This is a genomic window from Geodermatophilus sp. SYSU D00766 (genome assembly GCF_054049915.1).
On record NZ_JBJGYI010000014.1, the window covers coordinates 1 to 56741 of the forward strand.

A 56741-nucleotide genomic window follows, 5' to 3' on the forward strand; every position below is an offset into this window, starting at 1 on the left:
GGCCGACCGTGGACCCACGGTCGGCCACCACGTGACCCGCGTTCACTGGAGGGGCAGTGGGAAGGCACCCGAGCAGATCCCTGGGGACGACTGGCGGATGACGGGGGCGGGGACGGGAGCGCCGGGACCGTCCACGTCCGGGCGGCCGTACCGCCCGCCGTCACCGGCGGGAGAGCCCGACGAACGTGGCAGCGGTGCCGAGCCCGTACACGAGATGCCCACCGAGGTCCTTGGCCAGCGTGGCCCGGTCGTACTCCCAGATCGGCTTGTACAGCATGGCGGCGGGCAGGACGACATAGCCGACGCTCCACACCGCCGCTCCGAACGGGAGTCCGAAGGCGACCCGCGGCTGACGCAACGAGCCGGCGACGATGCCGTAGAGCGCGCCGTTGAGCATCCCGTACCCCCAGTGCGTCACGTTGTTGACCAACCGCGCGCGGTGATCCGCCAGCTGCGTCTGGAAGAGGCCCTCGGCCAGCCGCTTACCCACCTGGGCCGGAGCCGGTGCCTCCTCCCAGCCGTCGAGATCCGCTGAGAACTCCCACCGCGGGAAAGTGCTCGTGCCGCCGCCGAGCCGATGGCGCGCGAAACCCACGAGGTCCAGCGCGAGAGTGCCGACGGCACCTCCCACGAGACCCCGGACGACGGCGCCGGCGGGCGTCGAGCGTCGTGATTCGCTCATGGGTCCGGTCTCCTCACCTCGATGGTCGATCATCCGTTCACGACGCGTCGGCACGGGATCCGGCGTGAGCGCCGTGGAGAACCTCGGTGCGCTGTGGCACAGCAGGAGATGCCGACCGAGTCGCACGGCGAGGACCGGGTCGCGGTCGACGGTGCCAGCGATCACGCGTGGCCCGCTCCAGGCAGACCCCGTGTCTGGGCACAGCAGACACCCTGCCGCCGGCCGGCCGGAGTGGCACCCGTGACTGTCCCGTGTCGTGCCCTCGTCAGCCCCGGCCATCCCGCGGGACACGCGTGGTCGTGGGCAGAGCAGTCGGATACCGCCACGGGACGTCTGCGGCGGTCGGACTCGACTGGAGCAACCGAGCACAGCAAGACCCTCGACCAGGCTCCGGACGCCCACCCGGGCCCTGTTCGTGTCGGGTCCGAGCAGTGCCGCCGAGGCCTGTCTGCTCCGGTTCCCCTTCGAGACCGGCTACTGGGCGTGCGCTCCGTGGTCGAAGCCGCCGACCGGGACGCCCCCTCCACGGGCACCATCCCGCACCGGGCCACGCCGGGCGCGCCGCGGTCCGCCGCTCGGACCTCCACTGACGTTCGCATCAGCCCAGCACGTTGCGCTGGCCTCGTTCCCAGCCGCTGAAGAGGGACCGGTCACCCGACTCCCACGCCGCGCGCAGTCCGCGCCCGCCCGGGTCCCAGTCGGGACGGATCTCCCTCGTCACCTCGCGGAGATCCCGCCACAGCTCGTCGACCGTCGGGTGACCCCAGAACCAGTAGGCGATGTAGACGCTGTGGATGACCAGCCCGGGCTTGAGCACCAGGGTGTGCGGGATCATCGGGTCGTGCTCCGGGTCGGTGTACTCCTGGATGTCGAGGTCCCGCTGGATGGTCCGGCCAGGGTCCGACAGGAAGGGCCAGCCTGCGCCGACCGACGCCCGGAAGGCCAACAGCGGGTGGTGCTCGTCGGTCGTGATCGTCACCATCTGCGTGTAGCCGACGAGGAGTTTGGACTGGAACGCCGCCAGTTCCAGGTGCTGTTGGACGTCCTTGGGTGAGTAGCTGCCGCGGGACAGGACCAGCACCATCGGGTCGGCCCCTTGGATCTCGCTGAGTCGCCGAGTCGTGCCCGTGTGATCGGGGAGCGCGTAATCGGGGAAGACCCCGCCCCGGGCGATGTCGGAGCGCACGGTGATCACCGCCTTCTTCTCGTGTGCAGGACGGAGGACGCGACCGGCCATCACCCGGCGCGGGAGGCCGAGGGTGTCGTGTCGACCGCCGGCAGGCTGCAGCCGTGGTACGGAGCGGGAGGAGCCATGCGGCTGGGCGCCACCCTGCCGTCCCGGACGAACGCGATCGTCACCACGGCGGCGACCACCGACAGCGCGGCGAGGACGACCATCGCCTGCCGGTAGCCGTCCATGAGGGCTGCCGCCAGGCCGTCCCCGGCGGTAGCGCCGATGAGGGTGGGGGCGAGCGCGATCATCACCGCTCCACCCAGCCGCGCCGCGACGTCGTTGACGGCGGAGGCCTCGCCGAGGTCGGCGTCCCTGACCGCAGCGAGCACGGCGGCCGTCAGCGGGGTGACCAGCAGGCCGAGCGCGAGGCCCCACAGGACCACGCCGGGGAGCAGCTCGCGGACATAAGGGCCCGGGCCGGACTGGGCCAGCCACAGCGCGGCGCAGGCGAAGACCAGCATCCCGGCGGACATGAGCCGACGCGGACCGAGCTTCTTCAACACGGCGCCGCTGAGAGGGGACAGCGCGATGAAGATCACCGAGGACGGGATGAGGACGGCGCCCGCCTTCGCCGCGTCGTACCCCAGGACGAGCTGGCACCGCAGGACGAGCAGGTAGGTCGCCGCGTACTGGGCCCCGTACTGCAGGACCGTCGCGACGTTGATCGCGGAGAACTGGCGGGAGGTGAACAGCGACACGTCGAGCATCGGCGTGCGGACCCGGCGCTCGACCGGCACCAGGGCGACGAGGCAGAGCACACCGACGACGAGCTCGGCGATCACCCGCGGACTCGTCCAACCGTGCTTGGCGGCCACGGTCAGCCCATCGATCACCGCGGCCAGCCCGATGACCGCCAGCGCGGCACCAATGCCGTCGAGGGACGTCCGACCGCGAGTGGCCCGGCTCTCCGGCACCGGCAGCAGCGCGAGGAGTGCGAGCAGCAGGAGCGGGACGTTGAGCAGGAAGACGGCTCGCCACGACGTGTGGTCGACCAGCCAGCCGCCGACGAACGGCCCGAACAGCGTGCCGAGTGACGCCAGTCCCGCCCAGATGCCGATGCCGGCGGCCCGGTCCTCCGTGCGCAGGGCCCCGTTGAGCAGCGCGAGACTGCTCGGGACGACCAGGGCCGCACCGACGCCCTGGACGATGCGTGCTGCGATGAGCAGCTGGAAGTCCGGGGCCACGGTGCACCCCACCGAGGCCGCGAGCATGACGCAGAGCCCGGTGACGAGCACCCGCCGGCGTCCGAAGCGGTCGGCCAGTGCCCCGCCCACCAGGAGCAGCGCCGCTGCGGTCAGGAGGTACCCGGTGACGCTCCACTGGATGGAGACGAGATCGGCGCCGAAGTCCTTGCTGATCGCCGGCACGGCGACGTTGACGACGCTGGCGTCGAGGAACCCCGCCATCGAGGCGAGGGCCGCTGCCGCGATCACGGCGCCGCCCGCTCTGCTCCGCAGTGGGACCTGAGCCGGCGGCGCAGTGCCGCGGTCCGTCGCATCCTGGGCCGGGAGCCCGCCCCCGGAGGCCGTCAGTGCCTCGCTTCTGTTCATGGGTCCGCTTCTTCCTCCGCTGTGGGCTGTCGGCGTCGTGCGCCGGTGAGGACTCCCGGGTCGCGAGGGGATCACCGTGCGAACGGTCGCCCTCGGGTTCCGGCGCGCACGACGGTCGCGCAGTACGTGCCTCTTCACACCAGGGAGGACCCTGGGACGCCGACCGCTTCCACCGTGCGGCTGCTCCCACAGGTGAAGGGGTCCCCGAAGCCGCCCCGGGGCGCCGTCCGCGCTGACGCGGGCCTGCTGGCGTGGCAGGTCCTCTCGGTCCTGGGGGCAACGACTCGACCACCTACGTCGATGACCTGGCCGGGCTCCTCACGCACCTGGACCTGCACGACGTCGTGCGGATCGGGCACTCCACGGAGCGGGGGAGAGGTCACTCCCCAGGTGGGCCGGCACGGGACGGCTCGGGTCGCCGAGGCGGTGCTGGTCGGCGGGATCACTCCGCTGGTGCCGCAGGCCGACGCCGACGCGGAGGGCTGGTCGAAGTCGGTGTTCGATGCGCTGTGGGCCGGCCGTCGGCAGTCGAGGCGCGAGTCCGGTCCCCGGTGTCCGGTGCATCCCGGCACTGCAGCGGGGCCGGATCCTCATCGGGGCGCACAGCGAGGGCCGGGTCCGGTCGCGGTTCGAGCGGTCGTGTACGACCCAGGACGAGATCACGCGCCGCCGGGCCGCGCGTCCCCGTCGCCCGGGGGTGGCTCGGCCAGGAAGGCCACGACGTCCGCGGCGAACCGCGCGGCGTGCTGGAACAGGAACCCGTGGGCCGCGTCGGGGTAGATGACGACCCTGGCGTCGGGGAGCAGGCCGGCGAGCAGGTGGGAGTACCGGGGGAGGATCATCGGGTCGCTGTCGCCGTTGGCGACGAACACCGGGCAGGCGATGCCGGTGACCCGCTGCAGCCGGGCGTGGTCGGGCACTCCCCAGGCGCAGACGGCGTCGTACTGGGCGAGCCGGGTCTGCCAGGTCGTCACCCGGTCCCGGTCCTCGGTCCGGGCGAGCATCCGCCGGAGGGACTCCGAGCCGGCTTGCCGGCTCTGCGGTGAGCCGGTGTAGAAGACCTCCAGATAGCCCTCCGGGCGGGTCTGCGGGCTCCCGACGGCGGCGACGACCGCGGGCGCCCAGCCGTGCATCCCGGCCGCCCCCTGCGGCGCCGAGGAGGCCAGCACCAGCCGGCGGACGGCGTCGGGCCGGACCAGGGCGACCTCCTGGGCGACGAAGCTGCCGAGGGAGAAGCCGAGCAGGTCGACCCGCTCCAGGCCCAGGGCGTCGAGGAACGCGAGGGCGTCGCGGGCCATCTGCGCAACGGTGCCCGGCGTCGTCCCGGAGGAGCCGCCCACGCCGGTGTTGTCGAAGGTGATCACGCGGTGCGAGGCGCCCAGCGCGTCGACCAGCGCGGGGTCCCAGTTGTCCAGGTTGCCGCGGAAGTGCTGGAGGAGCACCAGCGGCCGGGGGCCGGCGCCGGTCTCCCGGTAGGCGTACTCCACGCCGTTGCCGGCCCGGATCCGCCGGGTGACCGAGCCGCTGTACCCGGGGTCCCCGGCTGGCGGCGGGCGGCGGTCTGTGGTGACGGTGCTGGCGGTGTCGGACATGCTGCCTCTCCTGGCTCGGGGCGCGCCGGGACGTGGCGTGTGTCCGTCGAGCGCACCGGTGGTGGCCAGAGCATCGAGCCGCCGGCCCGGCGTCGCGCCCGTGGGCACCCTGGTCTCTGCTCGGATCCCGACGGCCAACGGCGTCACCGGCGGGGGACCCACGTGTGCACCAGGGAGCTCCCCGAAGTGACGCGTCTGGGGAGGGCGTCACCGGCAGCGGGACACGCCGCCCACCAGGCAGAGGCCCTGATGGGCACGAAGGAACCCGCACCGGCGACGTCGCGGTCCTGGCCGTCGGCCTCGTGGTCGTCGGTCTCACCGTGCGTCGTCTGCAGGAGCACCGCGTCGACGTCCGCCGGCCTCCGTGACGGAGCGCCGGGACATCGCCAGGGGCCGACCAGGGACGGCACGGGTGCGAAGGGCGGAGCTCCGGCCACACGCTGGGCGCCGGAGTCCAACGCGACAGGTAGGGAGGTGAAGTCGTGTCCGACACCACGCGCACCCGGTCGGGGACGCAGATCCGTCCCGATTTCACCACTCTGGACGGCCTATCCATCCGATTCGCCCGCAGCGAGGTCCGCGACGAGCAGGCCCTTCTGTTCTGCCCGTGGCCGGAGAGCTTGTTCGCGTTCGCGCCGACGTGGGAGTCCCTGTCGGAGCAGGTGCAGCTGTTCGCCGTCGACCTGCCGGGCTTCGGGCACTCACAGGGGCGCCGGGACCTCCTCTCCCCCCGGGCGATGGGGCGGTTCGTCGTCCGCGTCGCCGACGCGCTGGACCTGAGGTGCCCCCATGTCGTCGGACCCGACGTCGGCACGAGCGCCGTGCTGTTCGCGGCGGCGTCGGAGCCCGACCGGTTCCGCAGTCTCGTCGTCGGCAGCGGCGCGGCCTCGTTCCCGCTGGAGCTCGGGGAGCCGCTGTCGAGCTGGGTGGGGGCGCCGGACCTCGACGAGTACAGGACACGCGACGCCCGGGCGATCGTCGCGGCGACGCTCGAGAACGTCTCGGCCACCCATGCCCTCCCGGCCGACGTCCGGGAGGACTACCTCTCCGCGTACGAGGGGGACCGGTTCGTGGAGTCCATGCGCTACGTGCGCGCCTACCCCACCGATCTCGCCGACCTGCGGGACGTGCTGCCGGGTGTCCTCACACCGGTGCAGATCATCGCCGGGGCGCGCGACACGGCCATCCCGCCGTCGAACGCCCGGTACCTGCACGACCGGCTGCCGCACAGCCGGCTCGATGTGATCGACGCCAGCCACTTCACCTGGGAGGACGACGCCGCGGCCTACGCCGCAGTCGTCACCCACTGGTGGAGCGAGGGACACACAGCGGCCGGTGCGGACAGCTGAGCTGCGCCGCATCGCGCACCCAGGTGCGCCATCGCCTCGAGGAGCAGCGCCCGGACCGTCATCCCGCGCACGGGGGACGACGACCGTCCGGAGGCCCACCACCGATCGCCGCGTCACCAGTGCGCCGGGGACGCGCGTGCACCACCCCGTGACCAGCCCAGGAAGGAAGCCTGATGACCGCCACGGTGCCGAGCGCCCCCGACCGGACGGTGCTGGAGGACAAGGTCCTCACCGAAGCCGTCTACACCGCGACCATCGATGCGCCGATCGAGAAGATCGACATAGCCCGCTGGCTGTTCACCCTGCCCGACGCGGAGTACCAGCGCTGCGCCCCACCGGACCACAAGGCCGCCGGCTACACGACCACGGACGACGGCCGGCCGATGTCGATCAACGTCGAGATGATCGGGACGGGACTGACGATCCAGCACTACGTCGCCCAGGTGGCCGAGAAGCACCACTGCCACATGGTCTCGCTGTCCGACGTGCTGACTCCGGCCGGGTGGACCACCACGCAGGTGACCTGGTGCCTGCAGGCGGAGGCGGTCGACAGCAGCACGTCGACCTACACCAACACGGTGACCAGTCACCCGACCGCCGAGTTCATGCAGTTCATCGAGGCCCAGGGACAGAGCTGGGAGGACGCTGCGCGGGCGCGTCAGGCCGCGACAGACGACCACTGCAGGCGCGAGACGCCGTTGTACGCCGCCAGCATCGGTCGGTACGCGAACGCTCAGCGGTGACCGTTCCCGGCGGAGGCGTCACGGCGTCCCTCGCCTGGAGAACGCCTCCGCCGGGCCGGTCGGTGCAGACGCGCCGATCCCGCGCCTCGCCCCGGGAGGCTGCACTCCCGGGCGGGTGCCGTGCGCAGCGACTGCGGCGCCCACATCGACGTCGCCGTCCGTCGCGCCGGACGGTACGCGGGAGGCGCACTGCACCGCGGGCAAGCGAGGGCGCGTGGCGCACCGTGCAGGAAGACGCCAGGAGTGGACGACATGGCTGCACCACGAGGTCGAGGGGTGATGGTCACACGCCCGGCGCCCGGCGCTGCCACGACGAGGCTCGGCAGGGCCGCCGTCGAGATCGACGACCGCTTCACGGCCGCGGGCTGGCTGCGCCGCACCATGAACAAGGTCTATCCCGAGCACTGGTCGTTCCTGCTCGGTGAGATCGCGCTCTACGCGTTCGTCGTGCTGCTGCTCTCCGGCACGTTCCTGACCCTCTTCTTCGACGCGTCCATGCGTGAGGTCGTCTACGACGGCTCCTACGCGCCGTTGCGGGGGGTGGAGATGTCGGCGGCCTACGACTCGGCGCTGGGCCTGTCCTTCGACGTGCGCGGCGGCCTGTTCCTGCGCCAGCTGCACCACTGGTCCGCGCTGCTGTTCCTCGCGTCGATCATGCTGCACCTGCTGCGCACCTTCTTCACCGGCGCGTTCCGCAGGCCGCGCGAGGCCAACTGGCTCCTCGGGGTCGGCCTGCTCGTGCTGGCCCTCCTCGAGGGCTTCACCGGCTACTCGCTGCCCGATGACCTGCTGTCGGGTACGGGGCTGCGCATCGCGTCGGCGATCCTGCTGTCCCTTCCCGTGATCGGCACGTGGGCGCACTTCGCGGTGTTCGACGGGGACTTCGTCGGCGAGCAGATCATCGGCCGCTTCTACGTCGTCCACGTCCTGCTGTTCCCGGCGATCCTCCTGGCGCTGATCGCGCTGCACCTGCTGCTGCTGGTCAAGCACAAGCACGCGCAGTTCCCGGGCCCGGGGCGGACCGAGGACAACGTGGTCGGCGAGCGCTTCTTCCCCAGGTTCGTGACGCAGACGGTCGGGCTGCTGCTCGTCGTGTTCGGGACGGTGGCCACGCTGGGCGGCCTGGTGCAGATCAACCCCATCTGGCTGTGGGGGCCCTACACCCCGGCGCAGGTGTCGGCGGGCTCGCAGCCCGACTGGTACGTCTTCTTCCTCGACGGATCGACTCGGCTGTTCCCGGCGTGGGACGTCCACCTGCCCGGCGGCTACACCATCCCGGCGCTGTTCTGGCCGACGCTCGTGCTCCCCGGCGTCCTCTTCACCCTGCTGGCGACCTACCCGATCATCGAGCGCCGGCTGACCGGGGACACGGTCTCCCACCAGTTGCTGCAGCGGCCGAGCGACGTGCCGGTGCGCACGTCCCTGGGCGCCATGGCCATCGCCTTCTACCTGGTGCTGACGATCTCCGGCGCGAACGACGTGATCGCCGACACGTTCCACATCAGCCTGAACGCGATGACGTGGGCCGGTCGCATCGGGCTGATCCTGCTGCCACCGATCGCCTACGTGCTCACCTACCGCATCTGCCTGGGTCTGCAGCAGCACGACCGGCAGGTGCTGCGGGAGGGCATCGAGACGGGGGTCATCCGCCGGCGGCCCGACGGTGCCTACCTCGAGGTGCACCAACCGCTCGGGCCGGTCGACGAGCACGGCCACGGCGCGCTGGCCTACGGCGGCGCGGCGGTGCCCAAGCGGATGAACCAGATCGGCGCTGCCCGCCGCGCCGTCCGCGGGTTCTTCCGACCCATCGAGGAGCCCGGCGCGGTCGAGCCGGAGCGACCGGCCGAGGGCCACGGCCCGACCCCGGACCACCGCCAGACGGGCGATGGCAGCGACCGGCCGGGCCGCACGCCGGCACCGAGCCGACGGCGCGGGATGGAAAGCACCGACCGTGGCATCCCCGGCCAGCGGACCGCCACGGCATCGACGTCCCCGGACGGGCGCGTTCCGTCGTGGTTCAGGCCCAGGCGCCGGACCGGCGGCGCGTCGGTCCCCTCGCCGCGTTCCCCGCTCGGCAACGACGAGGCAACGGCGAACGACCAGGCGGCCCGGAGACGACACCGCGGATGAGCGGAGCCGACACCGCGGATGCACCGGCACGGCCCGACCGCCGTCCGGTCACCGGGGTAGGGCGGGGACGGCACCCCCCCGACCGGGAGGTCGAGCCGGGTGATCGAGTCGGGGCGCTCCTCTGACGGGCTGTCGACCGAGCCGCGACTGGCCGTCGACGGCTCCGGCCGTCCGCCGGGTCATCCTCATCGGACCTGGTCAGGGGTGCTGACTCGCCGAGGCTCGCCGCCGTGCGCGTGCCTCGCTGCGGGACGGGACGGCCGCCGACCCGGCTAGGCGGCAGCGCCAGGCGTCTGAACGTCGAGGACGTGCAGCGGGTCGATGCCGCGCTGCGGTTGGTGCTCAGCCTGTAGCGGTTGATCGCTCTGCTGGACGCGACCAACTCACGACCAAGGAACCACCTCCGGTGTCCAAAGATGACCAGCACTGGCCGTCGACGTGAACCGCCATCGACCTGCACTTCCGTCGCTGGCCAACCACCGCCGACGGCTCCGAGACCGACTCGCCGGGTCATTGGTTCGAGTCCGATCGGGGGGAGCACCACCGCAGGTCAGCCCGATCCACCGCGGCCGCATGCACGGGGACGTCGTCGCACCGGCACCCTGACCGGCGCGGACGGTGGTCAGCAGTCGATCGACCGCTGGGACGGCTCCACCCGGCTCACGTCGGCAGCGGGCCGAAGAAGCCGACGATCCGGCGCAACCTGCCCTCGCCGTCGACGTCGCCGAAGTCGGTTCCCTCGACTGCGACCGAGCCGTCGGCCGCCAGCATCCGCCAGGCGAACCGCAGGTGACCGTCGTGCTCGTCGACGCCGCTGACGATCTCGATGCGGGCGCCCGGGTTCCCCTCCTGGAACAACCCGATGAGCGACGACAATCCGTCGCGGCCCTCGACACGGCTCAGCGGGTCGCAGTAGACGCCGTCCTCGGCCCAGCAGGTGTCCAGCAGTGCCCGGCGCGCGGCGGCGTCGGTCTCGAGCCATGCCGCGGCGTACTGCTCGACGGCAGTGCTCCCGAGGGTCAGCGTCATGCCGGGGACGCTATGCGGGACCAGCGGTCGCAGGCAGGGGCGAACGACCCGGCACGGAGCCGGCTCGGCCGAGGCGGCGCGTGCTCAGTCGCCCGGAGCGATCCCGCGCACCAGGTTGCGCACGAGCTCCACGGCGAACTCCTCGGTGAGCGGCTGGTCGGGGAGCAGGAGCCGGTGGTAGCAGGCACCCCACAGCTGGTCGACGACCACCTCGGGGTCGACGTCGGGGCGGATCTGGCCGCGGGCCCGTGCTCGCTCCAGTGCGTCGACCGCGAGGGCCCGCCGTGGGCCGGAGTATGACCGGCGGTAGGCGGTGGCGAGGTCGGGATCGGTCTGCGCCTGGGCGATGAGCTCAGCGACGACCCGGCCGGCGGGCGTGTCCTCCTGCTGGGCGGCGCCGGGCACGAGGGACCGGAGTTCGGGCGTCCCGACGTGCTCGCGCTCACTGCGGCCTGGCTGCGGGCGAGGTTGGCCGGTTCCCGGGCGACGTGAGGGCCGCGCGTCGGCGAGCGGGCACGCGGCCGCTCGACCTCGTCACGCCTCGGCGGTGTGGTCGACCAGCGTGTCGACGAGCCGATCCCAGGTGTGCGGTGGCGGCAGCTGGTGGCCGACACCGTGGAGCTCGAGGAGGCGGGCGCCGGGGATGGCGGCGGCCAGCGCCCGGCCGTGGGCGAGGGGGAACAGCGGATCGGCGGTGCCGTGCACCACGAGGGTGGGCAGGCCCGCCAGCCGGCCGAGCCGTGTGTCGCCGGAGCCGTCGGAGTCGAGGAGGAAGTGGTTGGCCAGGCTCGCGGCGATGTCGTTGCTGCGGTCGAACACCCGACCGGCGACCGCGCGCAGGCGCGCCTCGTCGAAGGTGCCCGGGCCGGCGTAGGGGCGCTCGCTCTCGACGACGTGGTCGACGACGGCGTCGCGGTCGAGCCAGTCGGGCTCGGTGCCCATCTCGGCGACGGCGGCCTGCAGCACCGGACTCGGGCCGGGCAGGCCGTCGACGTCGGGAGCGAGCGGGGTCGTGGACACCAGCGTCAGCGTCGCCGGCCGGTGACGGTGCTCGAGCGCCAGGCGCTGTGCGACCCCGCCGCCCATCGACAGGCCGACCACGTGGGCGCGGGCGATGCCGAGGCCGTCGAGCACGGCGACCGCGTCGCTGACCAGATCCGCTCCGGTGTAACCGGGGGCACCGGGCGGCCAGTTGGTCGAACGGCCGGTGTCGCGCTGGTCGTAGCGCACGACCCGGCGCCCACGGTCGGCCAGACGGCGGCAGAACCCGTCCTCCCACCAGTCCATCGACCACGTCGCTGCGCCGATCAGCAGGATCGCGGGATGCGCCGGCTCGCCGAACCCCTCGACACAGAGGCGGACGTCTGCGCCGACACGGACCGTCGTCCGCTCGCTGCTCGTGGCGCTCATCGCCTGGTCGTGGTGCACGTCTCGTCCACGTCCAGGAGTGACTCGACGGCGACGCCGGAGTCATCGGATGAGCAGTCGCGCCACCGGGCCGTCGTCGGGCAACCGCAGTTCGTCGAGCCGCCGGTGCGCCTCTGGATCGCCCGGGCCCTCGCCGCCGGAGAGCCGTTGCCCATCGGCTGACCTCTCGGGCCGGTGGTCAGGGATCTCCGGGCGCCGTCGCGGCGGGGGCTGCGGTCATGGAGGAACTCAGGTCGACGAGCGGTGTGGGAGGGACACGGATCAGGCCGCGGGTGGGGCGGTCCAGGTCGAAGGTGACGACCAGGAGGACCGTGACCAGCACGGATGCGATGAGCACGGTGGGCACCCCGCGGCCGAAGGTGGCCAGGTGCAGCGCCAGCGCTGCGATGGCGATGGCAGCGCCGGCCACCTCCAGGACCAGGACGGCGGTCGGCACGCGGTTGCTCAGTCGGTACACCCGGTCGGTCTGTGCGTCGAACATCTCGTTGAGCGTCTCCACGTACAGCCGGGGAGCGCTGTCCACCGGCGCCTCGTCGAGCGCTCGCCCGGCGAGGGCCCACAGCCGGTCCTGGTGCGACCCGCTGTCGGCGATGGCGCGATCGTGCTCGGGGGTACCGGGAACGGTGTCGGAGATGGCGATGCTGACCTCGGTGTAGCTGCGGAGGAGGGCCAGCGACTCCGTCCGCATCGGCTCGGCCAGTGTCTGTGCGCGGAGGTACGTCGTCCCGATGGCGTTCGCCTCGGCGACCACGTCGGCCCTGCGTGACTCGTAGCGGCCGACCGCGAGGCTCAGGCCGAAGGCGAGCACCAGGCCCATGAAGCCGATGAGTGCGCCCTGCAGGACCCCGTAGGACTCGCGGACGTGGTCCGACCGGGCGGCCATCGCCCGGCCGACCAGCAGGCCGGTGACCGTGGCCACGGCCATGATCGCGCCCAGGACGGCGGCCAGGACCCACGTGTTCAACCCGAAGAAGACCATGGACCGGGTCCTCCTCGTCCCGAGGCCGGGTCCGGGCGCCTGCTCCCGGTCGCCTCCCGGCAGGACGACCGAGGGGAGTCCGGCGCACGGCTGGGGCGGGTCGTCGTGGCCGCGTCGCGGCGGACGCGGCCCGACGGGGCCTCCCGGGCCGGGGGCGACCTCCTGGACGGGTTCCGCGACGTCGTCGTCGACACGGCCGGACGCAGGTCCGCACGCGACCTGCTGACACCACCGTGTGCGGGTGTCCGGTGGTCGCGAGACCGGGGGAGGGCGACTGTGACGGTCATGACGCTCCTCCCGGTGGGCTGCTGAGAGGATCCGAGCCCGGCGGGCCGGGCGCCTCGCCCGGCCGAGGTGACCACCGGCGACGTCCGGGAGCGGCAGAGCCCCGGGAGACGACGCCGCAGGCCCGCGGCGGTGTCGCGGAGCCGGCGGTCACCGGCAGCCGCCACGGCGGGCGGCGACGCCAGGTCGCTCATCCTCCTCGGGTGAGGAACGCCGTGCCGGGCCCCCCGAAGCTTGGGGCCGCGTCGAGGGTGTCGCCGTCGTCGCCCCCCGGGACGCACGCCGGGCGGTCCCCGAGACCGACCGGGCGAGGCCGTCCCGAGGCGAGCCGCACTCCCGGAGCGCCTCGGGAGCGGCCTGTCGGTGAGGGACGAGGTGGTGCCATGGACCGCGCAGGCGGCCCGAGCCGGCACGGCCAGCCGGAGAGCTACACCTGGCCGCTGCTGACGATCGTCGCGGTCATCCTGCCGCAGGCGCTGATTCCCCCGGGACAGCGAGTCGGGCCACCGCTGGTGGTCCCGGTCGTCGAGGGGATCGCGCTGCTCGTGCTGCTGGGCATCGCGGCCCGGCCCGGGCCGGTGCCGCGCGGGGCCCGCTCCGTCGTGCTCACCCTCTTCGGGGTCCTCGTGCTGGCGAACACCGTCGCGGCGGTACGGCTCACGGTCCTCGTCCTCGGGGACGGCGAGGTCGACGGCGTCGCACTCACCGTCGGCCGGCTGCTCGTCGCCGCCGTCCTGGTCCTGGTGGTCAACGTGGTCACGTTCGCGCTGCTCTACTGGCAGCTGGACGGAGGTGGGCCGGCCGGTCGCGCGGCGGAGCCGACGCCCTTCCCCGACTTCCAGTTCCCGCAGACGGGGACACCGGGCCTGGCACCGCCGGGGTGGCGCCCGCACTTCGGGGACCACCTCTACCTGGCGTTCACCAACCTGGTCGCCTTCAGCCCGACCGACACCCTCCCGCTGACCCTCCGGGTCAAGGGACTCATGGCGCTGCAGTCGCTGATCTCCCTGGGCGTCCTCGTGGTGGTCCTCGCCCGGGTGGTCAACATCCTCCCCACCTGAGCCCGCCGTCCGCGTCCTGTCGGTGGCCCGGTGCGGCTGACGCCCGGGGCGCGCGTGACCGACTCGGCGGTCACTGACGCTGGGCGGCGAGCCGGCACTCGAGCAGACCGTTGAGCCGGGACTCAGCGTCACGCTCGGCGCGGACGGCGTCGGCGTCCCCGTACCGGATCGTCGACGCACGGGCGTGCCGGAGCGCGGCGAGGGCAGCGGTGATGGACCGGTCGAGGGTGGAGAGGTCCGGGAGAGTCGGTGCGGTCATGTCAGGCCTCCGCTCTGACGCGCGGCTCCGGCGCTGACGGCGCCGGACACCGGCGGGGGCCGTGGTCTGGAGGACCCCTCGCTGCTGCGGCCCGTCGTCGAGCATCGCGGGCCGGCTGACCCCGCGACTCACCCGAGCGGTGTGAGCTGCACGTGCCGGCCACGTGGCGGGGACGACGACAGGCGTGTCGCGTCGGGACTGCCTGCCCGTCCAGAGGGGCTCGACGGCCGCCCACTCGGCCGCCCACCGGCGGGACCGGGTCCGATCGAGCCGGACGAGGTCTGCGGCGGACGGTCGGTAGGGGGCACCGCTCCTCGTCCGGTCCACGCCCGGCCACTGCTGCGCTGCGCACCTCGCAGCACCGGCCGTCGTCGGACCGATCCGTCGGTGCAGGGGCGGCACACCGGCGACCGGGCCGGGTGCCACGCGGACCACGGACCCGGGACCACGGACCCGGAGACCACGGACCCGGGGATCGCGACGCGGGGATCACAGAGCCGAGTCGCGCAGCTCCCGGCCGTGGACGATCAGCGCGTAGATCACCAGGACGTCGATGGTGATGACCAGGATGCTCCAGACGGGATAGGCCGCGATGAACGCCAGGTTCACCAGCGCACTGAGCCCGGCGAGGACCACGCCCACGGCGCGGGCGGCCACGTTGCCGCTGAGCACGCCGACACCGCAGATGACGAGGAGCACGCCCAGGAGCAGGTGGGTCCAGCCCCAGACGGTGTAGTCGACGTCCACCACGAGGCGGGACTCGGTGACGGCGTAGAACCCGTCGTCGAAGATGGCCACGAGGCCTTCGATCGCCTGGAAGGCGCCCAGCATCAGCATCGTCACGCTGGCGAACACGACCCAGCCCGTCCAGGCGGTCGGGGCCGGGTCCCTGCCGTAGGCGGGACGGGTGGTGTCCACGTCGGGACGGGACGAGCCTAGGTCGGTCATCGGGGCTCCTCGGGTGCGGTGCGCCGGGTCCCACGCCCGGATCCGGGGCACCGTCGCGCGCGTGCCGCACCGGGGCGTCACTCGTTCTGGGTGAAGCCGTGCGGGAGTGCGGCCGACGCGGCCGGGACGCTCGGAGGAGGTGCCGGGGTCCGGCTGCGTCGGTGCTCGCCGGACGGCTCCGGCGCCCGCGCGCGGCGGGCCAGGCCGAGCTGCACCGCACCGACGACCAGTCTCGCGATCAGGCCGACCACGACCAGCCCGACCACCATCTGGATCGTCACGAGGACCCGGGCCAGCTCGCTGACGGGAGCGATGTCCCCGAAACCGACCGTGGAGAAGACGGTGACGGTGAAGTAGATGCCGTCGGTGCGGTCGAGCGGCTCGGTGAAGGCCCCGGGCTGCTGGGCGGCGATGACGCCGTAGGTCGAGGCGAAGGCCAGGAGCAGCAGCGGCAGTCCCACGGCCAGCGCGCGGATCGCCCGCAGCCTCGGCTCGTCCGACCGGACGATGCTGCGGAGCTGGAACGCCACGAACACCGAGAAGAGCACCAGGGACGCGACGAACACCGCTCCGGTGACCCAGTCCAGCGGCCGGTCCAGCGGTGCGTGGTAGTAGGCCACGAGCAGGAGGATCGACGCGGCTGCTGAGGACAGCAGGGTCGTGACGACCGCCCGGCCGCCCGGTCTCAGGCTTCCGGGCTCACCGGCCACCGCGCACCTCCCCTCACCTCACCGCACCCTCCGGTGCCCGGTCCCGCCGCGCATCCCCCGGGACGGGTGGGCGGGGGGCCCGCCCGCCGCTCATCCCCGACGGGCGATGGCCCGGGCGGGCCGGTCGGCCAGGGTCGGGAGGCTGCACCCGGCACATGGCGGCGGACGAGCTCGCGAGGCCCGGCCGCACCTCGCCATCCGGGACCCGGACCGATCGATCTCCGACGAGGGACATCCGATGGCGACCACGACCCCGGCACGGCGGAAGCACACCACCCGAGCGGCGCCCGAGACGACCCGTGAACAGCGTGTGGCCCGGGGGAAGGCGGCGCGGGCCGAGGTGCCGCGCGCCAGCCACGCCGACTTCACCGCCGGCGCGGACCGCACCGATCCGCTGTCCCTGCTCGAGGGCCAGGGGCTCACCCGGGTCCCGGAGCTGCTGCCCATCCGGTACGGGCGGATGGCCTCCTCGGCGTTCGCCTTCTTCCGCGGTGCAGCACTGCCGATGGCGAGCGACCTGGCGCGGACGCCCCGGACCGGGCTCACCGTCCAGGCGTGCGGGGACGCGCACCTGGCGAACTTCGGGCTGTTCGCCTCACCCGAGCGGACCCTCGTGTTCGACGTCAACGACTTCGACGAGACACTGCCCGGCCCCTGGGAGTGGGACGTCAAGCGGTTGGCCACCAGTCTGGAGATCGCCGGGCGGGCCAACAGCTACCCGGACAAGACCCGGTCCGGCATCGTGCTCGCCTCGGTCGCCGCCTACCGGCGGGCGATGCGGGCCTTCGCCGGCATGGACGCCCTCGACGTCTGGTACGCCCGTGCCGACGCCGACCGGCTCGAGGCGCTCACCTCGGTGTCGCTGCGCGGCCGCCAGCGCAAGGTGCTGGCCCGGGCCAGCGCCAAGGCCCAGACCAAGGACAACCTGGGCTCGCTCGGTCGCTTCGCCACGGTCGACAGCGGAGTGGCCCGGTTGAACGCCGAGCCGCCACTGGTCGTCCCGCTGCGGGACCTCGTCGACGATCCCGTCGAGGCCGAGAGGGCCGAGCGCGGACTCCACGGACTCATCCGTGCCTACGGGGAGAGCCTGGAACCCGAGCGCCGGGTGCTGCTCGACCGGTTCCGGCAGGTCGACATCGCCCGCAAGGTCGTCGGCGTCGGCAGCGTGGGGACGCGGTCGTGGATGGTGCTCCTGCTCGAGGACGGCCGGCACCCGCTGTTCCTGCAGGCCAAGGAGGCCGGCCCGTCGGTGCTGGAGGCCTTCGTCGGCGCCAGCGAGTACGACAACTGCGGGCAGCGCGTGGTCGTCGGGCAGCGGCTGATGCAGGCGGTCAGCGACATCTTCCTCGGCTGGGTGCGGGTCGAGGGCATCGACGGCCAGAGGCGGGACTTCTACGTACGGCAGTTGCGCGACTGGAAGGGCTCGGCGGACATCGAGACCATGATCCCGGAGGGGATGCGGGCCTACGGCGAGGTCTGCGGCTGGACGCTCGCCCGCGCGCACGCCCGGTCCGGGGACCGCGTCGCGATCGCGGCCTACCTCGGTGGGAGCGCCGCCTTCGACGTGGCCGTCGGGGAGTTCGCCCGGTCCTACGCGGACCAGACCGAGCGGGACCACCAGGCGCTCCTGACCGCCATCTCGGCGGGCCGGATCCCCGCCGAGACCGGGGTCTGACCCGGACGGGCACGCAGGCGGGCCCGGGGACCCGCGTCGAGGAGGTCCCGGCCGGCGTGAGGCTCCCGGTGAGGTCGTCGACGGGCGCACGTCCCGGGCGTCCGCGACGGCCCCGGCAACGCGCCGGGACGGCGGGCTGCACGCGCTCCGTCCCGCCGGCGGCCCTCGGGGACCGGCCGGCGGGACGTGTGCTGTGACGCGATCAGTTCCGGCGGTCGCGACGCCGGCTGACCCGCCGGGCGGTCCGCCGGGCGGTGCGCCGGGCGACCCTGCGTGATGCGAACACGTCGTCCTCCTCTCCGTCGTCGGTGTCCCGCGGTCAGGTGGAGACCGGCGAGCGCTCCAGGCGGTGCAGCTCGGCCGCCTCCTCCGCGCTCACCAGGCCGATCCCGACGAGGTCCAGCGGGCTGATGAACCCGTCGGCCACCCGGAAGCCGCCCGCGCGGACGACCGCGTCGCGCAGACCCACCGCCCAGTGGTGCTCGAGCAGCACCAGCGCGGCGGCCGAGCCGTTCGGGATGTCCCCGAGCACGTCCCAGGCGTCCTCGTCGGAGAAGGCGCCGAGCCCGTGGGCCGCCGCCGCGGCGCCGGCCTCCGCGCCGGCCTCCGCACCCTCCTCGCCGTCGAAGCCCAGGCCGACGAGGGCGCCGACCGTGCTGCCGACCTCGATGGCCTCCTCGTCGGAGAGGTTGCTCAGGTGCATGGCCTCGAGCTCGCCGTCGGGGTCCTTGTAGACCGCCAGGGCGTCGATCACCCGCACGGTGTCGCTCTGCCTCAGCCGCTCGAGCTCGTCGATGATCTCGCCGTGGAAGTCGGGCTGCGGGAACCCGAGCACGACGAGCTGTACAGGTCCGATGGCCATCCTGTCCTCCGTCCTGGTGTCCGGTGACCGGTCCACCCGTCGTCGACGGATGCCGGCGTCCGGAGCGTCGCGTCCCCCGGGCGGCACCACCTCGCCCGCGAGTGGTGACCGCGGCCCGGGGACGAGGCAGGGTCCGGACGGAGGGCCGGCGTCTCCCGCTGCCGTCGCCGGTGCCGGTCAGGTGCGCGGTTCCCGCACGGCGGCCACGGCGGCCCCGAGCAGGGCCCCGGTGCCGATGCAGCCGGCGAGGAAGCGCGCCGCGTCCCGGTGCCAACCCGTGATCTCGAGGCCAGCCGCCGGCTGGGGCCCCCGACCGCCGCGGGCGCCCGCCCGCGTGGTCCGCGTCGTCCGGTGCACGGTGTCGTCCATGGACGACACCGTGCACGCCCCCCGCCGCCGGGGGGCCCCCCCGGGGGGGGGGGGGGGGGGGGGGGGCGGGGTGGGGCCCGGGCCCCACCCCGACCCCCCGCGGAGCCGCCGGGTGCTCACCCCGGACGGGCGGTCCGGCGCTCACCGGCGGGGTGGTCGACCGGGGACGCGGACGTCGCGTCAGTCGACGTCGCCGTGGTCGTGTGCCGACAGGAACCCCGCGGCGGCGCGGAGGTCGGGCAGCCGCTCGCCCGCGGGGGCGGTGAGCCCGGCCCGGGCGCAGATCGCGCAGGAGCCGACCAGCCGGGCTCCCGCGTACTCGAACGGGGCGGTGGCGCGCCGGATCCGCACCTGGCCGTCGTCGGACTCGTGGCACCCGGAGAAGGCGAGGCTGCGGTCGAGCAGGTCCTCGCCGGAGAGCACCGTCGCCTCCGGCCCGGTCCCCGCCCACGGCGGCCACGACCCGCCCGACCGCTCCTCCAGGACGTCCGTCGCACGCTCGTCCATGGTCCCTCCGCCGTGTCCCGGTGCCCCCGCGGGGTGGTCGCCCTCCGGACCACACCCGAGCACCGCCGGGGTCAGCGTGGCGGACTCCCGGGACGGGCACATCGGACGATCCGTCCCATCCACCAGGGGCGGGTCATCCCTCGAGCAGACCGAGCTCCTGCGCCCGGGCGACGGCGTCGCCGCGCGTGTGGACGCCGAGCTTGCGGTACGTCGACCAGGCCTGGGCCTTCACGGTGTGCCGGGACAGCGACAACCGGCCGGCGATGCCCTCCAGCGTGAGGTGCGTCAGCAGCAGGGGGAGGAGACGCAGCTCCGCCGACGTCAGGGTCGCCGTGTCCGCCCGGGCTGCCCGCAGCGACGCGAGTCGCCCGCGCAGCTCGTCGGCCCGCTTGCCGAGCAGCCCCAGGTCGGGCCGGCGCCGCAGCACGGACTCCGCGTCCTGGAGGAACACGCGTGCCCCACCCGGGTCGTCGAGGCCGAGGGCGACCTCGGCCATCCCCAGCAGCGCCTCGACGGTCAGCCAGGGCAGCGCGTGGGACAGCAGCGGCCGCGCCCGCTGCGCCTCGGCGAGGTGCGTGCGCGCCCGCTGCGGGTCCTGCTGGTGCACCGCCACCCGGGCGGCGAGCGTGGAGGGCAGGACGCTGGTGACGTACCACCCGGCGTGCGTGCGCCGGACGGTCTCGAGCGCCTCCCCGACGAGTTCCCCGGCGCCGCGCCAGTCCCCCTGCCTCGACCGGACCAGGGCACGGTAGGAGAGGACCGTCGCGGAGAGGGGCGGCCGTCGTGTCGCGTCGACGAGCTCGCAGGCGTCGTCGAACCACGCGCCCGCGCCCTCGTCGTCCCCGAGGAGGAGCTGCGCCACCCCGCGGAGGAAGACCCGCAACGGGTGGTCGGGATCCGCGGCCGTCCCGGCGTCCGGGAGCCGGCCGGCCTCCTCGAGGTCGTGCCGCATCCGCTCGACGCCGTCCCGGCACATCGTCGCGCGCACCAACGCCAGCCAGATGCCGAAGCGCTCCGCGTCGTCGCCCGCCGGTCGCCGTGCCGCCCAGCGGTCGGCCAGGTCGGCCCACCGGTCGGCGGCGGCCGGCCGCCCGGTGAGCGCGCACAGGTACGCGGCCTGCGCCGCCATCGCGGGGTGCCGGTCGACCGCACCCCGCCCGTCGACCCACTCGAACCAGCCCATGAGGGTCCCGGACCGGCCGGCCGCGTACATCGGCTGGGCGAGGGCGATCGCGAGCCGCGCGACACGGTCGACGTCCCCGGCCCGCTGCGCGGCGTGGAGGGCCGCCTCGGGACGGCCGTCGGCCTCGAACCAGTCGGCGGCGCGGCGCAGCAACTCGGGAGGGGCGTCCGGTGCGGAGCGGTGCAGCCGCTCCCGGAGGAGGTCGCGGAAGATCGGGTGGTAGCGGTACCAGGAGCCCCGGTCGTCGAGCGGCACGAGGAAGAGGTTCTCCCGGCACAGCCGCTCCAGGTCCGCCGCCGACCCCGAGGTCTCGAGCACCGCGTCGCACAGGTCCCCGGAGAGGCGGTCGAGCACCGACGTCCGGGTCAGGAAGGCGAGGTCCCGCGGAGGGAGCCCGGACAGCAGCTCCTCCTGCAGGTACTCGGCAGCCAGGCGGTCCCCGTCCCCAGCGCCGGGGGTCCCGGACCGTCCGGGCGCCGTGCGGGCGAGGGCGGCGAGGTAGAGCCCGGCCGCCCATCCCTCGGTCCGCCGGGCCAGCGCGGCGACCTCGTCGTCGGGGAGGTCGGCGCCCGCGGCCCGCAGCAGCGAGCCCGCCGCCGGGCCGGAGAAGGCGAGGTCGTCGGTCCCGACGTCGACCGCCCGGCCCTCGGCGCGCAGGCGGGCCAGCGGCACCGGCATCGCGCGGCCGGCCAGGGCGGCCTGCGCTCCGCCGCGGGCGTGGCCGACGAGGGTCACCAGCGCGTCGAGGGACGGACCGTCCCGGAGGTGGTGCACGTCGTCGACCACCAGGACGAACGGCCGCGTGGGCCGGGCCAGTGCGGCGCCCAGGCGGGGGACCACGGTCGCCTGCAGGGAGGTGCCCGGCATCCGCAGCGCGTCGAGGACCCCGGCCGGCAGCGGGTGGACCCGGTCGACGGCCACGGCGAGGTGGGTCAGCAGGACGAGGGGGTCGTCGTCGTGCGGGTCGAGCGACAGCCAGGCGAAGGAACGGTCGTCGGCTCCGGACCACTGGGCGAGCAGCGTGGTCTTCCCGTAGCCCGCCGGGGCGACGACGGCGACGGTCGGTGCGCCGCGGGCGTCCCGCAGGCGGGCCAGCAGCGCAGGCCGCGGCACGACGCCGGGACGGACGGTGGGCGGGAAGAGCTTGGACTCCAGGACCTCGACGGGCAGGTCCTGGGACGTGCCGCGGGGGTGCACCGGCGTCACCGCCGGCGCGCCGGCCGGGCAGCCGGCCGCCGGGCTCCAGGACGGGCCGTCAGGGAGCCACCTGTTGCACGGACACCACGTGCAGGCCGAGTGACTGGATCCGCGCGAGGAGCTCGTGCAGCTGCTCGTCCCGGTGCACCAGACCGGAGATGACGGTCTCGGCGGTCACCTCGTCCACGTCCATGTCGGCGAAGGCGCCGCGCGCCCGCGGTGACAGCCGCCCGGTCACCCGGACCTCGTACCGCCGCTCCGGCATGTCGGGCCTCCGTCGCGTCCCGGGTGGGTGGACCCCACGCCGGTCCACCGTCGCCGCAGGGAGCGGCACGCGCCTCACCCCGCCCAGGTGAACCCGTCACGGCAGCAGACCCGCGTCCTGCGCCCGCTGCACGGCCGCTCTCCGGGACGAGACGCCGAGCTTCGCGTAGATGGACCGGATGTGGGTCTTCACCGTGTTGACCGACACCGTGAACTCCTCGGCGATCTCCCGGGCGTTGAGCAGTGACGGCAGCAGGGCCAGGACCGCGAGCTCCCGCTCGCTGAGCAGGACGGGCGGGGCGGACACCAGGGCAGCCCGGGCGGTCGCGAGCTGGGCGGCGAAGCGCCCCGACCCCGGCAGGCCGGCGTCCAGGAGCGCCTGCGTGCACGGCCCGGCCAGGGCGAGCGGCCGGATCGTGCCGAGGACCTCGGCACGCGCGACCGCCGCCGCCAGCGAGGCCCGGCCGGCCGGGCCGTCGCCGGCCTGCAACGCCGACTCGGCGTCCACCAGGTGCGCCTCCACCACGGTCTGGGGGAGGAGGACCGGCGTCGCCGGCTCGTGCAGCGGGGCGACGAGGGCCCGGGCGGCTCCGTACCGCCCTCCGGCCATCTCCTCCCAGGCCTCCAGGAGCCGGATCTCTCCCGCTCCGGGGACCCGCGCGGACAACCAGGTGGCGATCCGTGCGGCGGCGGTGAGGTTGCCGCTCAGGAGCGCCGCCCGGTGCTCGAGGACGCCCAGGCCGGCCAGCATCGACGGGGGCCCCTGCGTGTCCCCGAAGGCCTCGCGCGCGGCCCGCATCTCGGACAGGCCGGCCGCCCGGTGTCCCTGGTCGGCGAGCGCGGCGCCGTGCACGGCGCGCAGCGTGTACGCGGCCTCCGGCGGCAGCGGGTCCCAGACGCCGAGCACCTCCTCCGTGCGCGCGGCCGCGGACGCCGGGTCACCTCGCAGCAGGTCGGCGTAGGCGAGCATCCCCACCGGCGCCGCCGACCAGTCCGAGGGGTGCCGGCCGCGGCGGGCCGCCACCGCCACGGCCCGGTGCGCCGTCGTCGTCATCTCGCGGAGGTCGCCGCGCATGGCCGCCAGCGTCGCCAGCATCGACAGCGCCTGGACCTCCAGATAGCCCAGGTCGAGCCTGCTCGCCAGCTCGAGAGCCCGCTGCAGCTCGGTCCGGGCACGGTCGACGTCGGCCCCACCCGGGATGCCGAACTCGGCGACCCCGCGGCTGACGTGCAGGAGGGCCGCCATCTCGGGCCCCTCCCGAGCCGCCTCCTCCGCGGTCACGGTCGGCGTCCCGACGGCGAGACCCTGACCGGCGGCGAGGAGCTCGACGCTGGCTCGCAGGGCGTCCAGGCCGGCGTCCGGGGTCTCCGGCCAGGCGCGGCGTGCGCTCTCCAGCTCGGCGGCCGCGGCGGGCAGCGCACGCGCGTCGAGGTGGGTGATCGCCGCGGTCAGGGCCAACCAGGGATCCGTCGTGCGCGGGCTCTGCCCCACGGCCGCCAGCGCACGGCGCAGCGGCCCGAGGTCCCCGGCGAGCAGCAGGGGCACGCCCGCCCCGCGCACGAGCGAGGCGATCAGGTCCCGGTCGCCGGACCGTTCGGCGTGGCGCAGGGCGTGCACGGGCTGGCCTCGGTCGGACCACCAGCGCGCGGTGGCGACCTGCGCTGCGCGGTGGCGCCGGGGCCGTTGCCGGGCCAGGTCGGCGACCAGGTAGGAGCGCAGCAGCGGCTGGATGCGGTAGTGGCCGCGGGAGGTGCGCTCCACCAGCGCCGTCTCCCGGCGGAGCTCGTCGAGGACCAGCTCGGCGTCGGGACGCTGCGACAGCACCGAGGCCAGCGCGGCCGGGAGGGGGGAGCACACGCTGACCTCCCCGAGGAACTCCTGCGTGGCGGGTTCCAGCCGGGAGAGGATCTCGTCGGTCAGGTACTCCGCGACCGAGCGCTCGTCGCCCGAGAAGTCCGTCAGGAACCCCGACGCGTCCTCGGTGCGGCGCAGGGCGAGGGCGGCGAGCCGGAGTCCGGCGGCCCAGCCCTCCGTCCGTGCGTGCAGCGCCGCCACCTGCGCCGGGGTGAGCGCCTGCCCCATCGTCGCCAGGAGGTCGGCGGTCTCGGTGAGCGTGAAGGCGAGGACGTCGGCCCGCAGCTCGTGCACGCGGCCCTCCAGCCGCAGCCGCGGGATCGAGACGGGCGGGTCGGCCCGGCTGGCCAGCACGAACCGCACGCCCGCCGGCCGGAGGCGGATCAACCGGGTGAGGTCGCGCAGCACCTCCCACCCGGTCAGCTCGTGGACGTCGTCGAGCACCAGCGTCACCGGCGTGGGGAGGGCGTCCAGGGTGTCGGCCAGCTCCTCGGTGACGTCCGCCCCGTCAGCGGACCCCGCGAGGCCGGCCAGCCGCAGCAGCCGGGCGTTCCCGGCCGCGGCGGGGAGCACGCGCAGGGAGGCCACCACTGCCGACCACAGCCGCCGGGGGTCGTTGTCGTCGTCGTCCACCCGCACCCACGCCGTCCCGGGGCGGTCGTGGGCCCAGTCGGCCAGCAGCAGCGTCTTCCCCGACCCGGCCGGGGCACTGACCACGGTCACCTGGTCCGGGCCGGCCTCGTCGAGTCGTCGCCGGACCCGTGGACGCGGCAGGAAGTCGGCGGGCAGTTCGGGGACGACTCCCTTGCTCGCGGGGAACCGCAGCGGGGCGTCGAGGGGGAGGAGGGCCATCACCGGGCTCCTCGTCGTCGGTGGAGGTCACCACGAGCCGCGCACCCGGTCCTGACCGGTCGCGCGGCCGGGGATGCCGCCCCCGTGCACCCCGGGATCCCCTCGCTGCCACCGCCACGTGGCGCGCCCGAGCGGCGTCGTGCTCGCCCCGGATCGGCTCCGGGTTCACGTCAGCAACCCCTGTTCGACCGCCGTCAGGACCGCGGTCCGTCGGGTGGACACGCCCAGCTTCCCGTAGATCGCGCGGACGTGGCTCTTGACCGTGTTGATCGACAGGTCGAGTTCCTCGGCGATCTCCCCGAGGTTGCTCAGCGAGAGGAGCTGGACCAGGACGTCCTGCTCACGCGCGCTCAGCCGCGGTCCCGATCGCCGGCGGACGCGCTGCTGGGCGGACAGGCAGCGGAACGCGAAGGCGGACGGATCCCGCACGCCGCCGAGTTGGTCGACCAGCAGGACCCGCAGGCCCTGACCGGCGAGCGCGAAGGGTCGTACGGCGTCCAGCGGCTCGGCCAGGTCGAGAGCGGCCTGCAGTCCCTGCCGCGCGCGCGGACGCTCGTCGAGCCTCAGCGCGGCCCAGACCTCCACGAGCCACGCCTCCACGGGGGTGCAGGGCAGCAGAGGCTCCAGTCCGCCGTCGAGCAGCGGTGCCACCGTCGCACGGGCCTCTCGCACGGCACCTGCGGCGGCCTGCGACCAGGCTCGCACCAGGGCGCGTTCGGCGTCCGCCCGCCCGCCCGCGGCCAGCCGGCCGGCGGACGTCGCGACGGCGGCGGAGGAGCCCACGAGCAGGGCCGCGCGGTGCTCGAGGAGCACCGCGGAGGCGGCCAGCGGCGCGGGGACGGGGAGCCCGCCGAGCTGGGCATGGGCCTCCTGGAGCTCGAGCAGTCCACCGGTCCGGTCGCCGACGTCGACGAGTGCGCCGCCCCGCGCGCTGCGCAGGGCGAACCGGACGACGGGGTCGTGGCCCGCGGGGTCGATCCGCAGCCCGTGGGCGGTGACGTCGAGCACCCGCGCCGGGCAGGCGCGCACCAGGGAGGCGTGGGCCAGCACCGCGTGTGCGCCCGCTGCCCACCAGGAGTCCTGCCACCCGTGGGCGCTCGCCGTCGAGATCGCCGCGGTCGCGGCGGCCGCGGCCCGTGCGTGCGCGCCGGAGGTCGCCGCGGCCGCGCCGATCAGGCAGAGGCACTGCAGCTCGAGGAGCTCGAGGTGCCGTGCCTGCGCGATGGCGAGCGCGGCCTCGAGGTCGTCGAGGAGGGCGGCCGCGTGCGCGGGTCCGTCGTCCGCTCCCGAGCGGATCCCGGCAGCTCCCCGGCCGGCGAGGACCAGTCCCGCCAGCGCCGGGTCTGCGGGGTCGGGCGCAGCCGCGGGGGAGGGGTCCGCGAGCCCCACCATGCAGGAGGTCGCGGTCCTGAAGTGTGCGAGGTCCTCGTCGCCGATCCGCGCGTCGTGCACCGCGGTCCGGCGGACGTCGGCCCGTGCAGCCGGCAGGTCGCCCTTGCCGAGGTCGATCTGTGCTGCCACGAGGGAGAGCCAGGCGTCGGTGGTGGCGTCCGGCTCCACCGCGGTCAGGGCGCGGCGGAGCTCGGCGAGGTCCCCACGCGCCACGAGTTCGGGTGCCCAGTCGTGGACCAGTCCGGTCACGAGGGGGCCGTCGGCCGCCTCGGAGGCATGGCGCAGGGCCTCGACGGGACGGTCGTGTTCCGCCCACCACAGGGCCGCCTGCCGGTGCAGCCGTGCGGTCAGGGCGCCCCCGTGGCGGGAGAGGTCGGCCGCGAGGTACGAGCGCAGGAGCCCGTGCACGCGGAACTCCGTGCGGTGCGGACCGGAGGCGGCGACCAACCCGGTGCTGCGCGCCAGGGCGCCGAGCACGTCGGCGGCGTCGGCCCGACCGGACAGCTCCGCGGCAAGGGCCGCCGGGACGGGATCGGCGATGCTGGTCCGCCGGAGCAGGTCACGGTGCTCGTCCGGGATGTGCGCGAGCACCTCGCCGGTCAGGTAGTCGGCCACCGGCCGGTCGTCCCCGGAGAAGGCGCTCAGGAAGGCGTCGGGTTCGGGTTGGTCCCGCAACCGGAGGAGGGCGAGACGGATCCCCGCGACCCATCCGTCGGTCCGGGACCGGAGCGCGTCCCGCTGTCCGTGGCTGAGCCGCAGCCCGCACCGGCCGGCGAGCGTCGCCGTCTCCTCCGGGGAGAAGGCGAGCTGCTCGCTCCTGAGCTCGCACAGCTGGTCCTCCAGGCGCAACCGCGCCAGGGGCAACGCCGGGTCGGACCGGCCGGCCAGCACCACGTGGACGTTCTCGGGGCGGTGGCGGAGGAACAGGTGCAGACCGTGCAGCACCTGCGCATCGCTGAGGTGGTGGGCGTCGTCGAGGACGAGCCGGATCCGGGTCGGCAGGTCGGCGAGCGCACCGAGCAGGTCGGCCAGGAAGTCCGCGCCCACCGTCGTCCGGGGGACCACGAGCCGGTGCAGCCGGCTGGTCGCGGGTACCGCGGGGCAGGCCCTGAGCGCGGCCAGCACCGCCGCCCAGAGCCGTGGAGCGGCGTTGTCGTCCTCGTCCAGCGCCACCCACGCGGAGGACGCCTCACGCCGCCTGGTCCAGTCGGCCAGCAGGAGCGTCTTGCCGTAGCCGGGGGGCGCGCAGACGAGGGTGAGCGCCCGGCCCTCGCCGGAGTCCAGGGCTGTCACGAGGTCGGGCCGGGACACGAACTCCGGTGGGAGGTCGGGAACGGTCGTCTTGGACCGCGACAGGTGGAGCATCCCCCCTCCTCTACTCGGAGAGTCACGGCGCCGGCGGCCGGGCGACCACAGGCCCACCGAGCGGTGACGTGCCTGCAGGACAGGTCGGGTCGGAGAGCGTGCGGGCCGTCTCCCTCCTCCCGGGCCCCGTGGCTGCCTGACAGCCCTCCGGGCTCGAACTCGGCGGTGGCGCGGGTCGTCCTCGCGTCCTGGTGGTCCGGTTGGTCCGCCCGTCTCGGGGACCAGCCCCGGACGTCGCGGACAGCCCGTCGACCCCACCATGCCGCGACGGACCCCGGCGGCAAGGGCCCAAGGTCACGACCGCAGCAGGGCGGACGACCGCACGGCGCAGGTGCACCGTTCCCGGTCCACCAGGACGAGGGTCGTCCGTCACACCGGCACCCTGGGGCGACCGCGCGGGATGCGACTCACCCCGTTCGGGTGAACGGCGCGTCGCCGCGCTGCCGGCACGTCCACCGGCGTGCAGATCCTGTTCGCGTTCGCGACCTGCAGTTCGTGCAGCAGTTCGGCGAGGTCGCGGTCGAGCAGCCGGCCGACGGTCTGGCCCCGCGACTCCGCCGCGCGGACCGCGGGGGCGGCGTCCAGGAGCCCGCCCGCCACCGCCCCACCGGGCTCAGGGGGCGGGGCCTCCTGGACGCGCCCGGGTCCCTCAGCCTCGGCCGGCGACCTTCCCGGGGCGCCGCCCCTCCTGCCGCGGGCCGGGAGCGCTCCGCGCCTGTTCGCCAGGGGTGGGCGGGCAGGTCGCGGCAGGGTCCAGGGCGGCCGCGACCGCTGCGGTCAGGGTGCCCCGGAGAGCGGCGTCGCGCCGTGGTCCCGGCAGTGCCGTCAGCGCGGTGATCGAGGCGTTCAGGCGGCGCTGGACCGGTCCTCGGCGGACCAGCGGGTCCAGCTCCCGGGCGAGAGCGGCGAGCGGGCCGGTGCCCGTGAGGCGGACGTACCTCCGCTCAGCGCGGCGCAGGTGCCGGGCCAGGACCGCCGGGTCGTCTGCTGCGGCGTCGGCCGTGCGTACGGTCGCGCGGACGACGGCCGCGGTGCGGCGGGCATCAGCGAGGCGCCCGATCGAGGCCAGCGTCGGAGCGAAGGCGGTGAGCAGCGGCCGGCCGTCGTCGGTGGAGGCGTCGTTCACGAGCCGGGCCAGCGCGGCCAGGGTGGGGTCCGTGCAGGGCGGGTGGTCGCCGAAGGTCGTCCCGGCGATGACGGAGACGTACTCCATGAGGCAGGCACCCTGCTCCGGGTCCAGGTGGGATCCCGCCTGGAGCTGAGGGAGCCCGTCGGGGACGACGGGGCGGTTCGTCCTGTCCATGAGCGCACCACCGGTTCCGGTCAGTGGGTGACGACGGCGGGCGCCCGCGGTGCGGGCACGCCGGCGGCTGGAGCCTCGCGGGACGCGCCGGGCCCGACGTCCCCCGGAGTGGGTGAGCCGCCGCTGCGGGCTGCGCCGGGACCGGGAGGCTCCGGGCGACGGGCCGCCCGGTGCGGGACGCCACGGGGCACTGCCGCGTGGGGACACAGTCGGCCGGGCGACCCGTTCGCGCACGCCCGCGCCGTCCCGGTCCCGGGACGGGACACCGGCGGCGCGCGCGGCTCGGGGCCCTCGTCCTCGCAGGGTGATGTGACCCCGATCCGAGGGCCCGCACGCTGCACTCTCGCCGCTGCGGCACCTCACGGTGCGGCGCGGGGGTGCCGGGAGAGGGGCACGGGACGTCGGTCGTCGTCGTCCTCCGCGTCCCGGACGGGCCGCTCCCGTCCTCCCGGGGCGACGAGGCCGACATCGACGGGAAGGTCCTGGTCGGCGGATCGGAGGGCGCGGTCCATGGACGTGTCGCTGATCGTGGTCCTGGTCGTGGTGACCGCGCTGGCCTTCGACTTCACGAACGGGTTCCACGACACCGCCAACGCCATGGCGACGTCGATCGCGACGGGGGCGTTCACGCCGAGGACCGCCGTGACGATCGCCGCCTGCCTGAACGTGGCCGGGGCCTTCCTGTCGGTCCAGGTGGCGAAGACGATCTCGGGCGGGCTGGTCGACGAGACGCTCATCGACCCGGTCGTGATCTTCGCCGGGTTGATCGGGGCGATCCTGTGGAACCTGCTGACGTGGCTGCTCGGGCTGCCGTCCAGTTCGTCGCACGCGCTCTTCGGTGGCCTGATCGGCGCCACCTGGGTGGCAGGCGGGGTCGGCGCGATCGACTTCGACGCGGTCGTGAACAAGATCGTCCTCCCCGCGCTGCTGGCCCCCGTGGTGGCCGCGGTGATCGCGGTGATCGCGACGTACCTGGCCCACCGGGCCACCGCCAGGGCCCGGCCCGGGGTCGTCCGCCGGGGCTTCACGGTCGGCCAGCGGGTGTCGGCCTCGATGGTGGCCCTCGCCCACGGCACCAACGACGCGCAGAAGACCATGGGCGTGATCACGCTGACCCTGATCACCGCGGGACTGGTCGCGCCGGGCTCGCCGCCGCCGTTCTGGGTCGTCCTCGCGGCCGGGCTGGCCATCGGGCTGGGCACCTACATGGGTGGCTGGCGCATCATCCGGACGCTCGGCAAGCGGGTCAGCGACATCCACGTCGTCCAGGGCTTCACCGCCGAGACCACCAGCACCGCGGTCATCCTGTCCTCGACCCACCTCGGGCTGCCGCTGTCCACCACCCAGGTCTGCACCGGCTCCATCTTCGGAGCGGGTGCGGGTCGTCGGCTGGCGTCCGTGCACTGGGGAGTGGCCGGGCGGATCGTGCTCGCCTGGGGCTTCACCCTGCCGTCGGCGGCGCTGGTGGGTGCGGCGGCCTCGTGGCTGGCGGCGACCGGCACCGTGGGCGTGGTCGTCGTCGCGGTGAGCGGGGCCGCGCTCGCCGCGGGGATGTACGCCGCGTCGCGGCGCGACCCGGTCACCGCGGCCAACGTCAACGACGTCCCGCGACCGGAGGCCGCCGACGTCCCCGTCGGCCTGGCAGCCTGAGCGACGAGGGAGGGCCGTCCCGTGCACATCGACTGGGGCACGCTCGCCGCGATCGCGGCCGTGGCGACCGCCGCCACCGTGACCGTCGTCATGCTGGTCGCGTTCGCGGTGGTCGGGTTGTCCGGCCCCTCGCGGAGGCGGGTCGACGGTCCCGGCGACGACGGCGGTGCGTCCGACACGCACTCCGCCGCCGGCACGGCCGTCGCCGTGCTCTGCCTCCTCGCCGCCGGGTCGATCGTCGGCTACGGCCTGTACCTGATCGTCGCCTGAGCCGGTGCACCCGTCGTCCTCGGGGACGGGACCGCGTGGTGGGCCCACCCGCTCGAACCGGCCGCGGGCGCGGTCGTCGCCGTGGGCTTCGCCGTCGTGCTGCGGGGTCCCGGTGGAGGTCACAGAGGGGGAGGGACGCGGCCCGGGGGACGCGGGGCGAGGACTGGCACCCGGGCCCCGGCGGCGACGGCTCGACCGCGGCCCCCGCCTGAGGTGACCGCTCGCCGGACCCGGCCGTCAGGACGGTGGGTGCCGAGTCGCCCGTACCGCGCCGCATGCCCGGCGGACCCCACCGCCGGGGAGCGCAGCCCGACACCGTCGACGACGCCCGGTACAGGGAGCCGCCCGCCCGGTCGCACCACCTGATCACAGGCAGTACGGGCACCCCGTGCCCCTGCGGGCGACCGTCCGGAGGCAGCGGAGCAACGCGTCCCGACCGGCCTCCTTCGGCACGAGGGCGTCGGCGCCGGCGAGTGCGGTCTGGCGTCGTGCGCGGGAGTCGCCGGTCAGCAGGACGATCTGGACCTCCCTCTCGGCCGCCTTCAGGGCCCGTGTGACGGCGAGGCCATCCGTGGTCGGCAGCGACCAGTCCATGCACACCACGTGCGGACGCAGCCGTGCCGCGGCCTCCACGACCTGCGAGCCGTTCTGGCACTCGCCCACGACGCTGAGGTCGGCTTCGCCGGCGAACATCTCGTTCAGCCTCAGCCGGGCCAGCGGATGGTCGTCGACGACGAGCACGCGGATGTCGTCCGAGGCGTCGTGGACCTGTTGCGGGCCGGCCGAGAGCTGCCGGCGGTGCAGTTGGTCGCCGACTTCTCGGACAGCCGCGGTGGCGAGCTCGACGAGCCGGGGCGACCGCCCCTCCTCGCCCAGGATGTCCGCCCACGCACCAGCCACGAGCGCCGCGGCCACCCGAGGGTCGGCGAGCCCGTAGGCCGCCGCCGTGTCGAGGACCGCGTCCTCGAGGAGGAGAGCCATCTGCTCGACGTCATCCGGCGTGTCGGGGGCGGAGATCTGGACCTGGTCCACCCGCAGCAGGCAGCCACCGGCGCAGTCGACCGCGACCGGCTCCCCGTCCAGCCAGCCGACGGCCACGAGTCCTCCGCAGTTCGGGCAGTCCGCCCAGCTGACCTGCTCAGTCGCGTCCATCGTCGCGCGCTCCACTGCCGTGTCGGTGGCGGGGCGGAGGGCGCCTGGCATCTCGTCGAGATCGCCGCCGATCGTGAGGTGGACCAACGATAGCCCGACGCCAGGCCCGGAGACGGCGGGCTCCGCGGCGGTCGGCAGCGAGGGCGGGCACGCGAGCACGCCCGACTCGCGGTCGCCGAGCCGGACGGCGGGGGCGCCCGCGACCACCCCGGCGCGGGCGGCCGCCACGCCGGCGGCGATCGGGCCGCCTCCTGGAAGGGCCGGGCGGCTGCTGCCGTGTCGCGTCGGGTCAGCGACGGGACGACCCTCCGCCGCCGTCCCGCTCCGCCAGCGTCTGCCGGGGGAGCGGGACCGGCGCCGCGCTCGGGGGAGCGTCCGCGCCGGTCGACGTCGCGACCGCTCGGGGCGCCAGGCGCGCCGAGGCGACGTAGGACACCGTGACGGCGACGATGACCAGGGGCATGACGGTGACCCCGTCGGCGCCGAGCATGAGGGTCGCCAGCAGCACCGAGGTGAGCGGCAGCTGCAGCATCGCGGCGCAGGTGGCGGCGAGCCCCATCGCGATGGCCGGGGTCACCGGCAGGCCCGGCAGGTGCGAGAGCGCGATCCCGCCGACAGCTCCGAGGAAGACGGCCGGGAACGTGGGACCGCCGCGGAAGGCGACCAGCGAGCCCGCGTAGGCCAGCGACTTGCACAGCAGCAGCAGGAGCAGGGCGCCCACGGTGTAGTCCGCCCGGGCGTCGACCAGCCCGGGCAGCTGGTCCTCACCCGAGAACAGCACGTCGGTCACGTCGTGACCGGTGAGCTGCGCGTAGCCGATGGCCAGCCCGGCGACCGCCAGGCCGACCAGGGGGGCGGCGAGGAGCACGCGTCGCTCGACCGGTGCCCGCAGCGGCGTGGCGAGGTGGCGGATCGCCGCCACGAGGACGGCGGCGGCCACCCCGATGCCGAGGGCCCAGGCGAACTGCGCGAGGTCGGGTCGCGGGAACGAGGGCAGGCCGGGCAGCGCGAAGGAGAAGACGCCCTCCCCGGTCCAGTCGTCCAGGCCGATGAACACCAGCGAGCCGATGCCGGAGGCGAGCAGCCCGGGCAGCAGGAGGGGCCGCAGCATCGGGCCGCCGATGCCGGCGGCCTCCATGAGGAGGAACGCGCCGGCGAGGGGGGACCCGAACAGGGCGCTGATGGCCGCGAAGCTCCCGGTCGCGGCGATCAGGGCGAGCGCCTGTGCGGGGACCGGCCGGCGGGTCAGCCGGACGGCCGCCGCGGCGAGGCCGCCACCGATCGCGATCAGCGGCGCCTCCGGACCGACGACGGCACCGAGGCCCAGGCTGGCGACCGCGGCGACCGCGATGCCGAGCAGCGGCAGGGGAGCGGGTGCGCCACCTCCGGGGCGGAAGCCGTCGAGGGGGGACTCCCCACCGCGGCCCGGGACGTGGCGGACGACGAGCCCGACCAGCAGACCGGCTGCCCCGAGCAGCGGTACCGGCCACCACACCGGGACGGGGTCCAGGTCCAGGGCCTCCGGCAGACCGGTGTAGAGCCAGTCGCCGAGCCCGCTCGTGAGCACGAGGAACCAGTACGCCACGGCGGAGATCGGCACCCCCAGCACGGCGGCGATCACGAGCAGCCGCAGGTACTGGGGACTGCGCAGCATGGTGGCCGGGTCGGCGGGTTCTGCCGGTGGTCCGGGGCCGTCGGTCCCTGGCGTGGTCATGGTGCGCACCTGCCGCTCTCGTCCGTTGCCGACAGCACCACTCCCGCGTGCCCGGCGCGGTGGACCCGTGCCCGGGGCTCCGCGGCCGGCATCCGGAGGTGCGGCAGTCCGGGGAACGCCTCCGGCCGGTGACTGGTGACGATCGCCGTGCGACCCGCCGTGCTCCGGACGACGTCGGCGCAGACGCGCTCGGCGGTCGCCGTGTCCAGGTGCGCGGTGGGTTCGTCGAGCACCAGCAGCGGTCGCGCTGCGAGCAGCGCCCGGGCCAGGCCGATCCGCTGCCGTTCCCCGCCGGAGACGGCGCCGCCGTGCCGTCCGACCGCGGTGTCCAGGCCCTCGGGCAACCCCGCGAGCCAGTCGCCCAGGCCGGCGCGGCGCAGCGCCGCCACGATCCGGTCGTCCGCGGCGTCCGGCCGGGCGAGGCGCAGGTTGTCCCGGAGTGTGCTGTCGAACAGGTGCGGTGCGGGACCGCACCAGGCGATCCGGCTGCGCACGTCGTCAGCCAGGACCCCGCGGGTGTCCACGTCGTCCATGAGCACCCGGCCGGCCCGCGGGTCCAGCGTGCGCAGCAGCGCGGCGAGCACCGTGCTCTTCCCGGAGCCGGTGGGGCCGGTGAGGACCAGGGCGCCGCCGGCCGGCACGCGGAGGTCCACCTCGTCGACGGCGTCCTGCGAGGCCCCCGGCCACCGGACGGCGAGCCCCTGGGTGGCCATCGTGCGGCCGGGGGACGCCGGCCGCGGGTCGGCGGCGTCGACGACCGGTGGCCGGGCCGCCTCCAGCGCGGCGAGCCGGTCGGCGGCCGGCAGCGCGGTCGACCACCGGCGGGCGGCCTCCGGGAGACCGGCGACCAGCTCCGCGGCCGCGAGGGGGGTGAGTGCCAGGACGGCGAGCGCGGGCCCCTCCAGCGAGCCGGCGCGCAGGGCGGCGACCCCGAGCGCGGTGCAGGCCACGGCCGCCCCGCCGATGCCCAGGACGGATGCGGCCGCCCCGAGCCCGGCGGCGCCCGCCGCCCGACGGCGCAGCGCGCCCAGCCTCGCGTCGACGGCGGCCAGCGCGGTCCGCCGGCGGGTCGCGGTCCCGAAGGCGAGGAGGTCCGGCGCCGCGTCCAGCAGCTCGACGACGTCGGCCACCACGACCCCGGTGAGCTCCGCGGTCCGCCGGCCCGGCGAGCGGGCGACCCGGAGCGTGAGGAGCGGCGCGAGCACCCCGGCGCAGAGCAGGCCCGCGGCCAGGGCCGGACCGGCCCCGGGCACCAGCAGGCCCAGACCGATCACCGCGCCGACCCCGGCGATCGCGGCGGACGCCGCGGGCACGAACGCGCGCACGACCAGGTCCTGCTGGGCGTCGACGTCACCGACCAGCCGGGCCAGCAGGTCCCCGGAGCGCAGCCGCCCGGTGGCGGCGGGACCCAGCCGGACGAGCGCGCGCCACAGCCGCACCCGCAGGGTGGCGAGGATCCGCAGCGCGGCGTCGTGCGAGGCCAGCCGCTCCCCGTAGCGCAGCCCGGCCTTGGCCAGGGCGAACGTGCGCACCCCGACGATCGCCACCACGAGGGACAGCACGGGCGGTTGCAGCGCCGCGGACGAGATCAGCCACGCCGACGTGGCGGCCAGGGCCAGCGTGGAGCCGAGCGCGCCGGTTCCGGCGAGCACGGCGACGGCGAGCCGGCCCCGGTGCGGGCGGAGGGCAGGCAGCAGGGCCCGCAGGCCGGAGGACGCCGTCCCGGCTCCGCCGGCTGCTGCAGGGAGGGTGGCTCCACGTGCCGGTTCGGGGACCGCTGCCTCCGGCTCGTCCGGTTCCGCGGAGTCGGGTGCCCGGGTCACCGGTGACGGCAGCGCGACCACCCGGTCGCACACCCCGAGGACGGCGGAGCGATGGCTCACCAGCACGACCGTGCGTCCGGCCAGCGCCGCGGGCAGCGTGCGCAGCACCGTGGCCTCGGTCTCGCCGTCGAGGCCCTCGGTGGGCTCGTCCAGCAGCAGCAGCGGCCGGTCGGCGAGCAGCGCCCGGGCGAGCGCCACCCGGCGCTGCTGCCCCGTGGAGAGCCCCAGGCCCCGCTCCTGCACCCGGGTCCCGAGCGGTAGTTCGAGCGCCGCGGCCGCGGCGGCGGCGGCGAGCCGCTCCGGAGCGGCGTCGGGTGCGGCCAGCCGCAGGTTGTCGGCGATGGTCCCCCGGACCAGCGCCGGTCGTTGCGGCACCCAGGCGACCTGCTGCAGCCAGGCCGCGCGGTCCACCGTCGCCAGGTCGACCCCGTCGACGGTCACCCGGCCTCCGTCCGGCCGGCGCCAGCCCAGCAGCAGGTCCAGCAGGGTCGACTTGCCGGCGCCGCTGGCTCCGGTCAGCCCGAGGACCTGCCCCGGCGCGATGGTCAGGGACACGTGGTCGAGCACCGGGCCGCCCCGGCCGTCGACGGTGACCGCCTCCAGCTGCAACGGACCCGCGGCCGGGTGGGGTGCGCGGCCGCCGGCCCGGGCGGGAACGGGGAGGTCCAGGATGCCGAAGACCTGCTCGGCGGCGGCCGCGCCCTCGGCGTTGTCGTGGTACCCCGCCGACACCGCCCGCAGGGGCAGGAACACCTCCGGCGCGAGCACGATGACCAGCAGACCGGTGGCCAGGTCCAGGTCGCCGGCGACCAGTCGCAGACCCACGGACACGGCCACGAGGGCGACCGACAGGCTCGCCAGCAGCTCCAGGGTGAGCGCGGACAGGAACGCCACCCGCAGGGTGCGCATCGTCTGGACCCGGTGCCGCTCCGACACGGCGGCGATCCGGCGTTCCTGGCCGCGGGCCCGGCCGAAGGCGGTGAGGACGTCGAGACCGGCGACGACGTCGAGGAAGTGCGCGGCGAGGACGGTGAGCGTCCGCCACTGGCGGCCGACGCGCTGCTTCGTGTGCAGGCCGATCAGGACCATGAAGACGGGCACCAGCGGAACGGTCACCGCCAGCAGGAGGGCGGAGAGCCAGTCCGCGGTGAGGATCCAGCAGCCGACGACGAGGGGGACGACGACGGCGACGATCCGCTGCGGCAGGTACCGGCCGGCGTAGCCGTCCAGGGCGTCCACCCCACGGCCGGTGAGTGCGGCCAGCCGTCCCGTCGGCGGCAGTCCCGGGTGTCGCGGGCCGAGCAGCAGGACGTGGTCGAGCAGCCGGGCCCGCACCTGCGCCACGACCAGCGCCCCTGCGCGGGAGGCGGCCGCCTCCTGGGCCCAGCCGAGCACGGCGCGGGCCACGACCACGGCGGCGAGGGCGGTCAGGGCGGGCGTCAGCGCCGAGAGCCCGGCGTCGCCCAGGAACGCCCGGGAGACCAGGTCCGCGAGCAGCCAGGCCTGGGCCACGACCAGCAGTGCCGCGATGATCGAGAGCCCGGCGGTCACCCGGACCGCCTGCCTGGCGGCGGGGACGAGCCGCACGAGCCGCCGCGCCGCCCCGTTCATCGTCTGCGGGCGCTCAGGACGCGATGGTCCGGTAAGCCGGCCCGACCGGCTGCGCGTACAGGTCGTGCAGCGACCCGATCTGCCGGGTGGTGAAGGCCCGCTCGCGCCGTGACTCGCGGGCGAACGTGACGGCCCACGCGAGCACGGCTCCTGCCCGGTTGCGGTAGCCGGTCAGGAAGGCGATGTGGATGAACAGCCACACCAGCCAGGCGGGCAGGCCGGCCAGGTGCACCCGTCCCACCGAGACGACGGCGCGACCGCGGGCCAGGTAGGCGGCCGAGCCCAGGTCCCGGTACCGGAACGGACGGGCGGGTCCGGCACCGGCGAGGCGTCGCCGGATCCGCCGCCCGGCGTAGAGGCCCGACTGCATCGCGACCTCCGCCACGCCCGGGAGGCCGGGCCTGGCCACCAGGTCACCGACGACGGAGATCTCCGGGTGCCCGGGGACGGTCAGGTCCGGGCCGACCAGGATCCGGCCGCCCCGGTCGGTGGCCGCCCCGGTGGCCTCGGCGAGGGCGGCCGCGAGCGGCGGGGCCGCGACGCCGGCGGCCCAGAGGACGGTCCCGGCCTCGACGCGGACGGTGGCACCGGTGCGGTCGCGGACGTCCAGCCCGGCACCGTCGACACCGGTGACGATGCTGTGCACCCGCAGTTCGACCCCCAGGGTCTCGAGCGTCGCTGCCGCCTTCGCCGACAGGGCCGGACCGAAGGACGCCAGCGGGGCGTCCCCGCCGTCGAAGAGGAGGACGCGGGCGTCCTCGGGGCGGATGTTCCGGAACTCCCTCCGCAGGGTGTGCGTGGCCACCTCGCGGATCTGCCCGGCGAGCTCGACGCCGGTGGGGCCGGCGCCCACGACGGCGAAGGTGAGCCGGCGCCGCCTCTCCTCCGGGTCGGAGGCCGTCTCGGCGAGCTCGAAGGCCCCGAACACCCGCTGCCGGATCGTCAGCGCGTCGGCGATCGTCTTCATCCCCGGCGCCCAGCGCGCGAACTCGTCGTGCCCGAAGTAGGACTGGCGGACGCCGGCGGCGACCACGAGGTCGTCGTAGGGCAGCTGGATGCGCTCGCCGTCCGGCCGCTCCGCGACGACGGTCCGGCCGGCGGCGTCGACGTCGACGACCTCGGCCAGCAGGCACTCGACGTTCCGGTGCCGCTCGAGCACGTCGCGCAGTGGCACCGCGACCTGCCCCTCGGAGAGCATCCCGGTGGCCACCTGGTACAGCAGCGGCTGGAAGAGGTGGTGCTGGGTCCGGTCGACGAGCGTGACGCGGGCGGAGCCGCGCAGCGCCCGCGCGGCGAAGAGCCCGCCGAAGCCACCGCCGACGATCACGACCCGGTGCTGTGGGGACGGGGCCATCGCTCCTCCTCCGATCAGGCGGCCGGGTCGTGCCAGGTGATCCCGTCCGGCAGCAGCTGCTCGGCCTCCTTGGGCCCCCAGGTGCCGCGCGGGTAGGTGTGCAGCGGCACGCCGCCCCCCAGGATCGGGTCGACGACCCGCCAGGCCGCCTCGACGGTGTCCTGCCGGGCGAACAGCAGGCGCCGCCCGTCGAGTGCGGCACCGATCAGCCGGTCGTAGGGGCGCATGTCCGCCGCTCCGTGCTGGGCGTAGGCCAGCTCCTGGACCTCGGTCCGGAGCGCCGCGCCCGGGACCTTGCCGGCGAGGCTCAGGCCGAACCCGGTCTCGGGCCAGATCCGGAAGCGCAGCTGGTTGACGATCCCGCTCGGCCCCTGCCCGAACACGTCGAACGGGGTGGGCCGGAAGCGGACGGTGATCTCGGTGGCCGTGACCGGCATGGTCTTGCCTGCGCGGATGAGCAGCGGGACCCCGGCCCAGCGCCAGGAGTCCAGGGCCAGCCGGACCGCCACGAAGCTCTCCGTCGTGGAGGCCGGGTCGACACCGTCGACGTCGTGGTAGCCCTCGTACTGGCCGAAGACCGTGTCCTCGGGGGTCAGCGGCCGCAGTGCCCCGATGACCCGTGCCTTGGCGTCCAGCCACGAGTCCAGGCCGGAGCCGTCGGGCGGGTCGGCGAGCACGCTGGCCAGCACCTGCAGCATGTGGTTCTGGACCACGTCGCGGGTGGCGCCGGTCCGGTCGTAGAAGCGGCCGCGGTCGGCGACGTCGAAGGCCTCGGCCATCGTGATCTGCACGCCGGCCACGTGGTCGCGGTTGAGCAGCGGCTCGAACATCGAGTTGGCGAAGCGGGCGACGAGCACGTCCTCGAGCGGGTCCAGCCCCAGCCAGTGGTCGACGCGGTAGATCGCGTCCTCGGGGAAGTACCGCTGCAGGGTCTCATTGAGCGCCCGGGCACTGTCGAGGTCGTTCCCGAACGGCTTCTCCACCATCACCCGGGCGCCCTCGGCGCGGCCGGCGGTCGAGATCCCCTGGGCGATCCGGCCGAACAGGAACGGCGGCACCTCGAGGTAGAACAGCGCCCGTCTCCCGTCCCCCATCTCGCGTGCCATGGCGGCGTAGGTGGCGTCGTCGTCCAGGTCGCCGTCGACGTAGCGCAGGAGACCGAGCATCCGCCGGCCCGGGCCCGTGTCCGGATCGAGGCCGTTGGCGCGCAGGGACGCCGCCGCGTACTCGCGGAACCGGTCGAGTCCCCACCCGCTCTTGGCGACCCCGACCACCGGGACGTCGAGGACCCCGCGGTCGACGAGCCCCACGAGGGCCGGGAAGGTCTCCAGCTTGGCCAGGTCGCCGGTCGCCCCGAAGATCACCAGCGCGTCCACTCGCTCGGTCGTCATGTCGGTCCGCTCTCTCGTTCTCGTGGGGGGTCGTCAGCCGAGCCGGTCGATCAGGTGGTCCCCGACCCGCAGCGCGTTGGCGATGGCCGTGAGCGACGGGTTCACCGCGCCGATGCTCGGGAAGAAGCTGGTGTCGACGACGTAGAGGTTGTCCAGCTCGTGCGCCCTGCAGTTCACGTCGAGGGCGGAGGTGGCGGGGTCGGTGCCGAAGCGGACCGTCCCGGCCTGGTGTGCGGTCGCCCCGATCGGCATGCCCTTGTGCACGTAGATGCTGTGGTGCAGCAGGTGCTGCTCCTTCATGCCGAGGTCCCCGAGCCGGTGCTCGAGCTCGTGCCGCAGCCGCTTGACCCCCTCGACGTTGTTCTTCTCGTCGATCGCCAGGTGGATCGCGCCGTCCCGGTCGAGGGTCACGCGGTTGTCCGGCTGGGGGAGGTCCTCGCCGCAGAGCCAGAAGTCGACGGCGTGCCGGGCCAGCTCGGTGAACGGCGTCTCCGGGGACACCCGCCCGGCCCAGTGCGGCGCGTTGGCGCGGATCTGCTCGGCGTCGGACTTGCCGAGCATCTGGATGCCGCCCAGGGGGTAGTCCCAGTCCGGCGACCCGGAGTACCAGTCGTGGAGGGCGAGCGTCTTCTGGAAGCGGGTGTCGTTCGGCTCCTCGGAGACGCCCATCAGCGCCAGGTTGTTGTGCCGCATGTAGTGCCGGCCCACGACGTCGGAGCCGTTGGCCAGGCCGTTGGGGTGCCGGTCGTTCGCCGACGCGAGCAGCAGCACCGCGGAGTTCACCGCCCCGCAGGCGACGACGACGATGTCGGCGGAGAACCGCGCCGTCGTCCCGTCCCCGAGCTCGGTCACGACCGAGGTGACCGTGGTCCCGCTGGGGTCGGTCTCGAGTGAGGTCACGTGGGCGTTGGTCACCATGCGGACGTTCGGGTGGCGCAGGGCCGGGTCGACGCACATCACCTGGGCGTCGGCCTTCGCGTCGAGCACGCAGGGGAAGCCGTCCACCCGGTCGCAGCGGATGCACGCGCTGTCGCGCGTGGCCCGGCCGTGCTCGTCCTGGGTGAGCCGGACCCCGATCGGCAGGTGGAAGGGGTGCAGCCCCTGCTTCTCCAGGTCCTGGCTCAGCCGCTCGATGCGCGGCTCGTGCTCGACCGGCGGGTAGGGGTACTGCGTGCTGGACGGTCCCTCGGTCGGGTCCTCGCCGTGCCGGCCGTGGACGGCGTAGAGCTGCTCGGCCTCGCCGTACCAGGGCTCGAGGTCGCCGTAGTCGATCGGCCAGGCCGGGGAGATCCCGCCGTGGTGCCGGATCTCGCCGAAGTCCTGCGGGCGCAGCCGGAACAGGGCCGCCCCGTAGAACTTCGTGTTCCCGCCGACGTAGTAGTTGACCTCCGGGGGGAACTGGTCGCCGTCGCCGTCGTACCAGTACTCGGGCGCCCGGTACCTGCCCTGCACGAAGACCGCGGTGGAGCTCCAGTTGTCGCGTTCGCGCGGCAGGTAGTCGCCCCGTTCCAGGAGGAGCACCTGCTTCCCCGAGGGAGCCAGCCGGTGGGCGAGGGTCCCGCCGCCGGCTCCGGTGCCGATGATGATGACGTCGTGGTGCCGGTCGTCGGCCACGGGTTCCTCCTCCAGGGCGGCGTCGCTGCGCCAGGGAGGCGCCTGCCGGCCCCGGCCGCGGGCCACGCTCCTGCTCCCGGCCGCGGCCGCACATCACCAGGGAGTGATGAGCCGGGCGGTTCCCGTCCCGGCGCGGAGACGTCCGCGACCCGGTGGCCACGCACGTCCCGGCGGATCCGACCGACCGCGGGGGCGTCCGCGCGTGCAGGGGCGGGGCGGGGTGACCCCCACCCCGCCGTCCGGTCCTCCTCATCGGGTGATGTGCCGGCAGGGGAGGACGGCGAGCGTCGCCCGGGACCCAGCGACGACGAGGACGGGGGGACGACGTGTCCACCGTGGACCTGGCCCGGATGCAGTTCGCGAGCACGTCGATCTACCACTTCCTCTTCGTGCCGCTCACCATCGGACTGGCCCTGGTCACCGCGCTGCTGCAGACGCGCTGGCACCGCACCGACGAGCGCGAGTACCTGCGGCTGACCCGGTTCTTCGGGACCCTGCTGGTCATCAACGTCGCCGTCGGCGTGGTGACCGGGCTGGTGCAGGAGTTCCAGTTCGGCATGAACTGGTCGGGCTACTCCCGCTTCGTGGGAGACGTGTTCGGCGCCCCCCTGGCGATGGAGGGGCTGGCCGCCTTCTTCCTCGAGTCCACGTTCCTCGCCCTGTGGGTGTTCGGCTGGAACCGGCTCTCCCGCCGCGTCCACCTGGCCACGATCTGGGCGGCCGCGGCGGGCGGTGTGCTGTCCGCCGCGTTCATCATGGCCGCGAACTCCTGGATGCAGAACCCGGTCGGCTACGAGATCAACAGCGAAGGCAACGCGCAGCTGACCAGCATCGGCGCCGTCCTCACCAACCCGGTCTTCCTCCGCAGCCTGGTGCACGTCCTGCTCGCCTCGGTGGTCACCGCGTGCGTGGTCGTGCTGGGCATCTCCGCCTGGCACCTGCGGCGGAGGTCGCACGCGCCGGCCTTCGCCCGTTCGGCGCGGATCGCGCTCGCGATCCTCGTCCCGGCCACGATGCTCAACCTGCTGGTGGGCAGCGAGCTCGGGGTCACCGAGGGCGAGTTCCAGCCGATGAAGATCGCGGCGGCCGAGGCGCAGTGGGAGACCTGCCAGCCCTGCTCCTTCTCGCTGTTCCAGATCGGCGGCGGGAAGGACGACCACGACCCCGACAAGATCATCCAGATCCCGCACCTGCTCTCGCTGCTCGCCACGAACCACTGGAACGGCGAGGTCGTGGGCATGGACGAGCTGCAGGCGCAGTACGAGCAGCAGTACGGGCCGGGGGACTACGTGCCCAACGTCTTCGTCCAGTACTGGTCGATGCGGGTGATGGCCTACCTCGGCAGCCTGGTCCTGCTCATCGGGCTCTGGGGCCTGTGGCGGTACAAGCGGCTCGACACGTCCCGGTGGTTCCTGCGCGTCGCCGTCCTCGCGATCCCGCTCCCGTTCGTCATCAACACGGCAGGCTGGGTCCTCACCGAGAACGGTCGTCAGCCGTGGATCGTCCAGGGACTGCTGAAGACCAGTGACGCCGTGTCGCCGTCGGTGGGCACGACCTCCGTCGTGGTGAGCCTGGTCGTCTTCTCCACGCTGTACGGCGTGCTGGCCGTCGTGGCCTGGGGCCTCATGGCCCGGTTCGCCCGCCGCGAGCTGGCCGACGAGCCCGCGCCGGGGACCCGCGACGAGGAGCGGGAGCCGGAGCTCACCCACTGAGACCGGGTCGCCGGCGCGGCCCGTCCCGACCGAGGAAGGTCTCCATGACCCTCGTCGCCTTCTGGTTCCTCGCCCTCACCGTGCTCTGGGTGGGGTTCTTCCTGCTCGAGGGCTTCGACTTCGGCGTCGGGATGCTCCACGGGCCGGTCGGCCGCGACGAGCCCGGCCGCCGGGCGGTCATCTCCACCATCGCCCCGCTGTGGGACGGCAACGAGGTCTGGCTGATCGTCGCCACGGCGGGCACCTTCGCCGCCTTCCCGGGCTGGTACGCGACGATGTTCTCCGGCTTCTACCCCGTGGTCCTGGTCGTGCTGGCGTCCCTGGTCCTGCGGGGGGTGGCCTTCGAGTTCCGCAGCCACGCCGAGACCGACCGCGGCCGCCGGACGTGGGGGACCGCGCTGACCGTCGGCAGCGCGGTGGTCCCCCTCGGGCTCGGCATCCTGCTCGGGGGACTGCTCGGCGGCGTCCCCATCGACTCCCGGCAGGAGTTCGTCGGGGACCTCGGGGACCTCCTGGCGCCCTACGCGCTGGCGACGGGGGTCACGATGGTGCTCCTCAGCCTGCTGCACGGTGCGGTCTACCTGTCGCTGCGCACGTCGGGTGCGGTGCTGCACGCCCGGGCGAGGCGCACGGCACGTCGGCTCGCCCCGCTCACCGCGCTCGCGGTGCTCGGCTTCTGCGCCTGGACCCGGGTGGTGTCGGGGAACGGGTTCCTGCTGTCGTTCGTCGAGGTCGGCGCGGTACTCGCGGCGATCGCCGCCGCCGTCCTGGTCCGGGGGAGCAGAGGTGGCGCGGCCTTCGCCGCCACCTCGGTCACCACCGCCGCGGTCGTGGTGTCGATCTTCGCGGAGCTCTACCCGCGCGTGATGGTCTCCAGCCTGGGCGCCGGGAACGACCTCACCGCGCAGAACACGGCCTCGGCCTCGTACTCGCTGACGGTCATGACCGTCGTGCTCGCGGTGCTCCTGCCCGTGATCCTGGTCTACCAGGGGTGGACCTACCACGTGTTCCGCGCCCGGGTGGGCGGCCCGCCGGTCGACGGCGACGAGTCCGGGCCCGCCGTGCCCACCCCGCGTCCCGAGCAGGTCACCGTGGGGTCGTCGGTGATCGACGGCCGCCCGGGGACCGCCGGCGCCTCCACGCCGGCCGGGAGGGAGACCGGGGACGGCGCCGTGACGTACGGGCGCGTCCCCGGCGCGGCTCCCGTGGACCGGCTGGCTGCCGCCGGGGTCGGCGTCCTGGCGACGTGGATGTTCGTGCGGCAACTGTTCGTCGGCCGCGCCCGCCCGCGCTGATCCCGTCCCCCACCCGCCCCACGACGTGGTGCTCGGGGCCGGGTGCGGGGTGCCCGGGTTCGGGGCGTGGTCCTCCTCCGTCCGGTCCAGCACCCACCGCACCCCGGCCGGGTCGGCCCGGGGGCCGATCCCTCGCTCCACCCACCGACGCGCCTCGTCACACCCGGGTGATGCCCCGGCTCCCGGCGCGGGCGAGCGTGGGGCGTCCGGGGCGCGCCACACGGTCGCGCCGCAGCACGACGCCCACGGAGCTGGCCATGACCGAGACCGCGATCGCCGACCACGGACTGATCGGAGACCTGCAGACCTCCGCACTGATCACCACCGACGGGTCGGTCGACTGGTTCTGCTGCCCCCGGTTCGACTCGCCGAGCGTCTTCGGGGCGCTCCTCGACGACGAGCGCGGAGGGCGCTTCCGCGTCCGCCCCGCGGGCCTCGACTACACGACGAAGCAGATGTACCTCCCCGACTCCGCCGTCCTGGTGACCCGCTTCTCCACCGAGGCAGGGGTGGGCCAGCTCCTCGACTTCATGCCGCCGACGGGGACCACGGCCACGGACACCCACCGGCTCGTGCGGATGGTGCAGTGCGTCCGCGGGGAGATGACCTTCGACATCGAGGTCGCGCCGCGGTTCGACTACGGCCGGGTGCCGCACCGCACCCAGCCGTCGGAGAACGGCGTCGTCTTCGCCGCCAACGGGACCACGCTGACCCTGCACGTGGTCCGGGAGCCCGGCGACGAGCACAAGGCCCGGGTGGACGTGGACGACCAGGACGTGCGTGCGTCCCTCGCGCTGGCCGCCGGTGAGGTCCGTGGCATCGTCCTGGAGTCCGCGGCGGACGGTGGTCCCCGGGAGATCCGAGCGGCCGAGATCGAGGGTCTGCTGGACGAGACGGTGGGGTTCTGGCGCGACTGGCTGTCCGGGTCGACCTACCGAGGCCGCTGGCGGGAGGCGGTGCAGCGCTCGGCGATCACGCTGAAGCTGATGACGTACGCGCCGACGGGGGGCCTCGTGGCCGCGCCGACCATGGCCCTGCCCGAGCAGGTCGGGGGCGAACGCAACTGGGACTACCGCTACACGTGGGTGCGCGACGCCTCCTTCTCCGTCCGCGCCCTGCTCCGGCTCGGGCTGGTGGGGGAGGCCGCGCGCTTCGGCACCTGGCTGGGCGACCGTGTCCGGGAGCGGGTGCACAGCGACAGCGGTCCGCTGAACCTCATGTACCGCATCGACGGTTCCTCCGACCTGAAGGAGGACGTCCTGGAGGGCTGGTCGGGCTATCGCGGGTCGGTGCCCATCCGCCTCGGCAACGGCGCCGCCGAGCAGCTGCAGCTCGACATCTACGGCGAGGCGATGGACAGCATCTTCGCCGGTGCCCAGGCGGGGCTGCCCCTCCCCGTCCGCGGGTGGACCGCGATCAGCGGCATCCTGGACTGGCTCGTCGACAACTGGGACCAGCCCGACGAGGGGATCTGGGAGACCCGTGGGGGCCGGCAGCCGTTCACCTACGGCCGCGTCATGTGCTGGGTCGCGTTCGACCGGGCCATCCGCCTGGCCGCCATCCACGGCCTACCCGCCCCGCTCGAGCGGTGGACGGCCGCGCGGGACGCGATCCGGGCGCAGGTCCTCGACCGGGGTTTCCACGAGTCACGGCAGGCGTTCGTCCAGCACTACGACACCGACGTCCTGGACTCCGCCCTGCTGAGGATGCCGAGCGTCGGGTTCATCGACGGACGCGATCCCCTGTGGCTCTCCACGCTGCGGGCGATGGACGAGGAACTGGTCACCGACAGCCTCGTCTACCGCTACGACCCTGCGGCGTCGCCGGACGGCCTGCAGGGGTCCGAGGGCACCTTCTCGCTGTGCAGCTTCGCCTACGTCGACGCCCTCACCCGTGCCGGCCGGGTCGAGGACGCCCGCCTGGCGTTCGAGAAGATGCTCACCTACGCCAACCACGTCGGTCTGTACTCCGAGGAGATCGCCCTGACCGGCGAGCAGATCGGCAACTTCCCCCAGGCGTTCACCCACCTGGCGCTCATCGACGCGGCCGTCACCCTCGAGACGGCGTTGGAGTCGGTGGGGGTCTGACCGGCCGGCGCGCCCGTCCTCGCCGCTGCGCGGACCTTTCCGACGGCCCGCGCAGCGACGAGCCGTCCTCCGTGTCCGGCGACCCGGTGCCGTCCTCGGACGCACTCAGTCGAGATCGTCGTGGTCGTGCGTGGCCGCGAACACGATCGCGGCGCGGACGTCGGGCAGGATCTCTCCCCCGGAGGGCATGAGCCGTGCCCGCGCACACCGGCGGCAGTAGGCCGCGAACTGCCTACCCGAGTACTCGACCGAGTTCCGGACGGACCGCCTGATCGTCACGGAGCCGTCATCGGAGACGTAGCTCCCGGAGAAGGCCAGGGTGCACTCGACCAGGTCGCCGACGGCAGGCACCGGTCCTCCTGGGACGACCGGTCCCCGCGTGTACGACGACGAGTCCGCCCGTGTCCCGGAGCCGGTCCGGGGCCGAGGGATCCCGGCTCTGCCGAGCCCGTCCTCGGGGACCGCTCGGGTCGGCACGCCTCCCGGCCACGGTCCGCTCATGGCCGGCACCTCCTGTCGCGGTGGAGGGGGCAGGGGATGACACGGTACTGCCCTCGGAGTGCGCGGGAGGCAGAGCGGGCCCGCCGCTCCCAGCGACCTCGCGGCGTCGTCCGAGGTGGACCGCAGGAGGTGCCGGTCACGCCGTCAGCGCGGCGAGGACCGAGGTCCACGATGGTGGGGATCGTCGCGTCCTCCTCGGCCGGCGACACCCGTGCGGGAGTGTCGTGGAGCCAGCAGGAGGGCCTCTCCGCAGCCGACTCACCCGGGCGGGGTGAACGAGGTCGTGTGGCGCTGCCCGTGCCGGCGCCGCTCGCGTGGACCACGAGTTCCACGCGGGCCCGTCGTCTCCCGGTCGTCACGGTCACCGCGTGGCACCACGAGCTCCCGGTCGCGCGGACGTCGTGTGTGCCCTGCGGCGGTGGACGGTGTCGGCCGTGAGCCGTCTCCGGCGCCGTCGTCTCCCGGAGGCAGGAGGGTCACGCCAACCGGGCGATGACCGCCGGCGCCCCGTGCCGAACGGTGAGGCAGCAGGAGAGGAGCGTGCGGATGACTGCGACGGTGTACGAGTTCCGGGTCGACGGCCAGCTCTCGGAGCAGGCGCGCGAGGCGTTCTGCGACATGCGGATCGAGGAGGACAGGGCCGGCGCGACGTTGTACGGCGACGTGATCGACGAGTCCCACCTGCTGGGGATCATGGCGCAGATCCGGCTCCTCGGTCTGGTGGTGGTGTCGGCGCACAGGACCTCTGCCAGCGCCCTCTGACGCTGCGGTCCCCGAGCGCCGTGCGGCCGCGGCAGCAGGACCGCGAGCCCCGTGGCCGCCAGGAAGACCGATCGGGTGTCGGTCGGCGTGCCGATCGTCGCGGACGGTCAGCCTCCGAGCGGCCCCGGCGTCGAGGTCTGCACGTCCCGCCGATCTGTCCGGGTCAGTACACAGCGGTTCAGGACTCTCCGCCCAGTTCGGCGTAGTCCAGGTCCTGCTGCAGGCGCCTGTCCTCCTCGATCTCGGCGCGCTCCCTGAGTCGCTCGGCGACGCCGCCCACCGTCCCCTCCGACGTGGCGCGTGACTCGGCGTGGGTGGCGGAGTTGCCCTGCACGGTGCTCATGATCGGCACCTCCCGGCTCGGGGTGGGAGCGGTCCGGAGGGCAGCCATCCGGGCGCGCCGTGGTGATCGGAGGATGCGACTGCGGGCCCGGCCGGCCGGCCCTGGCCTGGGCGCTCACCGGGCGACGGTGACGACGATCCGCCCTCCTCCGCCACGGGTCAACCGCCCGGCCCCGAAGGGCGGGCACGAGCGCGTCGGCACGCCGACGTGCCCGGGGTGCTCGGCGGCTCGGCGCGTGGGCCTCGCCGGCGCGCTGCCCCGCGTACCGGCGGCCGGCCGGGCCGGTCACGTCCCGTTCACGCTGGCCCGCTGGCCCGCTGGCCCGCTGGCCCGTGCCGGCCCGCCGGACGTGGCCTGCACCCGGCACGGCCGTGTGACCGCGGGGAGGGAGCCCGCCGACGCGACCGCCGGCAGCGGGCACCTCACCAGCGGATGCCCGCCAGCCCGAACTCCTCGTCCGCCGCGGCCCGCAGCCGGACGCGGACCTCCAGCCAGGCGGACGCCGCGCTCGGCCAGTCGTCGGTGTGGGCCGCGTCCACCATCCGCAGGACGACCCCGGCCGCCTCGAGCAGGGCCGGGTGCAGGCGGGGTCCCAGCAGGATCTCCTGCACGTCGAGCTGCTCGTACACCTCGGTCAGCGGGACCACGTCCCCCGCGACGACGAAGCCGTCCGGCAGGGCGCTCCCGTGGTGGGCCCGGTTGGCGGTCGTGGTCATCCGCTGCAACCGCGTGTGCAGATCCGCGAAGGTCACGTACCGATCGGTGAGGATCTTCTCCTCGAACCCCGACCGTCGCGCCAGCTGGAGGCGCAACCGCTCGGCGTAGGCGTCCAGCCTCGACGTCACGGCCTTCTCGACGACCGTCCTGGCCACGAGGAGGAAGGCCGAGCCGACGGCCAGGAGCCCGACGACGGGCACCGAGTAGTCCCTCAGCCACTCGAGCAGAGGAGTCACGACAGCCCCCTGACGACGGCGCAGGGCGTGGCCGGGGCAGCATCCCCACCACGCCGTCACCGGGACGTCACCGGCGGGGGACCTGTCGCCACGGTGTCGCGCCGCCCACGCGCGTCCCCCGGGACCCCGGCAGTGACGCCGCGGTGACGGCCCGGGCCGATCCTGACCGCGTGGACGACCGGACAGACGTCCCGCGGGTGCCACGGCCGGCAGCACACGGCCGGGCGTCACCGGGCGAGCGCGCGACATGAGCGCGTCGACCCTGCGGGAGGTCCTCACCGCCGACCCCGGAGCCCTCGCGCTGCGGGTGGTGGGCGTGGGGGCGAGCGTCGGCTTCGGAGCGGCGACGGGCAACCCCGTCGGCCCCGCGGTCAGCACCGTGAACTTCGTCCTCTGGCTGCGCCAGAGACACCGCGACGCACTGGCGGCGCGGTCGGGCGCGGAACGCCCTCCCCGCCCGCTCGACGACCTGCTCCTGACCGCGAGCGGCCTCGATCCGGGCACCCCGGTCCTCCGGGATCCCCGGCTGGGCCGCGCCCGGGAGACCGGGACCAGCGACGTCGACGAGCGGCTCGTCGCTGCCGTCCAGCGCCACGTCACCGAGCGCGCGCGGGAACTGGCGACCGCGTCCGGTGTCCGTGACGCCGGGGTCGCCCGGCGTCAGGCCGAGCGGGAGCTGTTCGTCGCCGTCCGGGCCCGGGAGATCGCCGACGCCGGACCGGACGCCGCCGACGCGGACGACTGGCGCCGGGCCGAGCGGGAACTGCTCATCGCGGCGCGGGCCCGGGAGATCGCCGAGACGTCGCCGGGCAACGGCGACCTGGACAACTGGCTCCAGGCCGAGCGGGAGGTCATGATCCGGGCCCGGGCCCGGGAGATCGCCGCGGGTCCCGAGCGCGGCAGCGACGTGGAGAACTGGCTGCGCGCCGAGCGCGAGGTCCTGACCGCCCAGCGCGCCCGCGAGATCGCCTCGTCCCCGGACGGTTCCGTCGACCTCGACACCTGGCTGCGAGCGCAGCAGGAGCTCCTCGTCCGGCGCAGGGCCGAGGCGCTCGCCGAGGGCCCGGAGCGGGGGACCGACCTGGAGAACTGGCTGCGGGCCGAGCAGCAGGTCCGGGACGTGCTCTCCAGGGAGTGGGCACTGATCGCCCGCCGCGCGGGTGAGCTCGGCAGGTCCCCGGGGTCCGGCATCGCGCTGGACGACTGGATCCGGGCGGAGGCCGGACTGCGGGCGGACGGCACCATCGGCCCGTGGTCGTCCTGAGCGGCGGTTCGCGGGCAGCCCGGGGAGGTTGACCCCAAAACATCTGATCTTTACTGTGCGGATCGCGTACCGACGTGGTGGCCGGCGACGGCGGACGATCGCGACCGTCGTCGTCGCGCGTCGCTGCGCGGGCGTCCCGACAGCGCGAGGAGGAGTGACATGGCTCCGGTCACCGTCGCGGCGGTGCACGCCGCTCCCGAGTTCCTGGACGCGGAGGCATCGGTGGCCAGGGCCGCCGAGTGGGTCGGCCGGGCGGCCGACCGGGGGGCCCGCCTGGTGGTGTTCCCGGAGGTGTTCGTCCCCGGGTTCCCGTACTGGATCAACCTCTACCCGCCGATCGTGCAGGCCGGGCTGCACGCCCGGTACGCCGCCCAGTCGGTGGACCTGGACACCGCGCAGCTGGACCCCGTGCGGGCCGCCGCCCGGCAGGCCGGCGCCGTCGTCGTGCTCGGGGTCAACGAGCGCGAGGGCGGCACGCTCTACAACACCCAGGTCGTCATCGACGAGCGGGGCGAGGTGATCGGCCGCCACCGCAAGCTCCAGCCGACCTTCGCGGAGCGGACCGTGTGGGGGCAGGGCGACGGGTCCACGCTCTCGGTGTGGCAGACGGGCATCGGCCGGATCGGTGGCCTCGTCTGCTGGGAGCACACCATGAACCTCGCCCGGCACGCGCTCATCTGCCAGGGCGAGCAGATCCACGCGGGCTCCTGGCCGGCGCTGTCGACCCTCGTCGGCTTCCGCGAGGTCTTCGACCCGCAGGTGGAGGCGATGTCGCGCAACCACGCGCTCACCGGCCAGTGCTTCGTCGTCGTGGCCCAGAACCCGGTCACCCAGCAGATGCTCGACGTCATGGAGGAGGCCCTCGGCCCGCAGGAGTTCCTCACCGTCGGTGGCGGCTGGTCGGCCGTCATCCACCCCATGACCCCCTACCTCGCCGGTCCGCACACCGGGCCGGAGGAGACGGTGCTGGTCGCGGACGTCGACCTGGACGACATCGCCGGGGTCAAGGTGTTCGTCGACGCCGCCGGGCACTACTCGCGGCGCGAGATCCTCCGGCTGAGCGTCGACGACGAGCCGAAGACGGCGCTGGTGCGGACGTCCGACCGGACGGTCGTCCCGCCCCGGACGGAGGCCGAGCCGCTGCGGCCGCCGGCCGGTGTCCCCGAGCGCGAACCCTCCGCCGCGGGGTGACCCGCCTCCGGCCGGCCGGCACCCCTACCGCAGTTCCTGCCGGAGTTCCCGCTTGAGGAGCTTGCCGGCCGCGTTGCGGGGCAGCTCCTCGCGCACGTGCCACTCGCGCGGCACCTTGAAGCCGGCCAGCCGCGCGCGGGCGTGCGTCTCGAGCACGCCCACGTCGGTGGGCCGGGTGAGGACGACGAAGGCGCTGACCCGCTCGCCCCAGGTCTCGTCGGGTCGGCCCACGACGGCGGCGTCCCGGACGTCGGGGTGGGTCAGGAGGGCGTTCTCGACCTCCCGCGGGTAGATGTTGACGCCGCCGGAGATGATCATGTCCTTCGCGCGGTCGACGATCGTGACGTAGCCCTCGTCGTCGGCGACGGCGATGTCCCCGGCGCTGAGGAAGCCGTCCGGGGTGGTGCACTCCTCCGTCGCCGCCTCGTCCCGGAGATAGCCGCTCATCAGCATCGGCGACCGGCTGTACAGCTCGCCCGGGGTTCCGGGCGGGACGGGTTCGCCGTCGGGCCCGACCAGCCGGACCTCGTTCATGAACCAGGCGTGGCCGACCGAGCCCGGCTTGCGGCGGGCGTCCGCCGGGCGCAGGTCGGTGACGATCCCGCCCTCGGTCGACCCGTACACCTCGTGGACGCCGACCCCGGGGAACGTCTCGAGCACCCACTCCTTGAGCGGCCACGGCAGCGCGGCGGCGTTGAAGTACAGCGTCTCCAGGGCGCCGAGGTCGCGGTCGCCGAGGCCCCCGGGCGCGAGGGCCCGCACCATCTGGGCGTGGGTCGGCACCAGGAAGGCGCTCTGGATCCGGTCGCGCTCGAAGAGGTCCAGCGCCCGCTCGGGGTCGAACGCGCGCAGCATCGACAGCGTGCCGCCGGTGTGCACGGCGGCGTAGGCGAAGCAGAAGCCGGCGCCGTGGTACATCGGCGCGATCGCGACCGTGCGCCGGCCCGGTCCCAGGCCCCACTCCAGTGCCGTGCCGTAGAAGGCCAGGGCCCGGGCGCGGTGGCTGAGCAGGACCCCCTTGGGGCGGCCGGTCGTGCCCGACGTGTACGCGATGGCGAAGGGGTCGAGCTCGTCGACCTCCACCCGCGGGTCCACCGGGCGGGCGGCGGCCAGCGCCTGCTCGTAGTCGGTCCCGACGGTCGTGCCGTCCATCGACAGCACCGTCCGTGGGTCCAGGGAGGTGACCGACTCGGCGACGACCTCCGCGAGCGCGTCGTCCAGCACGAGCCCGCGCGCCCGTGAGTGCTCGAGGACGTACGCCGCCTCGGGCGGCGTCAGCCGGGGGTTGAGCGGAACCGCCACCAGGCCCGCCTTGGCCAGGCCCGCGGCCACCTCCGGGTACTCGAGCCGGTTGCCCAGGAGCACGGCCACCGGGTCGCCGGGGTGCAGCCCGCCGTCGAGCAGCGCGCAGGCGAGGCGGCTGGAGCGTTCCCCCAGGGCGGCGTAGGTCAGCTCCCGGTCGCCGTCCCGCACGGCGGTCACCGAGGGGCTGACGACGGCGAACTCGCGCACGCCGTTGGCGATGGTGAGAGCCGCGCCGCCGCGACGCAGGGCCATCCGGGACCTCCTGGTGAGGTGCGCGCGCCGGCGGGGAGGGGGCACCGCCGGCGCACGCACGGGTGGTGGTCAGCGGGCCGGTGCTCCGCCGCCGAGCCGGGACCTGGCCGCCGCGAGGGCCTGCCGCGCCGGTGCGAGCAGGTCCTCCGGGGACCACGTGGGCGCCCAGCTCAGGGTCGTGGTGACCGAGCGGACGCCGGGGAGCGCCTCGACGCGGCTGTGCACCATGTCGAGCACGGCGTGCGTGTAGGCGCAGCCCGGCTCGGTGAAGGTGATCACGACCTCCACCTCGCCGTCGTGCACGCGGACGCCGCGGACCAGGCCGAGCTCGACGATGGAGGCCGGGGTGCCGGCGAGGTCCATGCAGGGATCGGGGACCGTGCCGAGCGCCTCCTCGACCCGTGCCCGCAGCTCGGCGGGCGAGGGGCCGGTCATGCCGGCACCGGGGAGTGGATCACCGACCACGGCGCCCGCAGGCCGCCGTTGTCGCGCTTCCACTGGCTGAACCGGTCCTGCTCGAGCACCCGGCGCCGCTCCTCGACGTCGATGCCGTGCAGCCGGGCGAGGTTGCCGCCCATGAACAGGTCGCGGATCTCGTCGGTCAGCTGCAGCGGGCTGCCCTCGGGCATGGCGAAGGACTCCATCGCCTCGATCACCACCTGCGGGTGCGGGTTGACCGCGGCGCTGGCGTAGATGACCTTCTGCGGCCCGCCGAAGCCCATGAAGGCGCCGAGCAGGTGCTGCATCTGCGGCGGGTTGAGCATGGCCAGCAGCGCGCTGGCCTCCATCGTGGCGTAGACGTTGGGGTGGTTGGCCAGCAGGAAGGTGGTCTCGTCGACGAACATGAAGCCGGCGTGCACGACCTGGAAGTTCATGTCGGTGAACGTGTTCGCCGCCACCGAGACGTCCTCGACGTTCATCCCGATGTGGCTGACCGGTCCGATGGGCAGCACCTTGTGCACCGCGACGTTGCGGATGCCGGCGTCGTGGGCGAGCTGGATGACCGGGAAGGCGACCTGCTCGTCGGCCAGCGACCACGCCTCGGTGCGGCCCTCGACGTAGCGGCTCGGGTAGAACTTGATGCCGTCGGCCCCGGCGGCCACCGCCTCGCGCACCTCGTCCAGCGCCGCCTCGGGGTGGAACATGTCCAGCCCGACGTACCAGAGCACCCGGTCGGGGTGGTCGCGCTTGAGCCGGGCGCCCTTGTCGGTGGCGGTGAGGCCGTCCTCGTACGCGTCGTAGATCGGCAGGGTGTGCACCGCGCAGACGTCGGTGTCGGACTCCAGCAGCATCGTCTCGATGAACTCGTCGCACTGCCACTCGCGCTCCCACTGCTCGCGGGTCATCGCGATCTCCGGCGGGTTGACCAGCGGGTAGTAGCTGTACATGACGTCGGTGAACAGCTTGCCGAACCGGCCCCGCTGGTTGGCCGGGGAGAAGTTGTAGGGGTGGCACACGCCGTCGATCACGAAGCGCCGGGTCATCGCATCTCCTCGGGTGGTGTGGTGCCGCGTCGGACCGGCCCTCCGCGGACGTGGAGGCTCGGCGGTCAGGCCTCCCAGGCGCGCAGGACGTCGTCGGTGGCCACCACGGCGCCGAACCCGAAGCCGAGGGTGGCCAGCGCCATCTCGTGGCGGGCGGCGTCGAGCTCGCCGGTGGCGTCGGAGACGACGAACACGCGGTAGTCGCGCTGGCTGGCGTCGCGCGCGGTGGTCTCGACGCACATGTTGGTGGTCACGCCGGCCACGACCAGGGTGCGGACGCCGAGGCTGGTGAGGACCGGCTCGAGGCCGGTGCCGTAGAAGGCCGAGTACCGGTTCTTGTCGAGGACGAAGTCGTCGCCGGTGGGCACCAGCTCGTCGACCAGCTCGGCGTCCCAGGTGCCGGCCGCGAGCGACTTCACGTCCGCCAGGGCGGGGAGCACCTCCTGCACGAGCACGCCGCCGTCCTTGTAGTCGGCGCGGTACACGTAGCGGGTGTAGACGACGGGCACCCCGGCGGCGTGCGCGGCGTCGACCAGCCGCCGGCAGCCGGCGATCGCGGCGGTGCACATCGAGACGTCCAGCCCCAGCCCGGCGAAGGAGCCGTCGGGGTGGCAGAAGCCGTTCTGCACGTCGATGACCAGCAGCGCGGTGCGGTCGGGGCCGGCGAGCTCCATCGGCATGGTGGCCTCGCTTCCTCGCAAGGGTGAGGGCCGGGTCTTTCTAACATCAGACCTTTGCGCAGGACAAGGCTAGGCTGTGCCGGTGACCGCGCAACCGACGGCGACGCGCGCGCCGGCGTACCAGGAGCTGGCCCGCACCCTGCGCGAGCAGATCCTCGCCGGCGAGCTGCGACCCGGGGACCGGCTGCCGATCGAGCCGGAGCTGTGCCGCCTGCACGGGGTCAGCCGCAGCACCGTCCGCGAGGCGCTGCGCGTGCTGTCCAGCCAGCACCTGGTGACCACGACCCGCGGGGTCTCCGGCGGGACGTTCGTGGTCCACCCCCAGCCCGGTCACATCAGCTCCTACCTGCAGACCAGCTTCGCGCTGATGGCCGCGGCCCCGGGCAGCTCGGTGCGCGACCTGCTCGAGGTCCGCGAGCTGCTGGAGGTGCCGGCCGCGGGGCTGGCCGCCGAGCGGCGCACGGCCGCGCACCTGCAGCAGCTGCGCGGCACGCTGTTCGACCCCCGCACCGTCGACGTCGACCACGTCTTCCAGGACAACCGGAACTTCCACGTCACCCTGCTGGTCGCCGCCGGCAACCCGCTGGTGGAGGCCATGACCCGGCCCCTCTTCGGCGTGCTCAACGAGCGGTTCCTGCGCGACCAGGCGCCGGCCCGGTTCTGGTACCGGGTCGACCGGGACCACCGGGAGATCCTGGCCGCCATCGAGGCCGGTGACGCGGAGGCCGCCCGGCAGGCGCAGCACGAGCACCTCGGGCACCTGCGCACCACGTACACGCGCATCGACCGGCAGCGGCGCCAGCGCTCGGGCTGACGAGGACGCGCCGTCCGCCGGCGGCGGTGGCGTCGTCCCCCGCCGGGCGGCGTCCGGCGCGGTCAGGGCCGGGCGACCAGCATGCGGACCGCGGCCTCGGCCACCACCGTCCCGTCGGGCCGCACCGCCGTCCAGTCCAGCCGCAGCTCCTCCCGGCCGGCCCGTGCCGTGGGCGTCGTCGGGCCCAGGCGCATGCGCAGCCGGAGGGAGTCCCCGGCGAGGGCGGGCGCCCGGAAGCGGACCTCGTCGTAGCCCAGCAGCGCCAGGACCGAGCCGTCGAGCACCTCGCACTGCTCGGCCAGACCCCCCATCAGGTGCAGCACCGCGGCACCGGGCAGCGGGCGGGCCGGCAGGGGGCTCGCGGTGCGGACGTAGCCGGGATCGGTGAACAGCGGGTGCACGTACCCGCCGAGCCGGACGAGGTCGTCGACCAGCTGCTCGGTCACCGCCACCTCCGGGCTCTCGACCTCGGTGCCGGGGGGCAGCTCGTGCCAGGCCGTCATCCCGTGCGCCACGCCGGCGCGCGCTTCTCGACGAAGGCGCGGTACCCGTCGTCGGCGAGCGGCTCCTCGTCGAGGTACCGCCGGAAGTGCTCGAGCTCCACCCGGCAGGCGTCCGTGACCGGCAACCCGTCCTGCTCGGCCAGCAGTGCCTTGAGGCGGGCCACGGTGTGCCGCGGGTTGCCGGCGACGGCACCGGCCAGCTCCAGGGCCGCC

The 56741-nt window shown here is 74.6% G+C and carries 49 protein-coding genes (1 of these 49 running past the window's edge); 14 read left to right on the forward strand and 35 right to left on the reverse strand.

Annotated elements, in window-relative coordinates; translation table 11 throughout:
• Positions 1-160 precede the first annotated feature (160 nt).
• The 4 genes from ACI8AD_RS12420 to ACI8AD_RS12435 all read right to left on the reverse strand — a co-directional run bounded on the left by ACI8AD_RS12420 (position 161) and on the right by ACI8AD_RS12435 (position 5058).
• Positions 161-847, reverse strand: coding sequence for a hypothetical protein (locus ACI8AD_RS12420; RefSeq protein ID WP_456870833.1), 687 nt, complete (start codon positions 845-847; stop codon positions 161-163).
• A gap of 433 nt (positions 848-1280) precedes the next feature.
• Positions 1281-1919, reverse strand: coding sequence for a redoxin domain-containing protein (locus tag ACI8AD_RS12425; protein ID WP_456870834.1), 639 nt, complete (start codon positions 1917-1919; stop codon positions 1281-1283).
• Positions 1919-3349, reverse strand: a complete 1431-nt coding sequence (locus tag ACI8AD_RS12430) for a DHA2 family efflux MFS transporter permease subunit (RefSeq protein WP_456870835.1) — start codon at positions 3347-3349, stop codon at positions 1919-1921. The genes ACI8AD_RS12425 and ACI8AD_RS12430 overlap by 1 nt, the downstream gene beginning before the upstream one ends.
• Positions 3350-4125: 776 nt before the next feature.
• Entirely contained in the window at positions 4126-5058 is a 933-nt protein-coding gene (locus ACI8AD_RS12435; RefSeq protein ID WP_456870836.1) for an alpha/beta fold hydrolase, read from the reverse strand.
• A 482-nt stretch (positions 5059-5540) separates the two neighbouring features.
• Between ACI8AD_RS12435 and ACI8AD_RS12440 the strand changes: the two genes are divergently transcribed.
• From ACI8AD_RS12440 to qcrB, 3 genes are all read left to right on the forward strand, one after another.
• On the forward strand, positions 5541-6407 hold the full coding sequence (locus tag ACI8AD_RS12440; RefSeq protein ID WP_456870837.1) for an alpha/beta fold hydrolase: 867 nt from the start codon (positions 5541-5543) through the stop codon (positions 6405-6407).
• 173 nt (positions 6408-6580) lie between these two features.
• Positions 6581-7150: a hypothetical protein gene (locus tag ACI8AD_RS12445; protein ID WP_456870838.1), complete on the forward strand. Its 570-nt coding sequence runs from the start codon at positions 6581-6583 to the stop codon at positions 7148-7150.
• Between the two features lie 279 nt (positions 7151-7429).
• Positions 7430-9280 carry a cytochrome bc1 complex cytochrome b subunit gene (gene qcrB, locus ACI8AD_RS12450; RefSeq protein ID WP_456870839.1) on the forward strand — a complete coding sequence of 617 codons (1851 nt, stop codon included), beginning with the start codon at positions 7430-7432 and terminating at the stop codon, positions 9278-9280.
• 660 nt (positions 9281-9940) lie between these two features.
• On the opposite strand, the gene ACI8AD_RS12455 is transcribed toward qcrB, so the two are convergent.
• The 4 genes from ACI8AD_RS12455 to ACI8AD_RS12470 form a co-directional block, all read right to left on the reverse strand.
• Entirely contained in the window at positions 9941-10309 is a 369-nt protein-coding gene (locus ACI8AD_RS12455) for a nuclear transport factor 2 family protein (protein WP_456870840.1), read from the reverse strand.
• Between the two features lie 84 nt (positions 10310-10393).
• On the reverse strand, positions 10394-10714 hold the full coding sequence (locus ACI8AD_RS12460) for a TetR-like C-terminal domain-containing protein (protein WP_456870841.1): 321 nt from the start codon (positions 10712-10714) through the stop codon (positions 10394-10396).
• A gap of 129 nt (positions 10715-10843) precedes the next feature.
• A complete protein-coding gene (locus ACI8AD_RS12465) occupies positions 10844-11719 on the reverse strand; it encodes an alpha/beta fold hydrolase (RefSeq protein ID WP_456870842.1) in 876 nt (291 codons plus the stop codon).
• 196 nt (positions 11720-11915) lie between these two features.
• A complete protein-coding gene (locus tag ACI8AD_RS12470; RefSeq protein WP_456870843.1) occupies positions 11916-12716 on the reverse strand; it encodes a bestrophin-like domain in 801 nt (266 codons plus the stop codon).
• 668 nt (positions 12717-13384) lie between these two features.
• On the opposite strand from ACI8AD_RS12470, the gene ACI8AD_RS12475 reads away from it, so the two are divergent.
• Complete coding sequence (locus tag ACI8AD_RS12475; protein ID WP_456870844.1) at positions 13385-14062, forward strand: hypothetical protein; 678 nt, start codon at positions 13385-13387, stop codon at positions 14060-14062.
• Between the two features lie 70 nt (positions 14063-14132).
• Here ACI8AD_RS12475 and ACI8AD_RS12480 read toward each other — a convergent pair whose 3' ends face one another.
• The 3 genes from ACI8AD_RS12480 to ACI8AD_RS12490 all read right to left on the reverse strand — a co-directional run bounded on the left by ACI8AD_RS12480 (position 14133) and on the right by ACI8AD_RS12490 (position 15889).
• Positions 14133-14321: a hypothetical protein gene (locus tag ACI8AD_RS12480; RefSeq protein ID WP_456870845.1), complete on the reverse strand. Its 189-nt coding sequence runs from the start codon at positions 14319-14321 to the stop codon at positions 14133-14135.
• Positions 14322-14810: 489 nt separating this feature from the next.
• Positions 14811-15239: a DUF7144 family membrane protein gene (locus tag ACI8AD_RS12485; RefSeq protein ID WP_456870846.1), complete on the reverse strand. Its 429-nt coding sequence runs from the start codon at positions 15237-15239 to the stop codon at positions 14811-14813.
• 107 nt (positions 15240-15346) lie between these two features.
• A complete protein-coding gene (locus ACI8AD_RS12490; protein WP_456870847.1) occupies positions 15347-15889 on the reverse strand; it encodes a potassium channel family protein in 543 nt (180 codons plus the stop codon).
• A 328-nt stretch (positions 15890-16217) separates the two neighbouring features.
• Here ACI8AD_RS12490 and ACI8AD_RS12495 point away from each other — a divergent pair, with 328 nt between their 5' ends.
• Positions 16218-17654: a DUF2252 domain-containing protein gene (locus ACI8AD_RS12495; RefSeq protein WP_456870848.1), complete on the forward strand. Its 1437-nt coding sequence runs from the start codon at positions 16218-16220 to the stop codon at positions 17652-17654.
• Positions 17655-17973: 319 nt separating this feature from the next.
• Here ACI8AD_RS12495 and ACI8AD_RS12500 read toward each other — a convergent pair whose 3' ends face one another.
• From ACI8AD_RS12500 to ACI8AD_RS12540, 9 genes are all read right to left on the reverse strand, one after another.
• Entirely contained in the window at positions 17974-18516 is a 543-nt protein-coding gene (locus tag ACI8AD_RS12500) for a hypothetical protein (RefSeq protein ID WP_456870849.1), read from the reverse strand.
• Between the two features lie 177 nt (positions 18517-18693).
• Positions 18694-18885, reverse strand: a complete 192-nt coding sequence (locus tag ACI8AD_RS12505; protein WP_456870850.1) for a hypothetical protein — start codon at positions 18883-18885, stop codon at positions 18694-18696.
• Positions 18886-19065: 180 nt separating this feature from the next.
• A complete protein-coding gene (locus ACI8AD_RS12510) occupies positions 19066-19392 on the reverse strand; it encodes a hypothetical protein (protein ID WP_456870851.1) in 327 nt (108 codons plus the stop codon).
• 133 nt (positions 19393-19525) lie between these two features.
• A complete protein-coding gene (locus ACI8AD_RS12515; RefSeq protein WP_456870852.1) occupies positions 19526-21772 on the reverse strand; it encodes a LuxR C-terminal-related transcriptional regulator in 2247 nt (748 codons plus the stop codon).
• 58 nt (positions 21773-21830) lie between these two features.
• Positions 21831-22037, reverse strand: coding sequence for a hypothetical protein (locus ACI8AD_RS12520; RefSeq protein WP_456870853.1), 207 nt, complete (start codon positions 22035-22037; stop codon positions 21831-21833).
• Positions 22038-22133: 96 nt separating this feature from the next.
• Entirely contained in the window at positions 22134-24743 is a 2610-nt protein-coding gene (locus ACI8AD_RS12525; protein ID WP_456870854.1) for a LuxR C-terminal-related transcriptional regulator, read from the reverse strand.
• 165 nt (positions 24744-24908) lie between these two features.
• The gene (locus tag ACI8AD_RS12530) at positions 24909-27500 is read right to left on the reverse strand and encodes a LuxR C-terminal-related transcriptional regulator (protein ID WP_456870855.1); all 2592 of its coding nucleotides are present in this window, start codon (positions 27498-27500) and stop codon (positions 24909-24911) included.
• Between the two features lie 369 nt (positions 27501-27869).
• Positions 27870-28100 (reverse strand): hypothetical protein, encoded by a 231-nt coding sequence (locus tag ACI8AD_RS12535; RefSeq protein WP_456870856.1) that lies wholly within the window; start codon positions 28098-28100, stop codon positions 27870-27872.
• 49 nt (positions 28101-28149) lie between these two features.
• Positions 28150-28713 (reverse strand): hypothetical protein, encoded by a 564-nt coding sequence (locus tag ACI8AD_RS12540; protein WP_456870857.1) that lies wholly within the window; start codon positions 28711-28713, stop codon positions 28150-28152.
• Positions 28714-29313: 600 nt separating this feature from the next.
• Here ACI8AD_RS12540 and ACI8AD_RS12545 point away from each other — a divergent pair.
• Complete coding sequence (locus ACI8AD_RS12545) at positions 29314-30453, forward strand: anion permease (RefSeq protein WP_456870858.1); 1140 nt, start codon at positions 29314-29316, stop codon at positions 30451-30453.
• Positions 30454-30474: 21 nt separating this feature from the next.
• Positions 30475-30723, forward strand: coding sequence for a hypothetical protein (locus tag ACI8AD_RS12550; RefSeq protein ID WP_456870859.1), 249 nt, complete (start codon positions 30475-30477; stop codon positions 30721-30723).
• Between the two features lie 366 nt (positions 30724-31089).
• On the opposite strand, the gene ACI8AD_RS12555 is transcribed toward ACI8AD_RS12550, so the two are convergent.
• From ACI8AD_RS12555 to ACI8AD_RS12580, 6 genes are all read right to left on the reverse strand, one after another.
• Positions 31090-32103 (reverse strand): response regulator, encoded by a 1014-nt coding sequence (locus ACI8AD_RS12555; protein ID WP_456870860.1) that lies wholly within the window; start codon positions 32101-32103, stop codon positions 31090-31092.
• Between the two features lie 61 nt (positions 32104-32164).
• Positions 32165-33589: a chloride channel protein gene (locus ACI8AD_RS12560; RefSeq protein ID WP_456870861.1), complete on the reverse strand. Its 1425-nt coding sequence runs from the start codon at positions 33587-33589 to the stop codon at positions 32165-32167.
• A complete protein-coding gene (cydD, locus tag ACI8AD_RS12565) occupies positions 33586-37023 on the reverse strand; it encodes a thiol reductant ABC exporter subunit CydD (protein WP_456870862.1) in 3438 nt (1145 codons plus the stop codon). Before cydD ends, ACI8AD_RS12560 begins: the two co-directional genes overlap by 4 nt.
• Before the next feature lie 13 nt (positions 37024-37036).
• Positions 37037-38377 (reverse strand): NAD(P)/FAD-dependent oxidoreductase, encoded by a 1341-nt coding sequence (locus ACI8AD_RS12570; protein ID WP_456870863.1) that lies wholly within the window; start codon positions 38375-38377, stop codon positions 37037-37039.
• A 14-nt stretch (positions 38378-38391) separates the two neighbouring features.
• Positions 38392-39768, reverse strand: coding sequence for a glucose-6-phosphate dehydrogenase (zwf, locus tag ACI8AD_RS12575; protein WP_456870864.1), 1377 nt, complete (start codon positions 39766-39768; stop codon positions 38392-38394).
• A gap of 33 nt (positions 39769-39801) precedes the next feature.
• The gene (locus ACI8AD_RS12580) at positions 39802-41448 is read right to left on the reverse strand and encodes a GMC oxidoreductase (protein WP_456870865.1); all 1647 of its coding nucleotides are present in this window, start codon (positions 41446-41448) and stop codon (positions 39802-39804) included.
• Positions 41449-41708: 260 nt separating this feature from the next.
• Between ACI8AD_RS12580 and ACI8AD_RS12585 the strand changes: the two genes are divergently transcribed.
• The 3 genes from ACI8AD_RS12585 (at position 41709) to ACI8AD_RS12595 (ending at position 46476) form a co-directional block, all read left to right on the forward strand.
• On the forward strand, positions 41709-43094 hold the full coding sequence (locus ACI8AD_RS12585) for a cytochrome ubiquinol oxidase subunit I (RefSeq protein WP_456870866.1): 1386 nt from the start codon (positions 41709-41711) through the stop codon (positions 43092-43094).
• Between the two features lie 44 nt (positions 43095-43138).
• Positions 43139-44389, forward strand: coding sequence for a cytochrome d ubiquinol oxidase subunit II (gene cydB / locus ACI8AD_RS12590; RefSeq protein WP_456870867.1), 1251 nt, complete (start codon positions 43139-43141; stop codon positions 44387-44389).
• A 257-nt stretch (positions 44390-44646) separates the two neighbouring features.
• A complete protein-coding gene (locus tag ACI8AD_RS12595) occupies positions 44647-46476 on the forward strand; it encodes a glycoside hydrolase family 15 protein (RefSeq protein ID WP_456870868.1) in 1830 nt (609 codons plus the stop codon).
• 105 nt (positions 46477-46581) lie between these two features.
• Here the strand turns inward: ACI8AD_RS12595 and ACI8AD_RS12600 are convergent, their stop codons facing one another.
• The gene (locus ACI8AD_RS12600) at positions 46582-46827 is read right to left on the reverse strand and encodes a hypothetical protein (protein WP_456870869.1); all 246 of its coding nucleotides are present in this window, start codon (positions 46825-46827) and stop codon (positions 46582-46584) included.
• A gap of 696 nt (positions 46828-47523) precedes the next feature.
• Between ACI8AD_RS12600 and ACI8AD_RS12605 the strand changes: the two genes are divergently transcribed.
• Positions 47524-47739: a hypothetical protein gene (locus ACI8AD_RS12605; RefSeq protein ID WP_456870870.1), complete on the forward strand. Its 216-nt coding sequence runs from the start codon at positions 47524-47526 to the stop codon at positions 47737-47739.
• 178 nt (positions 47740-47917) lie between these two features.
• On the opposite strand, the gene ACI8AD_RS12610 is transcribed toward ACI8AD_RS12605, so the two are convergent.
• Together ACI8AD_RS12610 and ACI8AD_RS12615 are read right to left on the reverse strand one after the other, a co-directional pair.
• The gene (locus tag ACI8AD_RS12610) at positions 47918-48082 is read right to left on the reverse strand and encodes a hypothetical protein (RefSeq protein WP_456870871.1); all 165 of its coding nucleotides are present in this window, start codon (positions 48080-48082) and stop codon (positions 47918-47920) included.
• 422 nt (positions 48083-48504) lie between these two features.
• Positions 48505-49035 (reverse strand): hypothetical protein, encoded by a 531-nt coding sequence (locus ACI8AD_RS12615; RefSeq protein WP_456870872.1) that lies wholly within the window; start codon positions 49033-49035, stop codon positions 48505-48507.
• Between the two features lie 247 nt (positions 49036-49282).
• Here ACI8AD_RS12615 and ACI8AD_RS12620 point away from each other — a divergent pair, with 247 nt between their 5' ends.
• Positions 49283-50299: a DUF2934 domain-containing protein gene (locus tag ACI8AD_RS12620; RefSeq protein WP_456870873.1), complete on the forward strand. Its 1017-nt coding sequence runs from the start codon at positions 49283-49285 to the stop codon at positions 50297-50299.
• Between the two features lie 159 nt (positions 50300-50458).
• Entirely contained in the window at positions 50459-51490 is a 1032-nt protein-coding gene (locus ACI8AD_RS12625) for a carbon-nitrogen hydrolase family protein (RefSeq protein ID WP_456870874.1), read from the forward strand.
• 24 nt (positions 51491-51514) lie between these two features.
• Here the strand turns inward: ACI8AD_RS12625 and ACI8AD_RS12630 are convergent, their stop codons facing one another.
• From ACI8AD_RS12630 to ACI8AD_RS12645, 4 genes are all read right to left on the reverse strand, one after another.
• A complete protein-coding gene (locus ACI8AD_RS12630; RefSeq protein WP_456870875.1) occupies positions 51515-53047 on the reverse strand; it encodes a class I adenylate-forming enzyme family protein in 1533 nt (510 codons plus the stop codon).
• A 69-nt stretch (positions 53048-53116) separates the two neighbouring features.
• The gene (locus tag ACI8AD_RS12635) at positions 53117-53482 is read right to left on the reverse strand and encodes a metal-sulfur cluster assembly factor (protein WP_456870876.1); all 366 of its coding nucleotides are present in this window, start codon (positions 53480-53482) and stop codon (positions 53117-53119) included.
• The gene (locus ACI8AD_RS12640; RefSeq protein ID WP_456870877.1) at positions 53479-54531 is read right to left on the reverse strand and encodes an amidohydrolase family protein; all 1053 of its coding nucleotides are present in this window, start codon (positions 54529-54531) and stop codon (positions 53479-53481) included. Before ACI8AD_RS12640 ends, ACI8AD_RS12635 begins: the two co-directional genes overlap by 4 nt.
• 65 nt (positions 54532-54596) lie before the next feature.
• Positions 54597-55211 (reverse strand): isochorismatase family protein, encoded by a 615-nt coding sequence (locus ACI8AD_RS12645; RefSeq protein ID WP_456870878.1) that lies wholly within the window; start codon positions 55209-55211, stop codon positions 54597-54599.
• Between the two features lie 82 nt (positions 55212-55293).
• Between ACI8AD_RS12645 and ACI8AD_RS12650 the strand changes: the two genes are divergently transcribed.
• Complete coding sequence (locus ACI8AD_RS12650; RefSeq protein WP_456870879.1) at positions 55294-56025, forward strand: FadR/GntR family transcriptional regulator; 732 nt, start codon at positions 55294-55296, stop codon at positions 56023-56025.
• Between the two features lie 62 nt (positions 56026-56087).
• Here the strand turns inward: ACI8AD_RS12650 and ACI8AD_RS12655 are convergent, their stop codons facing one another.
• Both ACI8AD_RS12655 and ACI8AD_RS12660 read right to left on the reverse strand, forming a co-directional pair.
• Positions 56088-56528, reverse strand: a complete 441-nt coding sequence (locus ACI8AD_RS12655) for a MaoC family dehydratase (protein ID WP_456870880.1) — start codon at positions 56526-56528, stop codon at positions 56088-56090.
• On the reverse strand, positions 56525-56741 hold the 3' end of the coding sequence (locus ACI8AD_RS12660) for an enoyl-CoA hydratase/isomerase family protein (RefSeq protein ID WP_456870881.1). Its footprint extends 563 nt past the window's final position; 217 of the gene's 780 nt are visible here — the last part of the coding sequence; the start codon falls outside the window, past its right edge — the gene reads right to left on this strand; its stop codon occupies positions 56525-56527. The genes ACI8AD_RS12655 and ACI8AD_RS12660 overlap by 4 nt, the downstream gene beginning before the upstream one ends.

Excerpts from the sequence above, each read along its gene's own strand:
- ACI8AD_RS12640 (WP_456870877.1), bottom strand. The coding sequence starts at position 54,531 with ATGACCCGGCGCTTCGTGATCGACGGCGTGTGCCACCCCTACAACTTC.
- ACI8AD_RS12495 (WP_456870848.1), top strand. The coding sequence starts at position 16,218 with ATGGCGACCACGACCCCGGCACGGCGGAAGCACACCACCCGAGCGGCG.
- ACI8AD_RS12480 (WP_456870845.1), bottom strand. The coding sequence starts at position 14,321 with ATGACCGCACCGACTCTCCCGGACCTCTCCACCCTCGACCGGTCCATC.
- ACI8AD_RS12545 (WP_456870858.1), top strand. The coding sequence starts at position 29,314 with ATGGACGTGTCGCTGATCGTGGTCCTGGTCGTGGTGACCGCGCTGGCC.
- ACI8AD_RS12465 (WP_456870842.1), bottom strand. The coding sequence starts at position 11,719 with ATGAGCGCCACGAGCAGCGAGCGGACGACGGTCCGTGTCGGCGCAGAC.
- ACI8AD_RS12445 (WP_456870838.1), top strand. The coding sequence starts at position 6,581 with ATGACCGCCACGGTGCCGAGCGCCCCCGACCGGACGGTGCTGGAGGAC.
- ACI8AD_RS12635 (WP_456870876.1), bottom strand. The coding sequence starts at position 53,482 with ATGACCGGCCCCTCGCCCGCCGAGCTGCGGGCACGGGTCGAGGAGGCG.
- ACI8AD_RS12655 (WP_456870880.1), bottom strand. The coding sequence starts at position 56,528 with ATGACGGCCTGGCACGAGCTGCCCCCCGGCACCGAGGTCGAGAGCCCG.
- ACI8AD_RS12505 (WP_456870850.1), bottom strand. The coding sequence starts at position 18,885 with ATGGACGACACCGTGCACCGGACGACGCGGACCACGCGGGCGGGCGCC.
- ACI8AD_RS12610 (WP_456870871.1), bottom strand. The coding sequence starts at position 48,082 with ATGAGCACCGTGCAGGGCAACTCCGCCACCCACGCCGAGTCACGCGCC.
- ACI8AD_RS12540 (WP_456870857.1), bottom strand. The coding sequence starts at position 28,713 with ATGGAGTACGTCTCCGTCATCGCCGGGACGACCTTCGGCGACCACCCG.
- cydB (WP_456870867.1), top strand. The coding sequence starts at position 43,139 with ATGACCCTCGTCGCCTTCTGGTTCCTCGCCCTCACCGTGCTCTGGGTG.
- qcrB (WP_456870839.1), top strand. The coding sequence starts at position 7,430 with ATGGTCACACGCCCGGCGCCCGGCGCTGCCACGACGAGGCTCGGCAGG.
- ACI8AD_RS12425 (WP_456870834.1), bottom strand. The coding sequence starts at position 1,919 with ATGGCCGGTCGCGTCCTCCGTCCTGCACACGAGAAGAAGGCGGTGATC.
- ACI8AD_RS12530 (WP_456870855.1), bottom strand. The coding sequence starts at position 27,500 with ATGCTCCACCTGTCGCGGTCCAAGACGACCGTTCCCGACCTCCCACCG.
- ACI8AD_RS12620 (WP_456870873.1), top strand. The coding sequence starts at position 49,283 with ATGAGCGCGTCGACCCTGCGGGAGGTCCTCACCGCCGACCCCGGAGCC.
- ACI8AD_RS12435 (WP_456870836.1), bottom strand. The coding sequence starts at position 5,058 with ATGTCCGACACCGCCAGCACCGTCACCACAGACCGCCGCCCGCCGCCA.
- ACI8AD_RS12645 (WP_456870878.1), bottom strand. The coding sequence starts at position 55,211 with ATGCCGATGGAGCTCGCCGGCCCCGACCGCACCGCGCTGCTGGTCATC.
- ACI8AD_RS12475 (WP_456870844.1), top strand. The coding sequence starts at position 13,385 with ATGGACCGCGCAGGCGGCCCGAGCCGGCACGGCCAGCCGGAGAGCTAC.
- ACI8AD_RS12500 (WP_456870849.1), bottom strand. The coding sequence starts at position 18,516 with ATGGCCATCGGACCTGTACAGCTCGTCGTGCTCGGGTTCCCGCAGCCC.
- ACI8AD_RS12470 (WP_456870843.1), bottom strand. The coding sequence starts at position 12,716 with ATGGTCTTCTTCGGGTTGAACACGTGGGTCCTGGCCGCCGTCCTGGGC.
- ACI8AD_RS12510 (WP_456870851.1), bottom strand. The coding sequence starts at position 19,392 with ATGGACGAGCGTGCGACGGACGTCCTGGAGGAGCGGTCGGGCGGGTCG.
- ACI8AD_RS12520 (WP_456870853.1), bottom strand. The coding sequence starts at position 22,037 with ATGCCGGAGCGGCGGTACGAGGTCCGGGTGACCGGGCGGCTGTCACCG.
- ACI8AD_RS12525 (WP_456870854.1), bottom strand. The coding sequence starts at position 24,743 with ATGGCCCTCCTCCCCCTCGACGCCCCGCTGCGGTTCCCCGCGAGCAAG.
- ACI8AD_RS12455 (WP_456870840.1), bottom strand. The coding sequence starts at position 10,309 with ATGACGCTGACCCTCGGGAGCACTGCCGTCGAGCAGTACGCCGCGGCA.
- ACI8AD_RS12595 (WP_456870868.1), top strand. The coding sequence starts at position 44,647 with ATGACCGAGACCGCGATCGCCGACCACGGACTGATCGGAGACCTGCAG.
- ACI8AD_RS12625 (WP_456870874.1), top strand. The coding sequence starts at position 50,459 with ATGGCTCCGGTCACCGTCGCGGCGGTGCACGCCGCTCCCGAGTTCCTG.
- ACI8AD_RS12630 (WP_456870875.1), bottom strand. The coding sequence starts at position 53,047 with ATGGCCCTGCGTCGCGGCGGCGCGGCTCTCACCATCGCCAACGGCGTG.
- zwf (WP_456870864.1), bottom strand. The coding sequence starts at position 39,768 with ATGACGACCGAGCGAGTGGACGCGCTGGTGATCTTCGGGGCGACCGGC.
- ACI8AD_RS12605 (WP_456870870.1), top strand. The coding sequence starts at position 47,524 with ATGACTGCGACGGTGTACGAGTTCCGGGTCGACGGCCAGCTCTCGGAG.
- ACI8AD_RS12570 (WP_456870863.1), bottom strand. The coding sequence starts at position 38,377 with ATGGCCCCGTCCCCACAGCACCGGGTCGTGATCGTCGGCGGTGGCTTC.
- cydD (WP_456870862.1), bottom strand. The coding sequence starts at position 37,023 with ATGAACGGGGCGGCGCGGCGGCTCGTGCGGCTCGTCCCCGCCGCCAGG.
- ACI8AD_RS12560 (WP_456870861.1), bottom strand. The coding sequence starts at position 33,589 with ATGACCACGCCAGGGACCGACGGCCCCGGACCACCGGCAGAACCCGCC.